Here is a 57,041-nt window from a genome sequence, read left to right as displayed (position 1 = left end):
GGCTCCAGTCGGTTGCCGGATTGGTCGAAACGTCGAAGTCCGTCCGGCTGCCGTCGCTGAAGAACATCGGCAGCCCAGTCCAGCTCGAGCCCCGTGGCCGGGTCTGCTGATAGTCGGCTCCGAGCGACAGCGTCGTGTTGTCGGTGATATCGGCTTCCAGAATGCCGTAGAGACTGAACGATTTCTTCTCGTAATGATCGAGGTAAGATTCGGCATCCTCGAACGAGCCGACGAGGCGACCGCGCAACGATCCATCGGGGTTAAGCGGGCCCGAAACATCTGCCTCCGTGCGATAGGCATTCCAGGATCCGGCCGTTCCGGTGACGGAGGCCTGGAAGGTGTCAGTCGGTCGCTTGCGCACGAGATTGACGGCGGCACCGGGACTTCCCGAGCCTTGCAGCAAACCGTTCGCCCCCTTCACGATTTCCACCCTGTCGTAGATTGCCGTGTCGGGATTGGTGAGACCGAAATCGTAGATCCCTTCGTTCTGGATCACCACGCCATCATACTGGAACTCTCCAACCGTGAAGCCGCGCGCCAGATATTCGGTCCGATCGCTGTCATACTTCTGGATGGAAATGCCACTGGACGTTTCGAGTACATCCTGCAACGAATTGCTGGCCTGATCCTCCATTCGCTGGCGCGTCACCACCGTCACCGATTGCGGGGTCTCCCGGATGGAAAGCGGAAGGCCGGTCGCCGTGTTCATCTGACCTGTCGTGTAAGATCCCGTTCCTTCCGTGGTGCCGCCACGCTGCCCCTGCACAGTGATCGTATCCAGTACCGTCGATCCATCGGCCGCCGCTCCACCTGCGTCCGTCGCCTGAGGGCCGACGAGAGCCGCCGAACCTGCACCGCTGATCCTGACCGCAATGCCTGTACCCTGCACGAGTTGCTGCAAGGCGGCCGAGGGCGTCATGCTACCGGAAACCGCCGTCGAGGTCTTACCGGCGGCAAGGTTCGCCGAATAGCTGATCTGCCAGCCACTCTGGCGAATGAAGGCATTGATGGCTGCCGACAGCGGCTGGGCCGGGATGTGGAAGCTGATGGTTTCCGTGGCGCCAGCGACAGTCCGCGCCTGGGCATAAGCGGCGCCCGGATCAAAGCCGGCCATGCAGGCGAGCATGCTGGATGCGAGAAGCACCCTTGTCCTTTGACGGCGACGCTCGCCAGTCATGATCCCAACGCGTGAATTCTTGCCCCTTGTCATACTCGTCCTACCCTCATTCAAGACATGGGATTGGCCGCGCGCCACGCATTTCCAACCCCTCCGTCAGCAAGGACGCAACAGGGTTTCAAAACCGGCAAAAAAAGTTGAGAGCTTATCGAAGGATTATAAGCCCGCCGGGAACGCGGTAAAATCCAACCTCCGCCGCGTCGGCGAGAGTCCGAACCGCACCTTCGACATCGTCGAGGCGATAATTGCCGGTGACCTTCATCTGGTTCACCCGATCGTCCGCCACGAGAATTGCTCCGCGATGATAGCGGCGCAGCTCTTCGAGAACATCTCCAAGACGCGCGTTTTCGAAGATGATACGGCCTTCGCGCCAGGCAAGCGTCGCGGATGGGTCAGCCGCATGAACGGGCGACACGGCCGACGCCGTGATGCTGACCATCTCACCCGGCGCCAGCACCGCCTTGTCCTTGCCATCGCACAGACAGAGAACCTGCACGCGGCCTCGCTCCAGCACGACCTCATCTTCGTCAGCGCCGGTTCTGACGGCAAATGCAGTGCCCAGCACTTCCACCTCGCCGTATTGGCCGCTGACGGTAAAGGGGTGAGCGGGATCGTGAACGACATCGAAAAAGGCTTCGCCCTGTAGCAGGCGGACATGACGCCGGCCGGCATCGAAATCGAGCGCCACCGCCGTGTCGGTATTCAGCAGCATCGTTGAACCATCCGGCAGGGGAATGTGCATCTGGGCTCCGGTCGCCGTGACGTAATCTGCCTGGAACGCGACCGTCAGCGACGAATATTGCCAGATGCCCGCAGCAAGCAGAACCGAAGCGGCCAGAGCAGCAACCCGCAGCGGCCAGCTGCGGCCTCTCGGTCGCATAAGCTCGGACCGGTCGACAGGCAGTGCTTTCACCGCATTGAGGAAGGGTTTCGAGTTCCACAGGATCTGGAGCCCCCGATATTCCTCCTCATGGCGAGGATCCTCCGCCAGCCATGCGAGAAAATCGGCGCGGGTCGCCGCATCCGGCTTGCCATCGCGCAGCCGCACGTACCAGTCCAGAGCCTGATCCGCCACAGGATCGGCATGGCTGAAGTCGCTGACCATTCGGTCCTTGTCCTGCGCGTCCTGATGTCCCACTTAGCCCATCCGATCGAAGCCTGTTTGCGGGTTCCTGATACCTTGACGCATGAGCACGTCAAACCCGGCAAAATTCTTTGCTGGAACGGACAGCCGGGCTCCCTTCACGGTAGCTTCTTCGGTCGAGACGGTCGAAGGAAGCGCCATCCTGTTGCTCACTTCCCGTCCAGACGCGCCATGGCATCCCGGCAATGGGCCATGGCGAGTTTCAGATCGTTGAAGACCGTACGTTCAGAAATGCCGAGATGTTCAGCGATACGAACATTCGACCACTCTTCGATGCGGCTGAGGACCAGCACGGCCTGCGCGCGCTTCGGCAAGGCAGCAAGCGCCTGCTGGAAGACGCCGAACGTCTGCTTCTCGATCAGGGCCTCCTCGATGGAGGGAATGTCGGCCGAGATGCTGGCCAGGAAAGCTTCGTCCAGCCCCTCCAACTCGGCCCCTGACCGGGTCTTTCGGCGCCGGAGATGATCGAGCGCAAGATTGCGCGCCGTCTGGTGAAGAAAGCCCTCGATATGCTCGACCCGGCCGCTCGCGACCGCCTTGCGGGCCCGCAGATACGTTTCCTGCGCCAAATCTTCCGCCGTCTGCGGATCGCGCACAATGCGCATGACGGTCCACAGCAGGGAGCGCCGATGGGCAGCAAAAATGGCGTTCAGAATGGCAGGCAAGCCTATTGACTCCCCCGCCTCTGTTGCAACGAATCCGGGAAGATAAAATCATCTCTTCGATGAGGTACCCGTCGCCATTTGATCCGCTCCAGGGGCATTTGGAACTCAAAACATTTGTTTGTCGCCGTCAGTGTTTCCTTCATAGATTGCACACCAACACGGCGCAACATATACTTGACTATTCGAAGCAAGTTATTTCGTCTGAAGACCGGAGGTCGTGACGGGAACCGAACCGTCGGCGTACCAGTCCTTTCAAACACGGAGCGCATCGATGACGGCGCGCAGGCCGGCCGAAAGGTATTTTCGCGTCGGGTAATAGAGATAGAGCCAGTCCTCGGGCGCACGCCAGGATGCCAGGCATTCGATCAGGCTGCCGTTCTGAACATAGGGACGCGCCCGTTCCTCCCAGACATAAGCCAGTCCCACGCCCGATAGAGCCGCCTCGACCATCAGTTCGTGATCGTCCAGCGAAAGAGTTCCGTTCGGCTCGAACTCGATGATTTTGCCGGCGCGGCTGAACTCCCACGCATAGGGTTTGCCGCTGGGATAGATATTGCGGATACAGGCATGCTGACGCAAATCCTCCGGGGTTTTGGGGATCGGATGACGCTCGAAATAAGCCGTGGAACCGACGACGGCAAAGCGCAGCCGCGGCTTGATTTTCACAGCCGTCATACCATCGCGCAGGCTCTCGCCAAGCCGAATTCCGGCATCGAACCCCTCCTCCACAATATCGACAAGGCGGTCGGTGGCGACGATTTCCAGCTGGAGACCTGGATTTTCTGCGATGAGCGGACCAATCACCGATCGGAAGACAAAAGGCGCGACTGAATTGGGCGCATTGATGCGAACCTTTCCAAACGGCGTGTCGCGAAACTGGTTGAGCGCATCCAGCGCCGAGCCGATTTCCCCGAAAGCCGGCGACAGTTGCGCATGTAGCATTGCGCCGGCATCAGTCAGCGACACGCTGCGGGTCGTCCGATTGAGCAGGCGAATGCCGACGCGCGCTTCCAGATTGCCCACCGCATGGCTGATCGCTGAAGCCGTCACCCCGCGCTCTTCGCCGGCGCGACGAAAGTTACGGTGACGGGCAACTGCGTCGAAGGCCGCCAGTTCAGAGAGATCCGTGCTACGCATTATCAAATCTTGCTCATCATTGAGAAGAGGATTATCTCTCTAATCCTGATCGTCGAAAAGATCCAGATTTCTCCTCGCAAGCCGGCGCTGGCGCCGGACAAAATAGGAGACAAGACAATGGCCGACTTCATTCCTGCCGCCCACAACACTGCATCGCCCTTCGCCGACATGCGTGGTCATCACGTCGCCGTCCGCACGCCGGACCTCGAAAACGCCAAGCGCTGGTATGTCGAGAAGCTCGACTTTCGCGTCGTCGCCGAATGGGACTATGCCGACGAACAACTCGCCTATCTGGCGCCCGCCACCGACGACCATTTCTATGTGGAAATCCTGGGCGGCGGCGATCCGTCGCCGAAAGACGTCCGCCCCTATACCGATCTCGGCGATAGCCTCAATTATGCCGGCTACCACCATTTCTGCCTGAATGTCGCAAGCGTCGACGCCACTGTCGAGGAACTGCGGGCACGCGGCGTCACCATCGTCACCGAGCCGTTCGAGCTTTTGGCAATCAGCCGCCGCCTCGCCTTCTTCTGCGATCCCTTCGGCAATCTGATCGAGCTGGCAGAAGTCCTGCCGTGACCCTTTCTCACCCGGCTGGCCGTCACGGCATCGCGATGGCCAGCACATCAGGAGAACATCCCATGACAGACTCCATCATGATTATCGGCGCTGGCCAGGGCATCGGGCAGGCCGTCGCGGAGAAATTCGGTCGGGAAGGCTGGCATGTCGTGCTCACCGCGCGCAATGCCGATCGCCTTGCCGGTCTGTCCAGAAGCCTTTCCGAACAAGGTCTCCACCTCACCTGCACCGCGACAACCATGATCCGACGGTTTGGAATTTCTATGAAAACTGGCGATCGCGCGCCGATCTCGATGCGCATTTCCAGCAACCTTACACCGAAGCCGTCATGGCGCGCTTTCCAGAACTGCCGGCCCGCGAGATGGAACTGACATTCTGCACGATGACGTCGCCGCGCCTCTGAGGCCCGGCACGCCACTTTCCTCATCAACACAACATCAAGGAAACATTCTCATGAAAATCTGGTTCATCACCGGCGCCTCGCGTGGCTTTGGCGCCCTCGTCACAACACGCGCGCTCGCACAGGGCGATGCCGTCGTCGCGACCGCCCGCAATCTCAAAGCGATCACCGATCGGTTCGGCGAGCACCCCAACCTGCTACCGGTCGCCCTCGACGTGACCGACGACACGCAGGCGGCCGCAGCTGTGAAAGCCGCGATCGATCGCTTCGGCCAGATCGATATCCTGCTCAACAACGCCGGTTTCGGACTGATGGGCGCTGTCGAGGAGGCGACGGCATCCGAAATAGAGGCTGTCTATCGCACCAATGTCTTCGGCCTCCTCAACGTGACCCGCGCCGTCCTGCCCGTCATGCGCCAGGCTCGCTCAGGTCGCATCCTGAATATCTCATCGATCGGCGGCTATCGCGGCGCAGCAGGCTTCGGTGTCTACTCCTCGACCAAATTCGCCGTCGAAGGGCTGAGCGAAGCCCTGCATGACGAACTGGCGCCGCTAGGCATCCATGTCACCGTCATCGAACCGGGCTATTTCCGCACCGATTTCCTCGACAGTTCGTCCTTGTCGGTCAGCGGCAACATCATCGGCGACTACGAAGCGACCGCCGGCAAGGTGCGCACGATAGCGGCAGGGCTCAGCCATAATCAACCCGGCGATCCTCAGAAGCTGGCGGAGGTCCTGATCGCCTTCGCTGAAGCTCCCAATCCGCCGGTGCGCCTGCCGCTCGGCAGCGACACTGTGGCCGCGATTGAAAAGAAGCACGCGCAGGACGCTGCCATTCTCGCCGAATGGCGCACCGTTTCGATGTCGACCGACTTCGCTAGCGCGTAAGCCACAGGCCCGAAGGCGGAGCAGAATCCGCCTTCGGGCTACCGGTTCCGGCCGCATGAAGTCAGGCTGCGTTGCGTCCCAGCGCTTGGCTCAGGTTCGCGATATCCTTCAGGGGTGGGCGGCCGAACAATCTGGCATATTCCCGACTGAACTGGTTTGCGCTCTCATAGCCGATACGGAAGGCGACAGAGGTTGCGTTGCCCTCCCCTGCCAGCAGCATTGAACGGGCATGAAGCAGACGCACCCGCTTCTGATACTGGATCGGGCTAAGCGCGGTGACCGCCTTGAAATGACGATGGAACGCGGAAACGCTCAGCGCCGCCATGCCAGCGAGGTCATCGACCCGCAGCGGGCTGGAGAAATTCTCCCTGATCCAGCGGATGGCAACGCCGATACGCGACAGTGCCGTCTCCGGCAGCGCGATGTCACGCAGCATCCAGCCCAACTGCCCCTGCAGCACACGGAACAGGATCTCGCGCTCATAGGCCGGCGCCAGCGCCGCGATCTCGTCGGGGCGCAGCATCAATCTCAGCATACGGAGCCAGGCATCCAACATGTCGTCAGTGATCGGAGCCACCGAGAAGCCCCCATCACGGAGCGTCCCACCGACAGGCTTTGGAAGATCGGTAATCAAATTGCCGACCACGTGCGGATCGAGCGTCAGGCTGACGGCCAGATAAGGTCGGCCGTCTGCGTCTGGATGGACCGAGCCGACAGCCGGCAGATCCACCGACATGACGAAATAGGTCGCGGGATCATAGCGAAAGGTGCGCTCTCCGACCGTCATTGTCTTCGACCCGGAGAGAATCAGGTTGATCATCGGTTCATAGACGGTGGCCAATTGGTGTTCCGGTATCCGTCCCTGAACCATCGCGACGCGAGGGATTCCTGTCTCGGTGCGGCGATTTTCAGCCCTCGCGGCCAACGATCTCAATTCTTCGAGCTTGTCATTCATGGCCGGATTTCTGGCACGGCCGTCGTCCCGCCGCAAGCGTGAAGCAGAAATAGGCAATAAAGAAAGAGAATCCGGACAGCGCCTCTTCAAGGCTGCGATTATCCGTTGGACATCGTCACAGACACAATGGAGAAGCGAAATGAAGGTGGTCATCATAACCGGCGGCAGCCGCGGCATTGGCGCCAGCACGGCAAAAATTTGCGCCGCACGCGGCATGGGCGTTATCCTCACCTATAACAGCAATCCGGCTGCGGCCGACGCGGTCGTCGCCTCGATCGTGGCTGGCGGCGGCGCCGCTGTCGCACTCAAGCTCGATGTCGGCGATGTCGGCTCGTTCGTCGAGTTTCGGGACAAGATCGCATCCGTTCTGGGGACAAGTTTCGCCCGCGCCGACTTCGATTTCCTGGTCAACAATGCCGGCCACGGCCTCTACAATCCGATCGTCGGCGTCACCGAAGAGGAGTTCGACGGCCTGTTCGCCGTGCATCTGAAAGGTCCGTTCTTCCTTACACAGACCCTGCTGCCATTGATCGCCGACGGCGGCCATATCATCAACCTGACCAGCGCCACCAAGCGCGTCGCCTTTGCCGGCGTGGCGCCCTACGCCTCCTTCAAGGGCGGCCTCGAAATCCTCACCCGCTATATGGCAAAGGAGTTTGCCGACCGGAAGATCCGGGCGAATTCCATCTCGCCCGGCGCCATCCGCACCGAGTTGGGCGGCGGCCTGAACGAGGAGTTTGAAGCCATGCTCGCAGGGATGATCGCGCTGGGCCGCGTGGGCGAGCCGGACGATATAGGCAATGCCATCGCCGGCCTGCTCTCGGATGACAACCGATACGTCAACGCCCAGGACATCGAAGTAGCCGGCGGCTACATCATCTGAAAAGGGAGGCTCCCGATGCTCGATCATATCATCCTCACCTTTTCCGAAGCGTCGAACACTCGATTGCCTTCTACACCGCAACCCTTGCTCCGCTCGGCATCACCCAGCGCCTGGACTATGACGGGAGGGATGGGGCACCCGGCGATCCCGTCCTCAAGGGTTTCGGGAAGAACGGCCGCTTCACCACGCCGGGGCCAGTGACCCGCCACCTCGATGGCGCCGGCTACGAGGTGACGACCGGAATAGGCCCGGACCTGATGACCGCCGCCCGCGAGGCCGTCTCACGCATGATCGACCTCATCTGTGCCGAACACGGACTGAACCCGGTCGACGCCTACATGCTGTGTTCGGTCTGCGCCGATCTCAGGATCAGCGAAATCGTCGACATGCCGAACTGGGTGGTCAGCTTCTATTTCCCGCGTATCGTGTACGAGTAGACGGATTGAGTCCCAAGTTTGGCTGCAGGTGTGTCCGAGTGGATTTACGATCTCTGCCGGTTCCGGGGTCTGGAACCGGCGTCCGCGAGCGTGCCAAGACCGCCCAGGCCCATTGCGCCTGCCACGATCTCAAATCGAGGCAACCCAAAGGGTTCTGTTGCAAGAATTCCGAGTGGCTGGAGGATGCTTTCCTATGCCCCAGTTACGCGGTTTTGACGTCGCGATTGTGCACGAGCATTGCCACAACCTCGGTAAGTGCTCTGGGCCCGACCCCGAAGGCCCGTTCAAAGATGTGCCGCAACTCACCGAATGTCCGCATCCAGGCCAGCATCAACCGATAGCCGTTGCGGGTCGTCGGTAAACTGGGTCTCTCAAGAACGCGGTCGTAACCGCCATGAACAGAGCTTGCATCACGACGTGCGTGATTTGACGGCACCGCATTGCCCAACCGATGACGCGACGGGAATAGAGATCGATGACGACCGTCAGATAGGCAAACCCCTCGCAGGTCCGGATATAGGTGATGTCGGTGCCGGTCGAGCGTATTGTCGACACCGACGGAGGGGCGGCCACCTCTACCGACCGGCACCCACAACAATTTCTGTCAGTGTGCTTCGTCCGTGATCGGGTTGCGCAGAATCCCGAGGCGATCGATCTCGACCTCGACGACATCGCCCGGCTTCATCCAGAGCGGCGGATTGCGCTTGGCACCGACGCCACCCGGAGTTCCGCTGGCAATGACGTCGCCGGCTTCGAGACGGGTAAAGCTCGAGCAATATTCGATCTGGCGGGCGATATCGAAGATCATCTGGCCAAAGGTCGCATCCTGCACCACTTGGCCGTTGAGCCGTGTCTGTATCCGCAGATCCGGCAGCGGGCCGAGTTCATCCGGCGTCATCATCCAGGGACCAAATGCGCCAGTACCAGGGAAATTCTTGCCCGGGGTGAACTGATGCGTATGCCGCTGGAAGTCGCGGATGCTGCCATCGTTGTAGATCGCATAGCCGGCGACGTGGCTGAGCGCTTCGTCGCGCGAAATATATCGGCCGGGCTTCCCGATGATGATCGCAAGTTCGCCTTCGTAATCGAGATCGGTCGATACCTTCGGGCGCACGATCGGCGCCAGATGACCGATCTGGCTATTGGCGTAACGCGCGAAAATGGTCGGATTCTCGACCTCGGAACGGCCGGTTTCCTGGCGGTGCATTTCGTAGTTCAGTCCGACGCAGAGGATCTTGTCCGGGTTAGGTACGACGGGCAGCCACTCGATATCCGCAAGCGGTGTCGCGACGGCGGAGGCAGCAGCCTCCGCCACGCCTGCCAGGCCGGCCGCAATGGCTGCCTTGAGGTCGGCATAACGGCTGGCGAGCACGGTTCCGACGTCGCGGAAGCTATCTTGATCGACCACGCCCCAAGTCGCGCGGCCGGCTATTCTGACAGTTGACAGTCTCATATTGTCTTCTCCTTGAGTGCTTGGAAGTGGCGGGCCGTCAAGCCCGCTGCATGTGATCCGAAACGCGGCTTCGCTCGCCGAAACGCTGAATGGTGCGGTCCGGGAAGATCAACGCGAAGGCAGAAATCGCACCGATGATAAGGATTGCGGCCGTGAACATCATCGCGTTCGCATAGCCTTCAGGCAGATGCTCGGGACCGGCCTGCTGGACGATCATGCCGGTGATCGCATTCGATGCGAGGGCCGAGACGGCATTTGCGGAATAGATGACCACGATGAGCTTGCCGCGCTGAACGGCCGGAGCGACGGCACCGAGCGTGATCGGGCCATAAATGGTGGTGAGGCTCGGTGCCGCGAAGGCGATCGCAATCAGCACAAGCTGCAACACGCCACTGATATGGACGGAGCCGATCAGGGCGAGACCGCTGACGAGCAGGGCATAACCCGAGGCGCTGCCGAGCGTCTTACGCTTGCTGACTCCGCGCTGAAGCATCCGCTGCGCGATCCACGAGCCGATCAGCAGAAGCGGCGACTGGAAGATATACACCGCGGAAATCACGCTGCCGGTCTGCACCTGGCTATAGCCCAGTCCTTGCTGCAGGAATGGCGGCAGCCAAGTCGCGGACATGCCGACGATCCAGTAGGACATGGTCGACATGATGATGACACCGATGACGGTCGGATCGAGCCACAGCTTGCGGGCGGGGATTGGTGCCTCGGAAGGCTGACTTGCGGCGGTCTTTTCGTTGCTAGCCGCGTAAGGGCCTTCGCCGCCAATGAACATCCAGGCGACAATCCAGCAGATGCCGATGACGCCGCAGAACAGGAAGCCGGTTCGCCAGCCATACTGCACAATGATGTAGGTAAGGATTGGACCGCCCGCGAGCAGGCCGACACTGATGCCCTGCAGAACGACAGCGCTTGGAACGCTTCGCTTCTCCGGACTGAACCAGTTATGGGCTGCATGAAGCGCTGTCGGCAGACCCGGTCCCTCGCCAAGACCGAGAAGGATACGGCAGACCACCAGAACCGTCACGGAACTGGTGAAATAGATCGGGATCTGGGTCAGCGACCAGATCGCTGCAAGCACCACCAGGATCCACTTGATCGGTACGCGACCGATGACGAACAGACCAACAAGCACGCCCGAGATCGAAAACAGCAGAAAGAAGCTGCTGCCGATCAGGCCGAACTGCTGCGGCGTGATCTGCAGCTCCTTCATCATCGGCACCGCCGATAGGCCGAAGACGAGCTTGTCGAAGAAGTTTAGGGTTTGAAATAGGAAGAGCAGGACGAGCACCGCAAACGGACGCCAAGGACTTCCTTTCTGGACTGCTGGATCGGTCATGTTTTCCTCCCAAAACCGTATCGAGATGTCATCAGCGGATCGCGCCGCGCCTCATGCGAGACGCCGGTGCAGATCCGAAAGCTGTTCAGTGAGATCGGCGATCGATCTTGCCGCTCCGAACACGTAATGGTCCGGACGGACAAGGGCCGCGATGACGCCATGCCGGTCGAACCAGGCGGAAAGCACACCGTCCTTCTCGCGCAGCGCTGTCGGGTCGGCGTTCTTTTCGCCCTGGGGGACAACGGCCCTGACTACGATGCCGTCGATCGCTTTGGCCAGTGCTTCGCCCTCTCCTGTACCGATCCGGCGACCGTCGAGAATCAGCCGCCACTCCGGTCCGGTGAACTTATCCAACAGGCGCGGAGAATCGCCTTCAACGATGGCCGGCTGCGGGAAGAGCAGCCCCCGTGCCGGGGTGCCCTCTTTTGCGATCAATCCATCCTCGATGGGCGGGACGATTTCCTGACGCGTAATGGTGAGCGGCTTGCCGCCACCCTCGGCGAGGATCTTGGCGTCGCGTGCGGCAGCCGCTTCCGGATCGCGTTCGCAGATGGTCTGGCCAATGGCCTTGATCTTGCCGGTGAGCGTGCGCACATGCTGCTTGCGCTCTACGGTGTAAGTATCGAGCAGGTCCTCGGACGACTTGCCCTTCAGGATGCGGTCGAGCCTCCAGACGAGATTGGAAACATCGCGCAGGCCCTGGCACATGCCCTGTCCAATGAAGGGCGGCTGTTGATGCGCGGCGTCGCCGGCAATCAGGACGCGGCCACGGCGCCAGTCGTCGGCCACCAAGGCGTGGAAGCGATAGGCGGCAGCGCGCCAGAGATTGCCGTCTTCCGGAGTCAGCCAGGGCGACAGCAGTTGCCAGACATTGTCCGGCTTTTCCATTTCGCGCGGGTTTTCGCCCGGCAGGAGCATGATTTCCCAGCGGCGATGGTTCTTTGGCCCCATGACGTAGCTGGTCGGCCGGGCCGGGTCGCAGAACTGCGCGGATGTCTGCGGCAGCTTGCCAAGCGCGTCTTCATGAACCTGAACGTCGACCACCAGCCACGGCTCGTCGAAGACAAGATCCTCGAACTTCATGCCCGACTGCTCGCGCACCTGGCTCCAGGCACCATCGCAGCCGATCACGTATTTCGCGGCCACCTTGCGGGTCTCGCCGGAAGCATCCTTCAGCACCGCGACGACCTCATCCGCGTGCGGATCGAGGCTGGTCATTTCCATTCCAAGCTCGACGGTCACGCAATCGAAGCTTTCGGCGTGCTTCCGCATCACGGCCTCAACCGGCGGCTGGGTGAATACCATGCTCGGCGTGTAGCCCAGAGGATAGGGCTCCGGCACCATGTCGATGCGGCGAATGAGCTGTCCCTCGGCGCCGAAGTGCTGGGACGCGGTGAAGGGTGCGATATAGGGCAGAACCTCGTCGGCAATGCCCATGTTATCAAAGTGCCGCATGATCTCATGGTCGAGCGCGATGGCGCGCGGCTTGTCGTAGATCTCGGTCAGCCGGTCGACGACCAGCGTGGAGTGACCGCGCGCGCCAAGCATGCCGGCGGCGACCGCACCGGCCGGGCCGAAGCCCACCACCAGCACGTCATAACGGTTCGAAATATCGGTCTCGTTCGTCACGGGAAAGCCTCTGCAAACTGGATCGGCGGCGTCAGACGCCGGAAAATCCGATGGAAATCTGCGCCTTCTTGCAGGCGTCGCTTTTCGGAGGCGCAATGCCCCAATGGTCGGTACGGCCGGGTGGCCACACCCATTCTTCCGGTCCGCGGACACGGTAGCCTTCATCGACCTGCAGGACCTCGGCCGTGTATTCGATCACCACGCCCTGCGGATCGATGAAATAGGCGAAAACATTGTCACCCGGCCCATGCCGCCCCACACCCCAGCCAATCGGATACCCCTTGTCCACGACCAGTCCGGAACCGCGCATCACGGATTCCAGATCCGGCATCAGGAATGCCACGTGGTTCAGGCCGTTCGAGGGGGCTTCCGCCAGGACCACCGCGTGATGGTCGGTATTGCAGCACAGGAAGGCCATGAGTTTGGAGCGGTCCGTCAGGCGGAAGCCGAGGACATCCCTGTAAAAGCTCGACAATGCTTCGATGTGGGCGCTGTTTATGTTGACGTGGGCAAGGCGATAAGGCCGGTTGGCGACGATCGCGCCTTGCCTGCGCTGGTCGCCAAAAACGAACTCAAGCACCGAACCCTGCGGCTCACGGATGACGAAACGGGTGCCGCCGGAGGGCGCGTCGGCGGCTTCCGGCTCGCGCATCACGGTGCAGCCTGCAGCGGCGGTCTTGGCAAACAGCGATGCCATGTCTTCGGCGGAGCGGACGCGGAAGGTGATCTTGCGCAGTTCCGCACGGTCGCTCTGCTTCAGTTCCAGAACATGAAAATCGTCACCGGTTGCCGCCAGGAAGACCTTGTCACCGACTTCGGCCACCGCTTCCAGACCCCAGACGCGGGTATAGAAGTCGACGGAGCCGGCGAGATCGGGCGTGCCCAGTTCCACACTGCGCAGGGCAGAGACGGGAAAGTCTGTCATCGGGTCAAACCTCATCCAGCGCGAGGAAGGCTCGCGCATTTTCAAATGTCAGGCGCTCGCGAAGGCCCGTATCGACGAAGGCTTCCTCGATACGGCCGACGGGTTCCTTTTCACGGAAATTGAAGGGGTAGTCGGTACCGAGCAGCACGCGATCCTCACCGAAGATGGCGACGATGCGCTGCAGCGTATCCCGGTCGAAGACGAGCGTATCCACGTAGAGGCGCCGCGCCTGCGCCGAAGGCGCTTCAGGCATGATTTCCGTGACGGCCGGAAAGGTGGAATAACCCTGTTCCAGGCGCGGCAGCAGCGAGGCGAAGGTGCCGCCGCCGTGGCTGAAGGCGATCCGCAGCTTCGGGAATTTCAACAGCAGCCCACCGGTGATGACGGACGCGGCGGCGAGGCCGACATCGGTCGGATAAGCGAGAACCTGCTGCAGCGGTGCCGGACCGACGAGGCGGCCCATGCCGGTCGGCCGCACTGCGTGAACGAAGACGGCGGCGCCCAGTTTCTCCGCTTCCGCGAAGAACGGATGAAAGCGCGGGTCGCCGATCGGGACGCCGTTGATATTGCTGCCGATCTCAACGCCCCGGAAACCGAGTTCGCCGACGATGCGATGCAGTTCGACGATTGCAAGGTCTATGTCCTGCATCGGCAGGCCGCCAAGCCCGACGAAGCGACCTTTGCCTTTCACGATCAGCGCCGCAATCACGTCGTTGACGTGACGCACGAGGTCGTTGGCCGGTTTCGCATCGATCCAGTAGCCGAAGAGTTCCGGCATCGGGGACAGCGCCTGCATGTCGATGCCGCTGCGGTCCATGTCTTCCAGCCGCCGTTCGGCAACCCAGCAGGCATCGCTGACGGCACGATAGGGCTTTTCGTCGATGATGACCGTCGCGTGGCAGTCGCTGACGGGCGTCATGGTAGGCCAGCCGCGGATCGGCGCGCCGCCGGGGGCAGGCGGAAACCGAGCCGGCACGACATGACAGTGAACGTCGATGCCGCCGCAACCGCAACCGCTTCTAAAGCGTTTTGCCTTTTCCTCGCCCACACTCTCCTCCTGTGTTCATCATCCAAATAATATACAAACTTCGATCGGTAAAGGCATAATTTATAAATTTTGAGATTTCGATATATTCGTGTATATAAAAACCGATTTGACCGGTGGGAGCCACATGAACGTCGATGCGCTGAACAAGGGACTGGATAGCCCCGCTACGCTTGCCACGAGCATCTACGAGCGGCTGAAGGCCGATATCCTCTCGGCGCGGCTTGAGCCAGGCCGCAAGCTGCAGCTGCGTTTTCTGATGGAGCATTACGAGGCGGGACAGACGCCCTTGCGCGAGGCGCTGAACAGGCTCACCACCGAGGACCTGGTGATCGGCAAAGAGCAACGCGGATTCTTCGTCAAACCGATCAGCCTGGAAGAGCTGGGGGAGTTGACGAAAACCCGATGCTGGGTCGAGGGGCTTGCCCTGCGCGAGTCAATCGCAAACTCCAACCCGGCGTGGGAGGAAGCCCTTCTCGTCGCGCATCACCGGCTGGACCGGGCACCCCGCTCGCTCAATCCGGACCGTTTCGAAAGCAATCCGGAATGGGAGCGGCTGCACCGGGCCTTTCACGCGCTTCTGATCGGCGGCTGCGGCTCGCGCCCGTTGATCGGCTTCTGCGAGCAGCTGGCGGATCGCCTCAACCGCTATCGCGCGCTCTCCAGCCGCAAGGCATTCCGGGTGCGCAAGGTCAGCCAGGAACATGCCGACATCGCAAAGGCGGTTCTCGAACACGATACGGAAGAAGCCGTGCGTTTGTTGCAGCGACACTACGAGCAGACGGCCGAATTCATCAGGGCCGACCTGCAGGCCGATGGAACCAGCTGACTGGGCGTGCAAGGCCAGCATCGCCCGCGCCGATCCGGCGCTGGCAGGGTGCCCGCGTCCGGGCCACCCCGGCCAGCGGATCAGAACGGATAATGCTGCCGGGCGTCTTCGATCGTCACCCAGCGCAGGTCGGTGAACTCGGCAATCCCGGCCTTGCCGCCAAAGCGACCATAGCCGGAGGCCTTGACGCCGCCGAAAGGCATTTGTGGCTCGTCGGAGACGGTCGGGCCATTAATGTGGCAGATACCCGACTGGATCTGGTCGGCTACGCGCATGGCCCTCTGGACATCGCGGCTGAAGACGGCCGACGACAATCCGTATTCGGTGTCGTTGGCGATACGGATCGCCTCAGCCTCGCCCTTCACACGGATGACCGGTTTGACCGGCCCGAACGACTCTTCCGAATAGATCGTCATGTCGGGGGTAACGTGGTCGATGACGGTCGCTTCGACAATGGCGCCGTCGCGCTTGCCACCGGCAACGATCCTGGCGCCCTTGGCCGTCGCATCCGCCATGATCGTCTCCATCCTCAAGGCCGCCTCCGGCGTCACCAGCGCACCAAGCACCACATGCTCACGCGGATTTCCGGCAGGAAGCGTTGCCGCGCGCGCAGCCAGCTTTGTGACGAACTCGTCGGCGATCTTCTCATCGACGATGATCCGTTCGGTCGACATGCAGATCTGGCCCTGATTCATGAACGCACCGAAGATTGCCGCATTGACCGCACCGTCGATATCGGCGTCGTCGAGGACGACCAGCGGCGCCTTGCCGCCGAGTTCGAGCAGCGACGGCTTGAGGTGTTCGCCGGCGAGCCGGCCGATGATCCGCCCAACCTTCGAAGAACCGGTAAAATTGACATGGCGTACGCGCGGATCGGCAATCAGCGCTTCAACGATCTCGGCTGCCTCTTCCGGTTTGTTGGTGACGACATTGAGGACACCCTCTGGCATGCCGGCTTCGGCGAAGCACTCGCCGATCAGACGATGGGTCGCCGGGCAGAGTTCGGAGGCCTTGAGCACCACCGTGTTCCCGCAGGCAATCGGCACAGCGACAGCGCGCGTGCCGAGAATGACCGGCGCGTTCCAGGGCGCGATCCCAAGGCAGACGCCCTTCGGCTTCAGTACGCCCATGGCAAGCGTATTCGGCTTGTCGGACGGGATGATTTCGCCGCCGATCTGGGTCACGAGAGCGGCGGCCTCACGGATCATCCCGGCTGCGAGCTTGACGTTGAAGCCCGCCCAGAGGCTCGTCGCACCCGTCTCGGAAATCATCGCCGCGATGAAATCCCCGGCCTTGGCATCCATGATGTCCGCAGCCTTCATCAAGAGCTTTCTCCGCTCCCCAGGCCCCGTTTTGGACCATGTCTCGAAGGCACGGGCAGACGATTCGACGGCAAGCCTGACGTCGGCGACACTCGCCGCCGCCGCAGTGGTGGCCACCTCGCCCGTGACCGGATCCAGACGATCATAGCTCCGGCAGCCTTCCGCGAACCGTTGCTTGCCGTCGATCAGCAATTCAATCTTCATGTTCGATCCTCCGTATTTTGTTGTTATTTCGGAATACCGGTGGCCGCCGCATAGCCCGACAGCTCGATGCCGGCCACGGCACAGATTTCGTCGTTGCCACCAACGTCTCCCGATATTCCCACGGCCCCCACGACGATACGGTTGTCGTCGAGGATCAGGACGCCCCCCGGTGACGGCACCATTCGCCCGCCGCTCACGGTCGAGAGCACACCGATAAAGGTCGCGTTTTTCTCCGCACGTTCCGTCAGTTCGCGCGAACCGAAACCCATGCCGAGCGATCCCCAGGCTTTGCCGAAAGCGATGTCGAAACGAATGATACCGGCGCCATCCTCGCGCTTGTAGGCGACCAAGTGGCCACCGGCGTCGAGGACTGCGACCGCCAGAGGCGCGAAGTTCTCCGCCCTCGCCTTTTCAAGCGCTAAATCGATGATCTGGTTGGCCTTGGACAGAGGCAGCATGATCTTACAAACTCCGTGAATTGAGGGGCTATCTGCGCCGCACAGGCGGTGGAATCAAAGGAACATCGCGAAGACATCCCGCGAGGTCGAGGGTCTGGGAACACGGAAGTCCACACTCCTCAGGTCGATTGCGGCAGGACGCTCAAGGCAGGCTTCCAGCCAGCGCTTCATCGCCGGCCAGTGTGACACGTCCACGCCCGCGATGGGGATGAAATGCATTACGGCGGCGACATTGATATCGGCTACCGTCAGCCTGTCCCCGATAATGAAGTCTCGATCTCTCAGATGCGCATCCAGAACCGACCAAGGGCGGGCAAGCTTCTTCAACGCAATGGCCTCCTCTTCCCCTCCCGGCTCGCAAGGCGCGAAAAGGTATCTGGCGGCAGATGTCAAAAGCAGCGGCTTTTCCACTTCTGTCGCAACCCAGAGCGACCATTGTGCCATCAGCGCATCTTCCTCCGGGGTTTGCGGCCCGAGCAGGCCGCCATACCGTCGCGCCAGATGGAGGTTGATCGCCAGCGATTCGAACAGCACGAAGTCGCCGTCGACGAGGGTCGGGCATTTGCCGTTGGGATTGAGAGCCAGGAATTCCGGTGGCCTGGTTTCGCCGGGCCGGAAGGCGAGCGGCACACGGGAATGCTCGATCCCGATCTCGTTCAGCATCCAGCTACATCTGTTTGCGCGCGTTTTCGTCACGTCGCCGTAAAGCGTAATCATCTCATGCCATCCTTCAAGAGTGGGTCAGTCAGTGCCGGGCCCATGCCCGATATTGGGGTCAAGCATCCTGCGCCAAATCACAGCCAACAGATCCTGAGTTCATGCGCCAGCCGAGGTTGGCGCATGAACCGGAAGCGGCCTAGAAGCCCCGATCCGAGCCCAGCGCGGTGCCCGGCACCCAGATGCCGTGGAAGCCCTCATGCACGCGGCATGGGAACTTCAGGATGGCGACCGGACCTTTGGCCAGATTGCGTGCATCGAGGATGACGAGGTCCGTGCGGTTCTCGGCGCGACGACCGACCATCGTCATCAACCAGCCGTCGCCTTCTTCCGCGTCCGCGCTACGCGGCACGAAGCAGGGTTCTTCCGGCGAGGCGTCGGGACCGGCATAGAAGAGCTCGATCTTGCCCATTTCCTCGTCGAAATGGCCGAGGCAGGTGAAGGGAGGGCCCTTTGGACCGGGCTGCAGCATCGGCCATTTTTCCGGATGATTGGTGCCGAACCAGTAATGGCGGGTGCGGCGCATTGAGAAGCGAGAATCGACCACCGGCATCTCGCCGATGTGGTCGATGAAGCGCTCCACCTTGACGTCGCCCCCCTGCGTGGAGAGGTCGACAATCCAGCGTTCGCCGAACGGCGGCAGTTCATGCGCATGCGGGTTATGGATATCCGGGAACTGGCTGAGCCAGCCGGATTCGTTGACGAAATGATCGAGCACCAGCCGACTTCCATCATCCCAGGCGTTGAAGGTATGAGTCTGCATGGCGACCTTTGGCGCCGTGTACCAGCGGATGGCGGATACCCCCCGGTCTCGCGGGATAACGGCGATGTACGTCTCCTTGTGGCTGTCCCAGTGCCAATAGGATTCGCCGCGCTTCACACGATCCCATTCACAGACCATCGGGCAAATCACGAATGCGATGAAATTGCGCGACACCAGGAAGTCGTGAACCATCGAGCAATAGGGGGCCTTGAAGCGCTCCGTGCGCGTGAACTGGCCTGCCCTGTCGATTGTGTAGACCTCGATCTCGTCGCTGGCGACACCTTCACAATTGTAGGCGAAGGCCACGCATTCTCCGGTGATGGGATCGATCTTCGGATGGGCCGTGAAGGTACGGCTCTTCAGCTGGCCGCCGAAGTCCACCTCGCCACGCGTCGTCAGGTCGTTGGGATCGAGTTCATAGGGGCGCCCGGATTCCTTAAGGGCGTAAAGCTTGCCATGGTGCCACAAGATGGAGGTGTTCGCCGTATTGGCATCTTCGCCCTCCACTTCCGGGCTGTCGGTGAAGGGATTGCGGTAGGCGCCGAACAGGGCGCGCCGGGCCTCACGCTCTAGCTGGAACTTGCGGGTGCGGACATAGCGCATGGTGAGATCCGCATGGCCGTTCTGGATGCGAACAGAGTGGACCATGCCGTCGCCGTTTAGGAAGATGTCCTTGCCATGCAATGGCGGGTAAGTGTGGTCGGCGCTGTTGCGGATATACATTCCTTCCAGTTCCGGCGGGATCCGGCCGATGACTTCAAGATCGTGCACTTGGCCTTCGATCCGTACCGGCGCGGCATAGCCGTTGAACACGACGTCATCCGGAAACTGCAGGCCGGGCTTCAAATTTGTGTGCTGGTTCATGTCAAACTCCAATCTTTGGCAGTTCTCAAGTTTTGGGAGGATTTGAAATCAGATGGCAGCGACCGCCACCTGTTCTGGTTGGCGCGCAAGCTCGCGACGGGTCATCAACATGAAAATCACCGCAACGAGAGCAAATCCGGTGACGGCCCAGCCGAGACCGGGATACCCCACACCGGCGACGATGAAACCGCCGAGTGCTGGTCCGGCAGCGGAGCCGATCATCATCATCGCGGGTGTTGCGGCGACGGCGCGTCCGGTCTCATCGACGCGGCTCAGAAGACCGAACATGAAGGTGTGAGTGAAGATCACCAGCGCAACGTAGAGCGTCGCAGGAACCGCGAAGAAGGCGTAGGTCGTTGCTCCGGTCACGGAGAGTGCAAATACCGCCTGAAGGATGGGGCCGGCGATGCCGACATCGGCCGGCGCGAACTTCTTTTGCAGCACGGCGGCGAGAAGGCCCGGCAAAAGGTTGACGAAACCGGTGACGATCAGGACGTTCTGGACGGCGCCTTCGCCGAAATCGCGCATGTCACCGATCCGCTCCACGAAGGCGAAAACCATTGCCTGGTTGAGCGCGATGCAGACGATGGTGCCAATCGTCAGCCAGGCGGCCTTGGAGAGAGGCTTCTTTACGATTACCGCCTGTTTGCCCGACACCGGCGCTTCAGCCTGCGGCACCTCGGGGAAGAACAGCAGCGCCACGACGGCACTGAAAGCCATGGTGATGGCAAAGGCTCGAAAGATGGTCTGTCCGCCGTAGGCGGCGATGATGCCCGGCAGAATCGCAAACATGATAACGGCCAGAATGCCCATCGCCACGTTGGCAATACCGAACAGGCGATGCGGGTTGGCCGAGCGTCCCATGGCCCCGTGGGTGACAGAAAGCGCCGCGCCGACGCCGAAGCCGGCCACCGCATGCAGGAGCATGAAATTGACAAGACTGTCCGGTGACACTGGTTGCCATGACGCGACCAGGAAGGCGCAGCCGGCCATGCAATAGCCGAGACACGCGAACAGGCGATGCCTCAACCGGGTGAACATCGGCGCGAATATGACACTCGAAACGACCACCGCAGCCAGAAAGGCGGTTACCGTCAGCCCGGCCTGCGGTGCCGCCAGTCCATAGAATTTCATCAGGCTGCCGATCCATAGCGGCAAGGCCGCCAGGTCGATCATGCCGGCCATGTGGCCGACGCTCAGGGTCGCTTGACCACTCCAGCTGTTCAGTTTCGTCATTGCATCCTCCCGGAACGCTGATCGTTCCCGTTGCCTCCACGCCGTCTCCTGCCCATGGCGCGGCTCCCTTCGATGTTGGCCACCGCTCGAAGAGCGGCAGCCTTGTCAAACTTTCAAAAGCTCATCGTCAGCGTACCGACGATGGCCTCGTTCCACCGGTTTCCTTCCAGTCCCTGATGGCGGGTATAGGACACCTCGAACCGTTTCCCCCGACCGAAGGTCTTGGAAATGCCTGCCCCGAAAACGGCATAGGTCGGTTCTTCGACAACGACGTCGAGATCGTTGACGAACTCCTGCTCGACGCCGAGAAGGAAATTGGGTGACCAGCCGCCGGGCGGGACTTCCTTTTCGAGCCGCATGTGCGCCCAGGCCGTGCCATAGTCCTCGGTCGAGCCGACGACGCCCGACGACACGGCGCCGAAACTGTTGGCGGTCGACTCGATGAAGCTGCGCTGGAACTGGATGCCAAGCACCGGATGGAAAACCCAGTTTTCCGGGACGATCGCGAAATCCTCGCTGCGATACTGCCCAATCAGTTCGGCCTGCGTGTAGAGATGGTCGTCTCCCTGCTTGTGCTCCATGACGAGGCCCGGACCGACATTGACCTTGAGATCAGACTCGCCCCAAGAATACTCCGCCCTTGCGGCGACACCCCAATGCTCGCTGAACTCGTCCAGAAAATCAGCGCGAATGCCACCCGCTGATCGCTTGACAGACCCGGACCCTTCAATGTCGAGATCGGTTTGTTCGTAGAAGCCTCCCACCCCCCACATCGTGCGGGCATCTGGAAAATAGAGATATTGCAGATCCGCCCGACCGGTCCCACCGTCGAGTTCCACGGGGTAACTGGCACCATTCGAGAACGTGCCCCTCACGCCGAGACGAATTGCGGATTGACCGCCCGGCAAGCCGAATATGAAATTCAGGGGCACGACGGTGTCGGTCGTGCCGTCCTGATAGTGGCTGTCCGGCAGGCCTGAGGTTTCGGCCGCGCCAATCGTGACGCGGCCTTGACCGACCCGCCACTGGACCGAACCGAACTGATCGCTTTCGAAATACGACCTGAGCAGGCCGGCATTTCCCAGAGTGGACAAAGCAACGGCAGATGCCGGTGGCTGACCACCCCCTTGGTCGCCATCGGCGCCGAAGGCATCTGTCGACAAGAATGAAACGGCGGCAACAGCCGCCCAACGCGAAATGTTCATTTCCCCTCCACTTGATAGTCCAGGAAAGCCGCTTGATCGGTTCTTTCCAAGCCGCGGCACCATCCTCCAGTGCCGGGGCGACGGGGAAAAATTAACGTCTGTCAAAGAAATGAAAATCAGATTAGATTCATTCCATGTATCGATGGCGTTAATACATGGCTGGAGGTCATAACGTATGCGTCTGGATCGGTTCGATCTGAATCTCCTCGTGGCCCTCGATGCCCTGCTCGATGAACGCAGTGTCACGCGTGCCAGCGAGCGTCTTTGCATCGGCCAATCGGCGACCAGCGCAGCGCTTGCTCGCCTCAGGGATTATTTCGGTGATGCGCTTCTGGTGCAGGTCGGCCGACGAATGGAGCTAACGCCACTGGCGCAGAGCCTGATCGGTCCAGTGCGCGATGCCCTGATGCGGACACGTTCTGCCATTTCGATCCGGCCGATCTTCGAACCCGCTGCCATTTCTCGGACTTTTTCGGTCGCCGCGTCTGACTACATGCTCGATGTTCTCCTGGCAGAGGCCGTTCGGCGTCTCGCTGCCAGCGCGCCGGGCATGCGGCTGGATATCCGGCGGACGCCGGTCGATGTCTTGGAAGCCTTCGAGCGGGGAACCATCGATATGCTAATCATCCCCGAGCAATATGCGAGCCGGCTGCAACATCCTCAAATCGAAGTTCTGCGGGATGAGCATGTCTGCATGATGTGTGCAGAACATGCTAAAGGTCTCACGAAGTTGACGATGGAGGAGTATCTCGATCGAGGCCATATCTCCATACGGCTCGGCAACCAAGCGAGCCTTGCCTTCGAGGAATGGTTCCTCCCGCGCTACGGTCGTCAACGACGTGTCGAATGCACGGTGGACCAGTTCAGCATCGCGCCCTTGCTGGTCATCGGTACGGGACGGATCGTGACCATGCATCGGCGCATGGCAGAGGAGATGGCAAAGCGTTTCCCGATTGCTCTGTTTCCGGCACCCTTCGAAATGCAACCGCTCTGTGAGGTCATGGTCTGGCCACGCTATCTGGATGAGGATCCAGCGCACCGATGGCTACGGACGGAGGTCCAGATGGCTGGATCTTGAAAACTGAATAGCACGCGCAGGTGAAGCAGGCGGCAATATCGACAACAATCGAAGGATTATCAGGTTTGTCGGCCTCCTGGATCTCGACCCGCTCGTTCCTGAAAATTGCAGTGTGATGCCGTCTCAGGCGTGCCGTTGACCAGGACGGTTATGTTCTCGACGAGATCGCCCGGGCGCGGCGCGATAGCAAGGCTTCCAAGCGATTGCTGGTCGGGCTGCTGAAGAAGCAAGGCTTGGCGCCGAAGCGGATCTTCACCGACAAGCTGCGCTCATATGGAGCGGCAAGACGCGACGTGATGTCGGCTGTCCCTTCGAAAAAGGGAACCAATGATGCAGGGATTTCGATCTGCCGGCGCCTTGCAACGTTTCATCTCAGTCATTTCAGCAGTCCGAAATCTCTTCGTCCCGCCGCACCAGAAACGCTCAGCCCTCGTCATCCACATTCATCGGATCCGCGCAAGGCGCAGTGGAATGCCGCGGCCGGCGGCCTGTTTCAGCCGAGCGCCTGGCTGACGAGGCCATAGGTCTTAGGTCCCTCGGATGTCGCGACCGGAGGGACCGCTTTGCCATGGGAGAGCGACATGGTCAGCACCGTGTCGAATACCGGCAGGCCGGCATGGGAGAGGAAGGTGGCGAAAGCGCCACCGTCCCGATGGGTATCGAGCCTCAGGAACGCGCCTTCGTGGTCGAGCACATGCGGCTGGACCACGGCGATCGCATCCTCGTCATCGCCGGCGACAACAGGGCCGACGACATGACCCCGGCCGAAATGGCGACACAGGGCGAAGGCCTCGAGCCGGCCTTCACGGAAGAGACCGTAGCCGACGGATTGCTCGAAAAGCTTTTCCATCAGCACACGCCGCTCGACGCCAAAGGCTCGGGCGTCGAGTTCGATCGCCCGGTTCAGGTGCTCGGGACCCAGGGTTGAAATCGTCGCCCCCCCGGGAAGCGGCACAGGTGTCGCCGGCCGCGTTGCCTCGCCCTGACACTGGTAGACGGTCTTTTCCGGCGCGAAGTTGAGCGACTGGTAAAGACGGCGCGCCGCGCGCGTGGCATTGAGGCGAAGTCCGCGTTCCTTGCACTCGGCCAGGACCCGCTGCATCAGCCAGTTGCCGGTACCGTTGGTCTGCAGCCTTGGGGAAGAGATGACCATGCCGACCGTGGCGAAGCTGTCGCCATGGGAGAACCACATGGCCGAGCCGAGGATACGGTCGATCTCGTCCAGCGCCACGAACCCTTGACCCATTTCCCTGAGGAACTGCCAGTCATCCGCCCGATGCGGCCAGCCGACCGCGATGGAAAGGGCATGCAACTGTTCCAGACTGGCGTCGTGGATATCGACCATCCGCGCCTGAAATGTATCGACCAACAGAGACTCGGACGCCGAGGGTTCCATTCGCCATCTCCCTTTCCCGTGCCGTTCATTCCGGTACCGCGCCGCGCGACCCGGTGAATTCGGCATCTCACTGAGTTTCCCGAAGAATACGCCGGCGTCATCGACACAAATTGCTTGAGAGCGCCGAGCATACACAACAATCCACCAAAACAAGTCCGCTTTCGGCATGCAATCGGGCGCCCCGCCTTTAAGCTTCATGGGCAGAAACAACCGTCGGGGGCCTTTTCGACCGCCCGCAGCCACGAATGAAGAGTTCGAGCATGACGCCTCCCCTTCCTTCCATCGACAGTACCGCAAGGATCCCGCCCCAGGCCGATGTGGTCATCCTCGGCGGCGGCATGGCGGGCATCGCGACCGCCTGGCATCTGGCCCGACGCGGAACCTCCGTCGCCGTCATCGAGAAGGGACGCGTCTCGGCCGAACAGTCGAGCCGGAACTGGGGCTGGTGCCGCCAGCAGAACCGCGACCCGCGCGAACTGCCGCTTGCCCAGCTTGCCATCCGCATATGGGAAACGCTGAATGCGGAGACCGGCGAGGAAACCGGTTTCGTGCGCAGCGGCCTCGTCTATGCCTCCAACAATGACGCTGACATCGCCACCTGGGAAAAGTGGGGCAAGATTGCCCATGGCTTCGGGGTCGATACCCGCATGCTCTCGGGCACGGAGGTTTCCGCCCGGCTGCCGGGCAACAGCCGCACATGGCGCGGCGGTGTGCACTCCCCGACCGATGGCCGCGCCGAGCCGCAGCTTGCGGTTCCGGCCATGGCCCGCGCCGCGCAACGCGCCGGCGCCGTGATCGTCGAGAACTGCGCCGCTCGCGCCTTTGAAACCACCGCCGGCCGCGTCTCGGGCGTCGTCACCGAACAGGGGCTGATCCACTGCTCCGCGGTCGTGGTCGCCGGCGGCGCCTGGAGCGGCATGTTCCTGCGCCACCACGGCTTCAGGTTCCTGCAAGCCTCGGTGAAATCGACCTCCTTCTATACGATGGCGGCTCCGGCCGTGACCGAGGGCGGCGTATCCATGCAGGACGTCACGCTGCGCCGCCGGCTGGACGGCGGCTATACGGTCGGCCTCAGCGGTCAGGGTCAATTGCAGATCACCCCTTATGGGCTGCTGCAGGCGAAGCCGTTCTGGCCGACCTTCAAGCTTCGCCGCAAGGGACTGACCTTCGGCATCGGCAGGCAGTTCCTCGATGGGCCGGAGGCAATCATCCGCTGGAGCGCCGACGGAATTTCGCCCTTCGAGCGCACCCGCATTCTCGATCCGAAGCCGGATGCCCATCTGGTGGCCAAGGGCTTGCGGAAGCTTCAGGAGATCTATCCGGCGCTTGCGGGCATCAGGGTGGCCGAAAGCTGGGGCGGCATGGTCGACTCGACACCCGACGCCATTCCGGTCATCTCATCCGTCGCGTCGCAGCCCGGGCTGTTCATCGCGTCCGGCTTCAGCGGCCACGGCTTTGGCATCGGCCCGGCGGCCGGCCAACTGGCGGCGGATCTCGTTCGCGGAGACAAGCCTTGCGTCGACCCGAAACCCTATCGCTATGAACGCATGATCGACGGCACCGATCTCGGCAAGCCGGGCATGCTGTGAGGTGACGATGCAGACCACGGAAATCCTCGAACGCCTCATCGCCTTCCCCTCCGTCGTCGGAACACCGAACGGCGCGATCGTCGGCTGGGTGCGGGATTATCTCGAAAGCCATGGCGCGCGCGTCCATGTGCTGGACGGACCGGAAGGCGACCGCGCCAATCTCTTCGCCACCATCGGTCCGGCCGATGTGCCCGGCTACGTGCTCTCAGGCCATATGGATGTCGTTCCGGCCGGCGAACCCGAATGGACATCCGATCCCTTCCGCCTGCGGGCCGAGGGCAGCAGCCTTTTCGGCCGTGGCACCTCCGACATGAAGGGCTTTCTTGCGGCCGTGCTCGCCGCCGTTCCCGAGATCGCGGCGGCACCGCTGGCGCAGCCGATCCATTTCGCTTTTTCCTATGACGAGGAGGCCGGCTGCCGCGGCGTGCCGCATATGCTCGCGAAGCTCCCGGAACTCTGCGCGACGCCTGCCGGCGCCATTATCGGCGAGCCGAGCAACATGCGCGCGATCCTCGCTCACAAGGGCAAGGCGGCAGCGCATGTCACCATCGGCGGCCGCTCCGGCCACTCCTCGCGTCCCGATCTCGGCCTCAACTCCGTGCATGCCATGGCCTCCATCCTGACGACCGCCGTCGAGGAGGCCGAGCGGCTGACGCAGGGGCCGTTCGACGCGGCTTTCGAACCTTCTTATTCGTCGCTTCAGGTCGGCACGATCAACGGCGGCCAGGCCGTCAACATCATTCCCGACCGCTGCGTCGCCGAACTCGAGGCCCGCGCCATTGCCGGCGTCGATCCGACGGCCCTGCTTACGCCGGTGAAGGCAGCCGCCAGCGCCCTTTCCTCGCGCGGCTTTGCTATCGATTGGGTCGAGACCAGCAGTTATCCGGCGCTGTCGCTCCCGGCAGATGCGGCGCTAGCCCGCCTGCTGGAGGAACTGACGGCAACGCCTCCGCTCGCGGCGGTTAGCTACGGCACCGAGGCCGGATTGTTCCAGGCGGCCGGCATTGACGCCATCATTTGCGGTCCGGGCGATATCGGCCGCGCCCACAAGCCCGACGAATTCATCCTGATCGAGGAACTGCAGTCCTGCCGGGCGATGATCGGCGCGCTTGCCGCCCGCTGCCGGGCCTGACGAACGAGGGGATGCGACCGAAATGACGTTTCTGTTCAACTCCGATGCAAAACGCGGCGCGATCTTCGCCGAAGCCTTCGCGCGCGATCTGCCCGACGTGCCGTTCTCGATGGACCCGGCGACCGTCGACCCGGATGCGGTGCGCTACCTCATCACATGGACGGTTCCGGAAAACCTGGCGAGCTATCGCAATCTGGAAATCCTCTTTTCCATAGGCGCCGGCGTGGACCAGTTCCGCATCGACGCCGTGCCGCCGCATGTGAAGGTGGTTCGCATGGTCGAAGATGGCATCGTGCGCATGATGCAGGAATATGTGACGATGGCGGTGCTTGCCCTTCATCGCAACCTTCCAGCCTATCTCGACCAGCAGCGCCACCAGACGTGGCGGATGCTGGCGCAGTCACAGGCAGGCGAGCGACGTATCGGCGTGCTCGGCCTCGGCATGCTCGGCACCGCTGTGCTGGAGCGTTTGAAACCCTTTGGCTTTCCGCTTGCCGGCTGGAGCCGCAGCCCGCGCGAAATCGAAGGCGTCACCTGCCACAGCGGCAAGTCCGGGCTTGCGGCGATGCTGGCGGAAACCGACATTCTCGTCTGCCTGCTGCCGCTGACGCCGGAGACCCGCGGCTTTCTCGATGCCGATCTTTTCCGCCAGCTGCCGGCGGGCGCGGGCCTCGTTCATGTCGGGCGCGGACCGCAACTCGAGCATGATGCGCTGATCGCGGCCCTCGACGAGGGACATCTTTCCGGTGCGGTGATCGACGTCACCGATCCCGAGCCGCTTCCGGCCGGCCATGCCTTCTGGTCGCATCCGAAAATCCTGCTGACCCCGCATGTCGCGAGCGTCACGCAACCCGAAACCGCCGCCCGCGCCGTCGTCGAGAACGTCAGGCGCTACAAAGCCGGCCTCGACCCCATCGGGCTCGTGGACCGGACCCGAGGCTACTGATTTCCCCCTCCCCCCGAAAGGAAGAACATGTCCCTGCTCAAGACTATCGACACCAATCCCTCCTCCGCACCGCGCGAATCCGGCCCGCTGCCGGAACGCCTGATTGCCGGCAATCCCTCCTTCAAGACCTGGGCGCAGGATGTCGCCCGCGGCGAGATGATCCATACCGGCGTATGGGAAGCGACGCCGGGCGAAACGCGCTCGATCAAGGGCGAGACCTTCGAGTTCTGCCACATCATCTCTGGCGTCGTCGAAATCACCCCGGAAGGCGGCGAGCCAGTCGTCTACAAGGCCGGTGACAGCTTCGTCATGAAGCCGGGTTTCATCGGCGTCTGGAAGACGATAGAAACCGTTCGGAAAATCTACGTTACGGTCATGTGATTGCGATGTTGCGCGACAAGGTCATCTTCGAGGCGTCCCGCAAGGGGTATACGCTGAGCACGGATCGGAGCCGGTTCGATCCGGTCGAGGTTCATCGCTTCCTCGTCAACGAGTCCTACTGGGCGCGCAACCTCACCTTCGAGCAGCTGGAAAGGGCGCTGGAAGGCTCCCTGCCGGTGGCCATCTACGCCCCGGACGGCACGCTTGCCGCCTTCGGCCGGCTGGTGACGGATTACGCCGTGTTCGCCTATCTGCGCGACGTCTTCACCCTGCCCGCCCATCGCGGTCAGGGTCTTGCCTCATGGCTGGCGCTGGAGATCCGTAATCATCCGGAACTTGCCACCGTCACGAGCTGGATGCTCGCGACGAAGGACGCCCATGCCGTCTACGAGAAGGCCGGCTACCGGCCGGCACCCCATCCCGAATATTACATGACGGTGCCCAAACCCGAATAGGACATAACCAGTGGTTATGGATTCCTCATCGAAATTCGGTGGTGGTGTCATATAGCCGATGCGACAGTCATGCCAACGACAGGAGAACGGCATGACTTATCGGATCGGTGTGGATGTCGGCGGGTCCTTCACGGACTTCGCGGTGCTGAACGAGGACACGGGGAGGCTTTCGACGCTGAAGGTGTTTTCGAGACCGGATGCGCCCGGCGAGGAAATCCTGCTCGCGCTCGATACGCTGAAGGCGCGCGACGGCATGGACGCCGCCGAGATCGCCTATTTCACCCATGGCACCACGGTCGGCGTCAACACCGTGATCCAGCGCAACGGCCATGACATCGCGCTCTTCACCACCCGCAATTTCGAGGACGTGCTGGAAATCGCGCGCCTCAAGATCCCGCAGATCCACAATCTCTATTCCGTCCGGCCCGAACCGCTGATCCGTCGCGACCGGGTGTTCGGGATCGCGGAACGTACGCTGGCGACCGGCGAGATCGCAGAGGCACCCCGGGAGAACGATGTCGCCCGCGCGGTCAAAGAGGCGCTTGCCGCCGGCTGCAAGGGTATCGTCATCTCCTTCCTCCATTCCTATCGTAACCCGGCGAACGAACGAGTCGTCAAGGCGATGATCGAGCGTCTCGCTCCCGGCCTGCCGGTCGTTTCCTCGGCCGATACATGGCCGATCATCCGCGAATACGAGCGCACGATCACCGCCGTCATCAGCGGCTATGTGCAGCCGCGCGTCGCCCATTATCTCGACCGCTTCGAAACCGTTCTGCGCGGTCGTGGCGTTGCCTGCCCGCTGCTCATCACCAAGACCAATGGCGGCGTGATGGGCATCGACCAGGCCCGGGCCGAATGCGTGCAGATGATCCTTTCGGGAACGGCCTCCGGCGTCATCGGCGCCGGCTATCTGGCGAAGGCGAGCGGTTTCGACCGGATCATGAGCCTCGATATCGGCGGCACCAGCGCTGACGTCGCGGTGATCGTCGACGGCACCGCGCAATACGGCGTCGGCGAACTGATCGGTGACTTCCAGATCCATGTCCCCTCGGTCTCGGTCAGTTCGGTCGGACAGGGCGGCGGCTCGGTCGCCTGGATGGACCCGCTCGGCTTCCTGCAGGTTGGCCCGGAAAGCGCCGGCTCGACGCCCGGCCCGGCCTGTTATGGCCGCGGCGGCACCAGGCCGACCATCACCGACGCCATGGCCGCCTCCAACCTGATCGGCCACATGCCGCTCGGCTACGGCGCGGTCACCGTCGACCATGCGGCCTCGCGGGCGGCGCTTGAACCGCTTGCCGCCCAGCTCTCGACCAGCGTCGAGGAACTGGCGGGCAGCGTCATCGATATCTCGGTTTCCGGCATGTATGCCGAAGTGAGCGCGCTCGTCTCGCGTTTCGCCATCGATCCCAGGGAGTTTCACCTGTTCGCCTTCGGCGGCGCCGGCGCCATGCTCGCCTGCTTCCTTGCCCGCGAACTCGACATGAAGGGCGTCGTCGTGCCGCCGACGCCGGGCGTCGTGTCGGCGCTGGGCGGCCTGATCGCCGACCTCAAGAACGACTTCATCCGCACCACCTATTGCGAGGTGAACGAGACCGGCATCGCGGGGCTGCTTCCGGTCTTCTCCGACCTGGAAAACGCAGCACGAGACTGGCTGAAGACACAGGGCCACACGGAGGAAGGCGAGATCCGGCTTTCGGCCGACATGCGCTATCTCGGCCAGTCCTTCGAGATCGAGACCCCGCTCGAGACGGTCTGGCTCACCGCTGGCGATACGGCCGCGGTCGCCGGCGCCTTCCACCGCGAGCACGAAAGGCTCTACGGCCATTCCGACGAGACGGCCGCGGTGCAGATGGTGAGCCTTCGGCTCGTCATCTCCGGTGCGACGCCGAAATTCGTCCTGCAACCGGCTCCGGAAGCAACGGGACCAGCCGAACCGCGTTTCCATGTCGAGGGCTGGTTCAAGGGACGCACCTGGGTCACCGGCGTCTATCGACGGGAAGAGCTCGCTGCCGGCCATGAATTCCAGGGACCCGCCATCATCGCCCAAGACGACACGACCACGGTCGTTCCGCCCGGTTTCGAGGTCTGCGTCGACCGCCTCGGAAATCTCGTCATCACCAAGTCGGAGCTGTGAGCATGGCCATCGATCGCCGCAACCTGAAAGTTCTCGCCAACTTCTGCGCCGCCGCAGCCGACGCCATGGCCTTCACGCTGATGCGCACCGCCCATTCGGCCTTCGTCAAGGAAACGGAAGACTTTTCCTGCCAGATCGTCACCCGCGAGGGGCTGGCCTTCGCCAATCCGCGCCAGTTCGGCGCGCCATGGTACAGCGGCATCGATTACGCGCCGCTGCTTGAGATGTTCGACGACTATGCGGAAGGCGACATCTGCATCACCAACGATCCCTATAACGGCTTCGTCGCCACCCATTCGCCGGATATCCATATCTGGAAGCCGGTGTTTCACGAGGGCCGCATCGCCTGCTTCGTCGTCGGCCACATTCACAATACCGACGTCGGCGGCGCGGTGCCGGCCTCGCTCTCGCGCTCGCTGAACGAAATCGAGCAGGAGGGCCTGCGCATTCCGCCGGTCAAGCTCGTTGAGAAGGGCGTGCTGAACCCATTCATTCCCGAGATGATCCGCGCCAATGTTCGCCTGCCTGAACAGAACCTCGGCGACCTCCATGCCCAGATCGCCTCCGTCAATGTCGGCGAACGCAAGATCCTGGAGATCATCGACCGCTTCGGTTTCGATACCTTCATCGAGGGCGTCGAGCAGATCCTCGACTATGCCGAAGCGCAGGTGCGCCAGATCCTGACGCACGTGCCGGACGGCGACTACTTCTTTGCCGACTATGCCGATGAGGATTCCGTTGGCGGCAAGCCCTGCCGTGTAGCGCTGACGCTGAAGGTGCGCGGCGACGAGATCGTGCTCGATTACACCGGCTCCGATCCGCAGCTCGGCTCCTCGCTCAACATGCCGACCGGCGGGCGTGAACGCCATCCGCTGGTGATGGTCGGCCTGACCTACGTGCTTTACACGCTGGACAACAGCCTGCTTCTGAATGCCGGCACACTGCGCCCGGCCCGGGCCATCCTGCCCGAGGGATCGGTGGTCAATTGCCAGCGGCCGGCCGCCGTCGGCATGCGCTCGCTCACCTGCGCCATGACGCAGATCGTCACCGTCGGCGCGTTCGCGCAGGCGTTGCCCCACCTGATGCCGGCCGCCTCTCCCGGCGGCAACGCGATCATGAACATCAAGACCAGCGGTCGCAACGGCCGCCCGGTCATGGCGTCCATCGGTCCGGTCGGCGGCGGTGGCGGTGGCACGCCCTTCGGCGACGGCAGCGACGGCGCGGGCGGGGCGACCGGCTTTCTGCGCAACACGCCGATCGAGATCAGCGAGGCGGAAGTGCCGATCCGCTTCCTGCGCTACGGGCTGGAGCCTGACAGCGGCGCACCCGGCCGTCATCGCGGTGGCCTGTCCGCCGTCATGGAATTCGAGGTGTCCTCGCCCGAAACCGTGGTGACGGCGCGAAACCGCAACCGCTCGATCATGCCAGCCTGGGGCGTGAACGGCGCTAACGCCGGCACGGTATCGCGCTTCCTGCGCAATCCCGGTCGTGCCGACGAGGTATCGCTCGGCAATACCGATGTCATCAATTGCGGTCCTGGCGACGTGATCCGTGTCGTCGGTCCGGGTGCCGGCGGCTGGGGCGATCCCTTCCTGCGCGATCCCGCAGACGTTCTGGACGACGTCCTGAAGGGGGCGGTCAGCGAGGAAAGCGCAAGGCGGGATTACGGTGTCGCCATTCGCGAACGCCGCGTTGACGAGGTCGAGACCGCAAGCCTGCGCGCAGCCCGCCCGGCGGACCCCACGCCCCCGGTCATCACCTACGGCGCGGAACGCCTGGCATTCGAGGCTGTCTGGACCAAAGAGCGCTACGATCTTCTGACCGAATTCCTGGCGACCGCGCCCGTCGGCTGGCGCTTCTTCCTGAAGCACCGGATTTTCGAGGCGGTGGAAAAGTTGGGCTCCGACATCCGGCCGGTCGCCGACCAGATGCGTGGCCTGTTTCAGGAGATGAAAATCCGCTACGGTCTCTAGGCCGAAGAGATACCCCCGGGGAAACCGTCGTTCCATGAATGTCCGCCAGCTCGAGATTTTCCGGACGATCATGCGCGACGGCACTATCACCGCCGCGGCCAATTCGCTCGGCGTCTCGCAACCGGCCGTCAGCAAGCTTCTGCTGCAGTTGGAAGACCAGCTCGGATACGCGCTATTCGAGCGGATCGGCGGGCGGCTGGTGCCGACGATGGAGGCGCATCTGCTGTTTTCCGATGCGGACCGCGTGTTCCGCCAGATGGAGGCGCTGAAGACGCTTGCCCGCGATGTCGGCGCCAACAAGATCGGGTTGTTGCGGATCGGCGCAAGCCTGCCGCTTGCCTATTCGGTGCTGCCGCCGGCGCTGGGCGATTTCCGCGCCCGTCATCCGGAGGTGAAGATCCACCTGCACACGCTCCCGAAGCGCGAGATCGCAGAAGCCCTGACCATCGGCGACATCGATGTCGCGGTGACGCTCTCGGCCATCCTTGCACCGAGCGTGCGGGTGGAAGCGCTCGGCGCCACGCCAATGGTGGCGGTGCTGCGGGAAGGCGATCCGCTCGCCGCCCATGACGTCATCACGCCGGAACTTCTCGAAGGCGTGCCGCTGATTTCCTACGGCTCCCATGCCGACGAGGTCGGGCCGGCGCTCGATGAGGCCTTTGCGTCGAGGGGGCTCAACCGCGATGTCGCGATCCAGATCGCCTCATCCGTCGGTGCGCTGCCTCTGGTGCGGCAGGGGCTCGGCGTCGCCGTGGTCGATGGCCTCGCGGTGCTTCAGGGCGGGGAAGGCATCGTCGCCCGGCGCTTCGAGCCGGCCGTCACCACCCGCGTCTCGATTTCAATCAACGAACAACGCCCGAAATCCCGTTTCATCTCGGCTTTCCTGCAAAGCCTCCGCCGCTCCTTTGCCGCGGCGGAAGATTGCACTGCCCCTCGCCGGTAAAACAGGATTTTCATTCGCGCCTGCCGTCCCACACGACGCATGCTGCTCACGCGCGGCAGTTACCCTACCGCATCGGCCCGAAGATCGGCCTCGATCTTCGGAAAGCTCGATGCGTAGATTCAAAAAGTTAGAGCGTCCTTTGTGCGTCCGACTGGACGCACGGCGCTCTAGCCTAAAGGCTTTGCAAAGGTGCGCGTCATGACCCTCAGTTTCGATCCCGATACCCTTCCGCTGCCCGTCGGTCATTTCATCGGCGAACGGCTGGTGGAGGCCGGTGGCGTCATCGACATGCATCGCCCCTCCGATGGCAAGGCCTATGCCGGCTGCCCACTCGCCGACGAGGCAACCGTCGACCGCGCCGTCGAAACCGCGAAGAAGGCCCTGAAAGCCAGCAATTGGGGCGGCGTACGTCCCCGCGAACGCACCAAGGCGATGCAGCGCTGGGCCGACCTGATCGAAGCCGAGGCCGCAACGCTCGCCAAGCTCGAGGCGCTTTCCTCCACCCGGCCCGTTGGCCATCTCGTCGCCGGCGATATCGCCATCACCGCCGAGCAGATCCGGTTCTTCGCCGAATTCGCCGACAAGGAAGGCAGCGATCTCGTACCGACCGACGACAATAGTCTCGGCATGGTGATGACGGAACCCTACGGCGTGGTCGGCGCCATCACGCCATGGAACTTCCCGGTCTCGATGGCCGGGTGGAAGCTCGGTCCGGCACTGGCAGCGGGCAATGCGGTGGTGCTGAAACCTTCCGAAATGACGCCGTTCTCCACCGTCTATCTCGCCGAACTCGCCGTGCGCGCTGGCATCCCGGCAGGTCTCGTCAACATCGTGCTGGGCGACGGCCCGACCACCGGCAACGCGATCACCGGGCATCCCGATATCGCCAAGATCTCCTTTACCGGCTCGACCGGCGCGGGTTCCGCGATCATGGCCAATATCGCCCGCACCGGGGTCAAGCCGATGACGCTGGAACTCGGCGGCAAGAGCCCGCAGCTCGTCTTTGCCGACGCCGATCTTGGCAAGGCGGCCGAAGAGATTGCCAGAAGCATTCTTTCCAATGCCGGACAGGCCTGCGTTGCGGGTTCGCGCCTGATCGTCGAGGAAAGTGTGGCCGGCACTCTTGTCGAGGCCATCATCGCCCGTATGAAGGCCGTGCGCCCGGGCCCGACCTGGGACGAGGCAAGCCAGTATTCGCCGATCATTTCCGAGCGCCAGCGCGGCCGCATCGGCAGCATCGTGCAGGCGGCGGTTGCCGCCGGCGGCGAGTGCCTGACCGGTGGCGCGGCGATGGAGGGCGAAGGTTATTTCTACGCCCCGACCCTGATCGCCAATGTCCGGCAGGACTCGCCTGCCGTGAGCGAGGAGATCTTCGGACCGGTTCTGACCATGCAGACCTTTACCACGGAGGAAGAGGCGCTGGCGCTTTCCGACCATCCGACCTACGGGCTGGCGAGCGGCATCTTTACCCGCGATCTCTCCCGCGCCATCCGCCTGACCCGCCAGATCCAGGCGGGCACCGTCTGGGTCAACCGCTACAGCCGCTCGCGCGATCACATCCTGCCGACCGGGGGTTACAAACGCTCCGGGATCGGAAAGGATCTCGGCCGCGACGCCTATCTCGCCAACCGCAAGAGCAAGAGCGTCCTCATCAGCCTCTGACAGCACAAGGTCTTTCCCCATGCAGACATATTCCATCGCGCTCATTCCCGGCGACGGCATCGGCCGTGATGTCACCGCGGCAGCCTGGAGCGTGCTCGAAAAGGTTTCCAGCGATGCGGGCTTCGCCCTCAAGGGCACCGAGTTTCCGTGGTCCTGCAAGTTCTACAAGGAAACCGGGGCGATGATGCCGCCAGACGGCATCGAGACGCTGCGTAGCTTCGACGCCATTCTGCTTGGAGCCGTCGGCTGGCCGGCGGAAGTGCCGGATTCGGTCTCGCTGCATGGCCTGCTTCTGCCGATCCGCAAGGCCTTCGTGCAATATGCCAATATCCGTCCGCACCGGCTGCTGCCCGGCGTGCAGGGGCCGCTGAAGGCCGAGGCATTCGACATCCTCTGCATCCGCGAAAACACCGAGGGCGAATATTCCGGCGCCGGCGGGCGCGTGCATCAGGGCACCGCGGACGAAGTGGCGGTGGAAACCTCGATCTTCACCCGCAAGGGTGTCGAGCGCATCCTGCGCTTCGGTTTCGAGCAGGCCCGCGCCCGGCGCGGCAAGCTCGCCTCCATCACCAAGTCGAACGCCCAGAAATATTCCATGGTGTTCTGGGACGAGGTGACGAAGGAGCTTTCCGCCGAATATCCCGATGTCACGGTCACCAGCTATCACATCGACGCCATGGCCGCCCGCATGGTCATGGCGCCTGAAAGCCTCGACGTGGTGGTTGCCTCCAATCTCTTCGGCGACATCCTTACCGACCTTGGCGCCGCCATCCAGGGCGGTCTCGGCTTTGCGGCCTCCGCCAACATCAACCCGGACCGCTCCGCTCCGTCGATGTTCGAACCGGTGCATGGTTCGGCACCCGATATCGCCCATCTCGGCATCGCCAATCCGATGGCCACCATCTGGTCGGCTGCGATGATGCTCGATCATCTCGGCGAGAAGGACGCCGCCGCCCGCATCATGGCGGCGCTTGAGCAGACCACCGCCCGCGGCATCGGCACCGTACCGGGCAAGGACAGGACCGACGTCATCACCGCCGCAGTGCTTGCGGCGCTTTCCTGATATTTAAGGACAAGACATGCAGAACCTGAAGGACAAGGGCCTCTTCCGCCAGCAGGGCCTCATCGGCGGCAAATGGGTCGATGCAACCTCCGGCAAGACCGTCGATGTGACCGATCCCGCAACCCAGTCTTCCATCGGCAGCGTGCCGGATATGGGCGGCGACGAAACCCGCGCGGCAATCGAGGCGGCCAATGCCGCCTACCCCGCCTGGAAGCGGAAGACCCATGCCGAACGGGCGGCCCTTCTCGAGGCCTGGTTTGCCCTGATGATCGCCCATATCGACGATCTCGGCCTGATCCTGACAACCGAACAGGGCAAACCGCTGGACGAAGCCAAGGGTGAAATCCGCTACGGTGCGTCCTTCGTCAAATGGTTCGCCGAGGAAGCCCGCCGCATCGGCGGCACCACCATCCCCTCGCCGACGCCCGACCGCCGCATCGTGGTGCTGAAGGAGCCGGTCGGCGTCTGCGGCATCATCACGCCGTGGAATTTCCCCAATGCGATGATTACCCGCAAGGTGGCCCCCGCACTTGCCGCCGGCTGCACCGTGGTCATCAAGCCTTCCGAATTCACGCCCTATTCGGCGCTGGCGCTCGGCGTGCTCGCCGAACGCGCCGGCATCCCGGCCGGCGTCGTCAACATCGTCACCGGCATGCCGACGGAAATCGGCAACGAGATCATGGCCAACGAAACGGTCCGCAAGATCTCCTTCACCGGCTCGACCCGCGTCGGTTCGCTGCTGATGCGCGGCGCATCCGACAGCGTCAAACGGCTCTCGCTCGAACTCGGCGGCAATGCGCCGTTCATCGTGTTCGACGATGCCGATCTCGATCTTGCCGTCGAGGGCGCGCTGGTTTCCAAGTTCCGCAACGGCGGCCAGACCTGCGTCTGCGCCAACCGTATCCTCGTCCAGTCCGGCGTCTACGATGCTTTCGCAGCCAAGCTTTCCGAGCGCGTCAACGCGATGAAGGTCGGCCCCGGCACCGAGCCCGGCATCTCCATCGGCCCGATGATTAACGAGGCGGCCATCGCCAAGATCAACCGCCATGTGGAAGACGCGCTTTCCAAGGGTGCGAAGGTCGTGACGCAGAAGCCGGCAATGCCCGATGGACCGCAATACACCGCGCCCGTCGTGCTGACCGGTGCGACCACCGAAATGCTGCTGGCAAGCGAGGAGACCTTCGGTCCGGTCGCGCCACTCTTCCGCTTCGAAACGGACGAGGAAGCCATCGCGATTGCCAACGGCACGCCCTTCGGCCTCGCCGCCTATTTCTACACCGAGAGCCTGAAGCGTTCGTGGAAGGTCGCCGAGGCACTGGAATTCGGCATGGTCGGCCTGAATACCGGCGCGATCTCCACCGAAGTCGCCCCCTTCGGCGGCGTCAAGCAATCCGGCCTCGGCCGCGAAGGCGCCCAGGTCGGCATCGAGGAATATCTGGAGATGAAAACCTTCCACATCGGCGGCCTCGCCTGAGGCTGTTGATGGGCGGAAAAGGCAAACGGCCAATGCAGGTTCTTTGCGGAAGCCAAGTTTCATGAAAGCGTGGCTTCCGATTTTGGCCCAAACCGGTCATTGAGCGCACTTGTCACCCACCGCTTTGGAGCGCCGAACTCCATCAGATGATCGACAGGCGGGTTATCATTCGCATGAATTGGTATCAACGGTGGTTCTTGCCTCCGCTGTAATCGTCAGGGTTGGATAAACATGATAGGATGGTAGCTTGGGCCAACCGTTTATAGGGACTCGCTTCAATGTCTTCGTTGGCGACGCTTGCAACGTTGGAAGCTTCTAGACTGATCCAATATGGGAATGAGCTTTTTGCTCGCCGCAATTGGGAGCGGGAGCGACTGCTGGCCCATCAGCATGAACAGCTGGTCCTTATGCTGCGGCATGCCATTGATGCCTCGCCTTTTTATGGCAAAACGATAAGCGAACTGGTTTTGCGCAACGCGCCGCTTCACGAATTTCCGATCCTGACCAAGCAGATCCTCATGGCGAATTTCGACCAGATCGTCACCGATCCCCGGCTGGATCGAAGGCTGGTCGAGCATCACCTCGATAGCGATAACCCTGGCGACCTGCTTCTCGGCGAATACAGGGTCGCGGCTACTGGAGGGACGACCGGCGTAAAAGGGCTTGCTGTATTCGACAGTTCGGCTTGGTTGGCCGCAATCGGCAACACTTTGCGGTTTCAGAGATTTGTCGGCATTGATGAGGCGACCCAAAGCATGGGCATTTTCGCTTCATCGCCCGTGCATATCTCCTATCGCATTGGAACCGAGATGCGAGCCATACGCTCGCCTGCGCCGAGGCTGAATGTGTTGATGCCGATCGAAGCGGTCGTTGAAGGTTTGAATGCCTATCAGCCGGAAGTCGTCTCGACCTATCCGTCGTTCGTGCGTGTGCTGGCAAACGAACAACTAGCCGGCCGTCTGCATATAAGGCCAAGGCTAATTCGCACGAGCGCGGAAACTCTTACTCCGAAGGTGAGAGAGATCGCCGCAGACGCTTGGGGTGCGAAGGTCGCCAACTCCTATACCTGCACCGAGGCTGGAGCTATGGGGCATGAATGCGAGTGTGTCGATGGATTGCATCTCGCGGAGGATGCCTTCGTTTTCGAGGTCGTGGACGACAACGACCGGCCGGTGCCAAACGGAACGCCTGGTGCAAAGCTGCTGGTGACGACACTTACCAATCGCGTACTGCCTCTGGTGCGCTACGAAATCTCGGATATCGTCACGCTCGCGACCGAACCTTGCCGCTGCGGTCTGCCGTTCTGGCGCATCGCGAACATCGAGGGACGGAGAGAAGAGATGCTGCGGTTTGCGAAACGCGGCGGCGGAACGGTGGATGTCCATGGGCACCGGCTTCGTTCCCCGCTAACCAGCATCGAAGGGATAAGCCAATATCAGTTTGGCCAGTTGCCCGACGGCGTCGAAGTCACCATTTCACTCTTGCCCGGTTTTGATGCCGAATTGGTAAGCCACAAGCTGGAGTTCGCCCTGAGGGCGGCATTGGCAAAAATCGACGCCGAGCCTGCACAGATCCTCATCCGCGTTGTCGATGCAATCATGCGTTCGGGGTCCGGCGCGAAACAGCGGCTGGTAGTTTCGCCCACTTCGGGTTAGCTCACGCACAGCCTCGCCTCTTATTTTACGAAGGTATCTATTGTCCGTTTGTGGCGCTTCTGCGCCATGACGTACCTGGGCAATCCAACTTGCCGATCAAGCTCCACAGGGTGAAAGACGTAGAAGCTCATCCGCCACACGTTGCATCAATTCTGCGGTGGACTGCTCACCTTGAAGGCGAAGAACTGGGGCGGATTGATCGGCTAACCAACTCTCATGCTGCACAAGGTTGCGGCCAGTAAACGAGGGATCATCATAGCGCGAGGCCCAGTCCCGGAACGCCAGATGCGCCTCGTGCATGTCTCCGCCTGGCAAGATGCGCGCGCCATACCGGGCGGCCTCGCGCTGGTCAAGACGCTGAAGCCGTATGGTCGTGGGTGTTCGAAGAAATACGATTAGATCGACGTTGTGAATCAGAGCATCGCCCCAGCCGATGAACGAACCCGTCAAGATCCACCCTTCGGTTTCGCTTTGTCTGTCCTGTATCTGGCGGACACGTTCTTCAGGTGGACGCTTTGTGCTGAACGGGGGATCGGTCGGCATCCAGTAGAAGTCATCGACATCCAGTTGCGGAACGCCGAACCGCTTGGACAGCACAGCGCCGAGTGTGGAAACGCCTGAGCAGGATGCGCCGGTTAAGTATACTCGCGGCCGATAAGTCATGCGGTTCCCTCTAGCAAGAAGCCGCTTTTAGCGTGATGTGCCGTAGTGCTCAATGACAGGTTTTGGCGCTTCTGCGCCAGGACGGCCGTCGGCCCGAGGCCGTCATCAACCTGTTGTAGGGAGTCGGGTAAGTGTGCGGCCATCCTGTACGGAGACGTAGTGCCCATGCTTTCACTTCTGTCGCTTCATGGCTCAGGGCGTGACGAGACCGATCTAGCTGATTTCTGTCATCAGCTTGCACCTCAAGCCCGCTTCATCGCTCCTCGTGGTCCCTTTGCGGAGGCAGGTGGGTACACCTTCTTCAGACGTCGTTCTGATCGCAGCATTGATGCTGCTGAAGTTCTGAACCTGGCGACAGCGTGGGTCTCGCAAGAAGCACAGACATTTCTTCCGGCACCAGGTGAGGTTATTGCGGTGGGATATTCGAGCGGCGCGATCTTCGCTGAAGCGTTACTCTCGGTCGCTCCTGAAAGGCTCGCGGGCGCGATCCTTATGCGTCCCGAACCGCTCTCCCCGAACTTCAAGTTCCCGGGAATGTCAGCTAAACCCGTTCTTATCGTGGCAGGCCAACATGACGAGCGTCGACGGCCCGACGACGCTGCCATTCTTGCTGAGCAGTTGAGCAAGGCTGGGGCTCGGGTCTCACTTCATGTTATAAATGCTGAGCATGGCTGGGCCGGTGACAATGCGGACGTTATGCTAGCCCGCTCCTGGCTAGCGACCGCCGCCGCCCACTAGTCCGCTCTTGGCGCACAGGCGACGCGACGCCGCCACGAGGCTATGTCCGCTCTTGGATACGCTCGATGACGACCTTTACCACTGAATTGAAGGCCCAACGCGGACACACAACCACCCACAGCCTACCCCTACTGAACCTTATCGAGCATCTTGTAATACATGCCGACCAGCGGCAGGAACCACGGTTTGCCGAAATGGCCCGGCACGGCGGGCCAGTCGAGGCCTTTGAGCGGGTTGCGGTCGGACTTTCCGAGGATCGCGTCCGCCATAATCATGCCGAGATGGGTGGAAAGCTGGGCGCCGTGGCCTGAATAGCCCATCGCATACCAAAAGCCGTCGTGATAGCCGGCGCGCGGGTAGCGGTCCTTGGTCATGTCGACAAGGCCGCCCCAGCAATAGTCGATCTCGACCTTGGCGAGCTGGGGAAAGATCCGGGCGAGGCTTTCACGCAGGATCTCGCCGCTCTTGGCATCCGAGCGCTGGTCGGATGTGGCGGAGAAACGGGCGCGGCCGCCAAAGATCAGGCGGTTGTCAGGCGACAGGCGGAAATAATTACCGATGTTCATCGTGTTGACGCAGGTGCGGTTGCCCGGCATCGTCGCGGCGACCTCGGCATCGGTCAGCGGACGGGTCGCGATGATGAAGCTGCCGACGGCAATGATGCGTCGGCGGAAATAGCCGAAGTTCGGCGTGGTATAGGCGCCGGTCGCAACCAGAACCTGATTGGCGGTCACCGTTCCGCGCTTCGTCCGCAGGCTGTGGCGGTTGCCGTTCTTGTCCTGCGCGACGACGGCCGCATCCTCGTGGATCACGGCACCGTGGCGGCGGGCCGCTTCGGCAAGGCCAACGACATAGCGGCCCATATGCATCATCGCGCTCTTCTTCGACAGCATGGCGCCGTAGAAGGGCGAGCCGATCTCGCTTTTCAGGTCGGCGCTGCTCAGAAGAGCGGTATCCGGATCGACTTCGGCATGCAGCGCCTCGAAATTGCGCGCCAGAGTCTCGAAATGCTGTGGCTTGGAGGCGAGTTTCAGCTTGCCGGCACGGCGGAAGTTGCAATCGATGCCCTCTTCCGCCACCAGCGCCTCGATGGTGTCGACGGAATCGTCGAGCGCCTTGTAGAGGGCGATGGCGCGTTCCTTCCCGAGTTCGGCCTTGGCCGAGAGATAGCTGTGCGCCAGCCCGTTGTTGAGATGGCCGCCATTGCGGCCGGAGGCTCCGGCGCCGACCCGTTCCGCCTCCAGCACGACCACGCGCGTTCCCGCTTTCGCGAGCTGCCGCGCCGCCGCAAGGCCGGTGAAGCCGCCGCCGATCACGGCCACGTCGTAGTGACCTTCGACCGGGCCTTGCGCAGCCCCGGAAAAGACCGGGGCGGTGTCGTGCCAGTAGGACAGGAACTTCATGGGTCTATGCCTTTCCTTCAGAGCCCGACGACGCCGGGCAGGCCGGAAATGTCGGCGATCTCGACATAGCCGTAATAGGGATTTGCCGGCTCGTGACCGCGATTGACCCAGACCTTGTTCTTGATGCCGAGATCATGCGCCGACATCAGGTCGTAGCGGAAGGACGAGGAGCAGTGAAGAATGTCCTCCGGGCCGCAGCCAAGCATGTCGAACATGTATTCGAAGGCCTTGAAGCGCGGCTTGTATGCGTTGGCCTGCTCGGCGGTGTAGACCGCATGGAAGGGTGCGCCGAGCTTCTCGACATTCGACATGATCTGCGAGTTCATCGCGTTGGACAGGATGACCAGCGGGATTTCCTTGGCGACCTTGGCAAGCCCTGCCGGAACGTCGGCATGCGGACCCCAGGTCGGCACCCGCTCATAGACCATCTTCGCGTCTTCTTCCCTGAAGGCGACGCCGTTGCGCTTGCAGGTCCGCTCGATCGCGTTGTGGACCACGTCCGCATAGGGCTTCCAGTCGCCCATGATCTCGTCGAGGCGGTAGGCTGCGAAGTTCTTGACGAATTCGGCCATGCGCGGCTCGTCGAGCTCTGCGCTGTAGAGGTCGCGGGCTGCTTCCGCCATCTGGAAATTAATCAGCGTGCCGTAGCAGTCGAAGGTGATGTATTTCGGGCGGAAGTGGCTCATGCTTTTCATCCTTGCGATTGAGCGGGATCAGATGCGTCGTCCAGATCATAGGATGGACCGGGGACGACGACGCTACTGAATTGGCCTGCCTTGAAGCAGAATGTTTCGTATCCCGAGCGTGGTTTGGCAGAGAGTTGCGGCGGATCGCGGTAAAAGCCCGCCTTCAAGGGCCAGAAAGTCGCCTTGCCCGGCAGAGGCTCCAGCATAAGATGCGGTGAGCCCATATTGCTACGGCGAAAGATACCGCGACGGGAGCCGCCTTCAGACGATCTTCCGGCGCTGAACGCAGAGACTTGTGGGCAGCTAACAAGGAACTGCCCATGCAGACAAATCAAATCGATCTCGTGGCCTTTGCCCCCCGGCATCTGGAGGGGGCGCTTGCCCTTTCCCAGCAGGCCGGCTGGCCTCATCGCCTCGAGGACTGGCAGATGGCGCTCGCGCTCAGCGAAGGCTTCGTCGCCGTGGATGATAGCGGGCGCGTCGTCGCGACCGTGCTCGTCACGTCTTACAAGAACGATTGCGCCACCATCAACATGGTCATCGTCGATGAAGCCATGCGCGGCCGCGGGCTGGGCCGCAAGCTGATGGACGCCGCTCTTTCGCTGGCGGGCGAGCGCCCATTGCGTCTCATCGCCACCACCGACGGATTGCCGCTCTACCAGAAGCTCGGCTTTGAGGAGACCGGCACCGTTCTGCAATTCCAGGGACCGGTTTCCCCGGTCGCGGCACCGGCAGGCGTTCATGCCGCCTCGCCGGCCGATATTCCGGCCATTGCCGAACTCGACCGACAGGCCTTTGGCGCGGACCGGGAAGGGCTGATCGCCTATCTCGCCAATGTCGACCGCTTCGCCGTCATCCGGCAAAGCGGAAAGGTCAGCGGCTTCGCAGCCCTGCGCGATTTCGGGCGCGGCGAGCTGGTCGGCCCGGTCGTCGCCTCGGATCTGGATGACGCAAGCGCGCTGATTTCCTATTTCGCCGCCAGCCGGCCGGGCGCCTTCCTGCGCATCGACACAACGTTGGATACCGGGCTTGCCCCTTTCCTTTCGGGGATCGGTCTCCAGCATGTCGGCGGCGGCATCGCCATGCAGCGCCCGCCGAGACCCGCAGCACAAAATTCCAAGACCAGGACATTCGCCCTCGCCAGCCAGGCGCTGGGCTGAAACGGAGACTGCCATGTACAGCAATTCCCTCATCGAACTCGACCGCGCCCATCTGGTGCATCCGGTCGCTTCCTATCGCGGCCATGAGAAGCAGGGCGTTCGCGTCCTCGCCTCTGCCTCCGGCGCGACCGTGACAGACGCATCGGGCAAGCAACTGGTCGATGGCTTCGCCGGTCTCTGGTGTGTCAATGCCGGTTACGGTCACGAAAGCATCGTCGAGGCCGCCACGCGGCAATTGCGCGAACTGCCCTATGCGACCGCCTATTTCGGCCTCGGCTCGGAGCCGGCCATCCGGCTTGCGGCCGAACTTGCCGAACGCGCACCGGGCGACCTCAACCACGTCTATTTCACCCTCGGCGGCTCGGATGCCGTCGACAGCACGATCCGCTTCGTCCGCTATTACTGGATCGCCCGCGGCCAGCCGCAGCGCGACCAGTTCATCTCGATCGAGCAGGGCTATCACGGCTCATCGACGGTCGGCGCAGGCCTCACGGCGCTTCCCGCCTTCCATGCCGGCTTCGGCGTACCGTTCGACTGGCAGCACAAGATCCCGTCCCATTACGCCTATCGCAACCCGGTCGGCGAGAACCCGCAGGCGATCATCGCCGCTTCGGTCGCGGCTCTTCGCGCCAAGGTCGAGGCTCTCGGCCCGGACCGGGTCGCAGCATTCTATGCCGAGCCGATCCAGGGTTCGGGTGGCGTACTGGTGCCGCCGAAGGGCTGGATGAAGGCCATGTGCGAGGTCTGCCGCGAGTTGGACATCCTCTTCATCGCCGACGAGGTCATCACCGGTTTCGGCCGCACCGGCCCGCTGTTCGCCTGCACCGAGGACGAGATCGTCCCGGACTTCATGACCACCGCCAAGGGCCTCACTTCGGGTTATGTGCCGATGGGTGCGGTCTTCATGTCGGACCGGGTGTATGATGTCATTGCCGATGCGGCCGGCGCTTCGGCGGTCGGGCATGGCTACACCTATTCCGCCCATCCGGTCAGCGCCGCCGTCGGGCTGGAAGTGCTGCGGCTTTATGAGAACGGCCTTCTGGAAAACGGTGTGAAAGCCGGCGCTCGCCTGATGGCCGGCCTCGAAGCCCTCAAGGATCACCCGCTGGTTGGCGATGTGCGCGGCCGTGGCATGCTTGCCGCCGTCGAACTCGTCGTCGACAAGCAGAAGAAGACGCCGCTTCCGGCGGCTGCCGAACCGGCGCGCCGCATTTTCGACCGCGCCTGGGATAACGGCCTCGTCATCCGCGCCTTCGCCAACGGCATTCTTGGCTATGCCCCGCCGCTCTGCTGCACGGACGCCGATATCGACGCCATTATCGAGCGAACCCGCCGCACGCTGGACCAGACGCTGGAGGATACGGACGTCCGCGCGGCGATGACCTGAGCGGGTTCAAGGGAAAACCGAGGGTTCCGCGAGTCCCCAAAATATCGCGGAACTGTCATATTCGGAATTTTGTGCCGCCTCGCCGCTTCATTTCGGAGGATCCGGCGCGACACACCTGCGAAACTAAAGGGGTCGGAAAGAGCTATAGAACCCAAGAAAAAGGGGCTTTCCGGCTTGCAGGGCGGTTTCACCGCCATCGCATCGAACAGAATTTTCTTCTGCACCACGCCTCTTGAAGACGTGCTGAACTGGGAACGTGAACGTGGCAAAGAGCCTTTCGCAATTCAGATACATGACTTTTGATGTGGTCGGCACACTCATCGACTTCGAGGGCGGCATCAAGGATTGCCTCTCGGCGATCGCTGCCGAAGCCGGCGTTTCTGTTGACGGAGAGGAAGCTCTCTCGCTCTATCGGGCGGCGCGTTATTCGGATGACGCCGATCTCTTTCCGGATGATCTCGTGCGCGTCTATCTCGTAATCGCGCCGAAGCTCGGTCTTCCCGCCGAACGGAAATACGGCGAGCGGCTGCGCGATTCCGCCAAGAGCTGGAAGGGCTTTCCCGATAGCGCCGAAGCGCTTGCCAGTCTCGGCAAGACCCACAAGCTCATCGCCATGACCAATGCCCGCCGCTGGGCGTTCGAATATTTCTCGAAGGAACTCGGCAATCCCTTCCATGCCGCCTTCACCGCCGACGATACCGGCACCGAAAAGCCGGATCCGGCCTTCTTCCAGAAGGTTTTCGATTTCGTTGCCACCGAAGGCAACAGCAAGGACGACATCCTGCATGTCGCCCAGAGCCAGTACCACGATATCGGCATTTCCCGGAAACTCGGCATGACCAATTGCTGGATCGAGCGTCGCCACGCCCAGAAGGGATATGGCGGCACCATCGAGCCGGCCGAGTTTACCAAGCCGGACTACCACTTCACCTCCATGGCCGGCCTTGCCGATGCCGTGAAAGAAGCAAGCGCCTGAACTTCAGCCTTCGGAGCGGACCCGGCCCGAACGGCCGGCCGCTTTGCAAAACCAAACGAAAAAGGGGAATGACATGAGCGACAAGATTACGAACTGGACGAAGTCCGACGACGCTATGGTCGAAAACGCCATTCGTCGGGGCGCAACGCGCCGCGAACTGCTGCAGTTGATGCTGGCTGGCGGCGTCGCCATGTCGGCCGGCGGCATGATCCTCGGCCGCGCCAGCAATGCCGTTGCTGCAACGCCGGTTTCCGGCGGCGCGCTGAAGGCTGCCGGCTGGTCCTCCTCCACCGCAGACACGCTCGACCCGGCCAAGGCCTCGCTGTCGACCGACTATGTCCGTTGCTGCTCGTTCTACAACCGCCTCACCTTCCTCGACGCCTCCGGCACGCCGCAGATGGAACTGGCTGAATCAATCGAATCCAAGGACGCCAAGACCTGGACCGTGAAGCTGCGCAAGGGCGTCACCTTCCACGACGGCAAACCGCTGACTGCAGACGACGTGGTGTTCTCGCTGAAGCGTCACCTGGACAAGGCTGTCGGCTCCAAGGTCGCCAAGATCGCCGCCCAGATGACCGGCTTCAAGGCCGTCGACAAGGAAACCGTCGAGATCGAACTCGCCAATCCGAATGCCGACCTGCCGACCATTCTCGCCATGCATCACTTCATGATCGTGGCCGACGGCACCACCGACTTCTCCAAGGCCAACGGCACCGGCGCCTTCGTGCGTGAAGTGTTCGAGCCGGGCGTGCGCTCGGTCGGCGTCAAGAACAAGAACTACTGGAAGGGCGGCCCGAACGTCGATTCCTTCGAATTCTTCGCCATCAGCGACGACAACGCCCGCGTCAATGCGCTGCTGTCGGGCGATATCCATCTCGCCGCCTCGATCAATCCCCGTTCCATGCGTCTCATCGAGAGCCAGGACGGCTTCGTGCTGTCGAAGACCACCTCCGGCAACTACACCAATCTCAACATGCGCATGGACATGGCGCCGGGCGACAAGAAGGACTTCATCGAAGGCATGAAGTACCTCGTCAACCGCGAGCAGATCGTCAAGTCGGCGCTGCGCGGCCTTGCTGAAGTCGGCAACGACCAGCCGGTCTCGCCGGCCAATTTCTACCACAATGCCGACCTGAAGCCGAAGGCCTTCGACCCCGACAAGGCAAAGGCGCTGTTCCAGAAAGCCGGCGTTCTCGGCCAGTCCATCCCGGTCATCGCTTCGGAAGCCGCGACCTCCTCGATCGACATGGCGATGATTATCCAGGCCGCCGGCGCCGAGATCGGCATGAAGCTCGACGTGCAGCGCGTTCCCTCCGACGGCTACTGGGACAACTACTGGCTCAAGGCGCCGATCCACTTCGGCAACATCAACCCGCGCCCGACCCCGGACATCCTGTTCTCGCTGCTCTACACCTCGGAAGCTCCCTGGAACGAAAGCCAGTACAAGTCGGAGAAGTTCGACAAGATGCTGATCGAGGCGCGTGGCTCGCTCGATCAGGCCAAGCGCAAGGAGATCTACAACGCCATGCAGGTCATGGTCGCCGAGGAAGCTGGCACGATCATTCCGGCCTACATCTCCAACGTCGATGCGACCAGCGGCAAGCTCAAGGGCCTCGAAGCCAACCCGCTCGGCGGCATGATGGGTTACGCCTTCGCGGAATATGTCTGGCTGGAAGCCTGACGAAAACGCCGACCGGGGATGAACTTTCATCCCCGGTCCGTTTCCCGTTTGCGTTATAGTTCAACCATCGAACACCATAGGGAGAGCCTAGATGAATTCGCGGGTCCTGTCCCTTGTCCTGAGCAGGTTGCTCATCGCGGTCATCACGCTGGTGATCGTTTCGCTCGCGGTCTTTCTCGCCACGACACTTCTGCCCGGCGACACCGCAACCATCCTTCTCGGCCAGGCGGCCACGCCGGAAGCGGTCGAGGGCCTTCGCAAGGCCATGCATCTCGACGAACCGGCGCTGTTCCGGTTTATCCGTTGGGGTCTCGGCCTGCTACAGGGCGATCTCGGCACTTCCTATGCCAACGACATGCCGGTCGCGCAGCTGATTGCGGGACGCTTCGTCAATTCGATGAAGCTTGCCGGCGTTACCGCCCTCTTCTCCGTTCCGATCGCGCTGACGCTTGGCATCACCGCCGCCATGCTGCGCGGCTCGCTCTACGACCGCATCGTCACCATCCTGACGATCGGGGTCATCTCCGTGCCGGAATTCATGGTGGCGACATCGGCCGTGCTGCTCTTCGCCGTCTACCTGAAATGGCTGCCGGCACTCTCCTTCGCCAATGAGGTCCACACCATCGCCGACATGCTCCGCGTCTACGCCATGCCGGTCATCACGCTGACCTTCGTCGTCTCGGCCCAGATGATCCGCATGACCCGCGCCGCCGTGGTGGAGACGCTGAACACGCCCTATGTCGAGATGGCGCTGCTGAAAGGCGCGTCGCGTCCACGCATCGTCCTGAAACATGCGCTGCCCAACGCGCTCGGCCCGATCGTCAATGCGGTGGCGCTGTCGCTTTCCTACCTGCTCGGCGGCGTCATCATCGTCGAGACCATCTTCAACTATCCCGGCATCGCCAAGCTGATGGTCGATGCGGTCGCAACCCGCGACCTGCCGCTCATCCAGAGCTGCGCCATGATCTTCTGCCTCGGCTACCTGATCCTGATTACCGCCGCCGATATCATCGCAATCCTTTCCAACCCGAGGCTCCGATGACCACGAATACGAACACCTCCGTACGGCCGGCCGGCTCGCGGTTCGGATACCGCTTCAACCTCGTCGGTATCGTCGGCCTCTCGATCATCGCGCTCTGGGCGATCATCGCGATCCTCGCGCCCCTGCTCATTCCCCATCCCGTCGGCGAGATCGTCGACTACGACTATTTCGGGCCGATGAGTTCCGAACTGTGGCTCGGTTCCGATTATCTCGGCCGCGACATGTTCTCCCGCATCCTGATGGGCGCGCGCTATACCGTCGGCATCTCGCTCGCCGCCGTCGCCATCGCCTGTTTCACCGGCGTCGTGCTGGGCATGATCGCCGCGGTTGCCGGCGGTTGGCTCGATACCGTGCTCAGCCGTTTTCTCGATGCGCTGAATTCCATTCCGAGCAAGCTTTTCGGCCTCGTGGTGGTCGCCGCCGTCGGTTCCTCCATCCCCGTGCTCATCATGACGCTGTCGGTCATCTATATCCCCGGCGCATACCGCTTTGCCCGGGCGCTGGCGGTCAATGTCAACGCCATGGATTTCGTCACCGTCGCCCGCATTCGCGGCGAAAGCATCTTCTACCTGATCGGCTCGGAGATCCTGCCCAACATCGTCGGCCCGGTTCTGGCCGATCTCGGCATCCGCTTCGTCTTCATCGTGCTGCTGCTCTCGGGCCTCTCCTTCCTCGGCCTCGGCGTCCAGCCGCCCTATGCCGACTGGGGTGCGCTGGTGCGGGAAAATATCGGCGGCCTGCCCTTCGGCGCGCCGGCGGTCATCTTCCCGTCGCTGGCCATCGCCAGCCTCACCATCAGCGTCAACCTGCTGATCGACAACCTGCCCAAGAAGATCCGAGACAGGAGCGCATGATGGCCAACCTCGTCGAAATCCGTGACCTGAAGGTCGAGGCGACCACCGATTCCGGCCGCCGGGTCGAGATCATCAAGGGCGTCAGCATCGATATCGCCGAGGGCGAGATCGTCGCCCTGATCGGTGAGAGCGGTTCCGGCAAGACCACCATTGCGCTGACGCTGATGGGGCATGCCCGCACCGGCTGCCGCATTTCCGGCGGCAGCGTTTGTGTCGACGGCAAGGACATGGTGACGCTGTCCGAGCGCCAGCGCGCGGCGATCCGCGGCACCGAGGTCGCCTATGTGCCGCAGAGTGCGGCCGCCGCCTTCAATCCGGCCTCGACCATCATGGAGCAGGTGATCGAGGTGACCCGCATTCACCGGCTGATGCCGCCGGAGGAAGCGCGCAAACGTGCGGTCGAACTCTTCCGCGCCCTGTCGCTGCCCAATCCTGATACCATCGGCAATCGCTATCCGCATCAGGTTTCCGGCGGCCAGTTGCAGCGCCTTGCCGCGGCCATGGCGCTGATCGGAGGTCCGAAGCTGGTGATCTTCGACGAACCGACCACGGCGCTCGACGTCACCACCCAGATCGAGGTGCTGCGCGCCTTCAAGTCCGTCATGCGCAAGGACAGGATCGCCGGCGTCTATGTCTCCCACGACCTCGCCGTCGTCGCCCAGATTGCCGATCGCATCGTCGTTCTCCGGGGCGGCGAGGTGCAGGAAATGGGCACGACCGCCGACATCCTCACCGACGCCAAGCATCCCTATACCCGCGAACTGCTGGCCGCCTTCGAGCCCCGGCCGCGCGTCGCCGACGCGGCAGTGGTAGACGAAAGCCGTCCGCTGCTCGAAATCGAGGACGTGATCGCCGGCTATGGTCCGCTCCAGTCGGACGGCCTGCCGCTGATGCGCGCCGTGCAGTCCGTCAGCCTCAAGGTGGAGAAGGGCCGCAATCTCGGCATCATCGGCGAATCCGGCTGCGGCAAGTCCACGCTTGCCCGCGCCATCGCCGGCATTCTTCCCGCTTCGGCAGGCAACATCGTCTTCGACGGGCGCGAACTGGGAAAAAGCGCCCGCGAACGTACGCGCGACCAGTTGCGCGAGATGCAGATCGTCTTCCAGTATGCCGATACGGCGCTCAACCCGGCCAAGCCCATTGAGGAAATCCTCGGGCGTCCGCTTGCCTTCTATCACGGCATGAAGGGCAAGGCCCGCGATGCCCGCATCGACCAGCTTCTCGACATGGTGCACCTGCCTCGCTCGGTTCGCCATCGCCATCCCGCCGAACTCTCGGGCGGACAGAAGCAGCGCGTCAACTTCGCCCGCGCGCTTGCCGCCGAACCCAAACTGATCCTCTGCGACGAGATCACCTCCGCCCTCGACACCGTGGTCGCCGCGGCCGTCATCGAACTCCTGAAGGAACTCCAGCGCGAACTCGGCCTCTCCTACGTCTTCATCAGCCACGACCTCTCGGTGGTCGAGGCCATCTGCGACGAGATCGTGGTGATGTATGGCGGCAAGAAGGTCGAACAGATCACCCCGGCGGCGCTGAAGGCCCCGCAGCACCCCTATTCCCAACTGCTGTTCTCATCCGTCCCGAAACTCGACCCCACCTGGCTCGACGGCCTTCAGCAGGACCCGGAACTGGTGCGTTCTTACTGCCGGAAGTAGGGGGGGGCTTCGGGTGCGGGGGCGGATCGTTGTTCGGAATGGGCTAGAAACTGTGGCCGAGAACGCAACGTCGACTGCGAGGCCCTATCCTGATGGTCAGATCCTCGGCTTCAAAGACCCGTTGACTGCCATACAGCGACAGTGAATGCATTCGCCCCCATTTGAAGCGTCTGAGGACGCCTTTTGACTTCCTCAGCGCCGACGTTCGAACTGCCACTGCCGTTGGGATTATAAAGATTATTTTACCAGTCGTAGATGACCACGAGGAGGCGTATTTGGCGCCGTCCGCGGGGCAGATGGTACACCAACGGTCACGAGACCAAATAACAGTTTCGCGAGCTCCGCCTCAGGCAATGAAAGACGCTCAGCCAACCCGACCAATCCAAACTGTTCGTCTCGGCGAACTTCGCCTAGTACCTTATGCCAGATCTGGGATTGCTCACGTCGAATCGGCGAAGGCTCTTCTGTACGCCAGCCTCGCCTTGAGATCTCAACGAAAATCTGCTGGTAGTTCCATTTGGTAAGGATACCGACCTCGTGTAGTCGGTAAGCCATAGCAGCAACGGATACCGACCACTCCTGTTTCAGTTGCACGACTTTTGGAAGCCCTGAAACGCGTCCCACAGCCCGGAGTGGTGCCTCGGGCATCAAGAAGGCTGCCGCGAACTCATTGGCCTGCTTCTCGGCCTCTAGACCGTTGGGCGCAGCATGCTTGTGCAGTACGAGATGTCCGAGTTCATGAGCAGCGTCGAATCGGCTTCGCTCTGCAGATTTTTGAGTGTTTAGAAAGATATAAGGTCGCGTTCCTCGCCACAACGAGTACGCATCGACCTCTTTACCGTCCTCCCCAAGAGAGAAAACTCGAACACCTTTCAACTCAAGCAGATGAACCATGTTCTTAATAGGTCTGTTGCCTAACCCCCAATAGTCTCGCAGTCCAGCAGCAGCAGTCTGAGGCAACTCTTCTCGCATGTCGGGTAGGTCTGCGTCCGGCAGATCAAACTCGTCTTCCAACCAGTCCGACAAAAGGAACGCGACAGCACCAGCGGCGATTGCTCCATCCCGCTGCCGAGCTGTCATTTTGCTCATAGACCGAAAACTGACTCCTTCCACCTGGGGTATGTCCAAGTCGTCAGCCATGAAAAATTCTAAAGGGAAGCCAAGTACTCGCGCGAATCTCCGAGCTACCTCGTCGCTCGGCAGGTATTCTCCAGCCTCGTAACCGGTCACCGTACGAGGTTCGATACCAACTCGGGACGCGAGTTCTCGCATCGTCAGCCCGGCGCGCTGACGAGCGACCTTCAGCCGCGATTTATTGAACATTTTATGCAGCCTTGCGCTTTACGGGCACGTCAATATCGGGCGTGTCATCTACTTTCTGTGGCACGCCGCCGTCCACACCAGGTATGGGGATGAATATACGTTCAGCCCAGCCGGTCACCATCTGGTCGTCGAAGTTTGACGGTAGGGATAGCTCGGCCCGACACTGTTCATCATCAATGTTTATGAGGAGCATATACGTCTTGTAGTTAAGGACGGTCGCAGCCCGGCGAAGATCAGCTTCCACTGTCTCGGGGAAAAGATCACCCTCGAAACTATTTTTCAACACGGCCGCCTCAGTAAAGAGGCCCTTGAGGGACTTGGTTCTCGGCATTCCAGGCCACCTGCACGTGAGGTCGTCGGCGCTCGCAACTACAATATTGATCTCGCTCGAATCATTGATCACCAAAGAGTAATTGCTCGGGTCGTCTTTCCGCCAACCAAGGGGCACCAACTCATCCCGCAGAGTACGTACGACCATTCTCCATGCCTCGGTGCCCGGGATGAATGGTGGGTCATTGTCAGTGCAGTTCAACCGGGCCACGTGTCCAGCCTGTACAGCCTTGATCAGCGCTTCGACAGAGATGCTCAATTCCATAAGACGGCGACGAGCGTCAAATGGATGCTGATAGAGTGCGGTGCTTGCAACAGTGCTCATGGATAAGTTCCAACTTCATTTTTTTTACCTTATAGCAGGTGGAAAAAATGAAGTCCAGTGGCAAGGTGACTTGTCAAAAGGCGACTCCCCAATGGTGGAAGCTTGCTTTCGGGATGATACAAGGCTGCGCCAATGACTGCTACGAGGACGCAAAGCTGTCCTTAGCACGCCTTCTCGCTCCGGGCCGCCTATTCGACGGGTTGGATAGCCGCACACTCCCTCAAAGCGGAAACAAACTGGTCAGCGGCATGTGGGCCTTGACGATCGGGGACTTCAGCACGACGAAGGAGAAATATTTGTCGATGCCGATGTCCATGTCGGTCAGGCGTTCCATGATCGTCTGGTATTCGCCGATGCCGGCGGTGACGAATTTCAGGAGATAGTCGTAGCCACCCGAGACCAGATGGCATTCGATCACCTGGTCCACCTTCTCGACGGCCGCGAGGAAGCGGGCGAAATCGATCTGCCGGTGGTTCTTGAGGGTGACTTCGGTGAAGACGGTGAGCGTCTGCCCGAGCTTGCCGACATTGATCTGCGCCGAATAGCCGTCGATATAGCCCTCGGCCTGCAGCTTCTTCACCCGCATCAGGCAGGGGCTGGGCGAGAGATTGACCAGCTCCGCCAGCTCGACATTGGTGATGCGGCCGTTCTTCTGCAGTTCGTAGAGGATCTTGATGTCGATCCGGTCCAGTTTCATGTCGCGTCCGCCATGTTCGAGCAAGGGATGCGCGAGGGCAGCATAAAATGCTGCAATCGGCCTGTCGCAAACTTAGCACATCCCCCTCTTCTGTCCATCGCCGAGGAAATTCGTCTTTGAAGCATAATAGTTTGCGGTCAGGGACAACCGCAGAATGAAATGCCGGGAGAGCCGAAACTCCGGTCACGCTTCCGGCGACAAAAGGCTAGATTGGGACAGAATTCCGGAGAGCTGAACCATGCCCGCACCCCTGCGCCATATCGAAACGACAGAGACCTTGCCGGCATCCGCCGATGCCGTGGTGATCGGCGGCGGCATCGTCGGCGTTTTCGCGGCATATTATCTGGCGAAGCGCGGCATGCAGGTGGCGCTTATCGAAAAGGGCAGGATCGGCGCCGAGCAATCGAGCCGCAACTGGGGCTGGTGCCGCCAGCAGAACCGCGACGCCCGCGAACTGCCGATGGCGACGAAGAGCCTCGATCTCTGGGAACGCTTCGCCGCCGACAGCGGCGAGGACACCGGCTTTCGCCGTTGCGGCCTCTTCTATCTCAGCAATGACGAGGCGGAGCTGGCGGGATGGGCGCGCTGGCGCGATTTCGCCCGCACCGTCGGTGTCACCACCCATATGCTGGATAGTGCAGAGGCGAGCGAACGCGGCCGCGCCACCGGTCGCATCTGGAAGGGCGGCGTCTTCTCGCCGACGGACGGCATTGCCGATCCGGCCAATGCCGCACCCGCCGTCGCTCGTGCGATCATGGCGCTCGGCGGTTCGGTGCACCAGATGTGCGCGGCGCGCGGCATCGAGACCGAGGGCGGACGCCTCTCCGCCGTCGTCACCGAAAAGGGCACGATCCGCACAAAACTCGCGGTCATGGCCGGCGGCGCCTGGGCCTCGTCCTTCTGCCGGCAGTTCGGCGTGCGTTTTCCGCAGGCGTCGGTCCGCTCGTCCATCCTGTCGGTTTCGGCCGGGGCCGAGGGGCTTCCCGATGCCCTGCACACCGCCGCCGTCTCCGTCACGCGCCGTGGCAATGGCGGTTATACGCTGGCGATCAGCGGCCGCGGCCGCATCGATCCCACCGCCCAGCAACTGCGCTTCTCCCGGCAATTCGTGCCGATGTTCCTGCGCCGCTGGAAAAGTCTATCGCCGGGCGGTCTGGAGGGTATTCGCTCAGGGCATGAAAGCCTGGCGCGCTGGCGTCTCGATGAGGAGACCCCGATGGAGCGCATGCGCATCCTCGATCCGGCAACGGATGCATCCACCATCCGGCTCACGCATCAGCGGGCGCTCGATCTCTTTCCCGAACTGCGCAAGACGACGATCACGGCGGCATGGGCCGGTTATATCGACAGCACGCCGGATGGCGTTCCGGCCATCGGCGAACTCTCGGAAGTGCCGGGCTTCATTCTCGCAGCAGGCTTCAGCGGCCACGGCTTCGGCATCGGCCCGGGCGCCGGCCACCTCATCGCCGACATCGTCACCGGCGACGAGCCGCTCGTCGATCCGAAACCCTACCACCCGGATCGCCTGCACGCATCCGTCTGGGGCAAGGTCGCCAATTTCTAGCTCATCGGCACCCCGGCCGGATTGAGCCTTTCTGCTTATGCGATCTGTCCGGTCGAAATGGGGGCAATTCACCCATCATCGATAAACGATCTGTGCACCAACGCCCATCCACGCATGGGCGCCGGCATGCGCGGCCGCGTGTGGGACGTTCTGGCGGACTGTGGGACTGGCAATGCTGGGCGAACCGCTCAAACAGATTGCGGCACACGATGCCATGTTGCTGGTTCGAAGGCCGATCGCCGCCACGGCCATGTTTCATAACCTGGCGGTCGTTACGCCCAACGTGAAGGATTTCGAGGGAACCGGTATCCTTGCCGTTGACGCCCCGGCTGACTCCGATTCATAAGGAGCGTTTTTCTCGGAATTTATGTATCAAACCGCACAGCTCGTCTCGATTTTATAACGACGGATAAT

General features: G+C 62.0%; 51 protein-coding genes and 4 pseudogenes (1 of these 55 running past the window's edge). 31 read left to right on the top strand and 24 right to left on the bottom strand.

All coding sequences use genetic code 11. The features are described from left to right. The 4 genes from J5N58_RS15405 to J5N58_RS15390 all read right to left on the bottom strand — a co-directional run. Positions 1-1,144: the beginning of a TonB-dependent siderophore receptor gene (locus J5N58_RS15405; protein ID WP_244711524.1), read on the bottom strand. Its footprint begins 1,313 nt before the window's first position; only the first 1,144 of its 2,457 coding nucleotides appear in the window; the start codon lies at positions 1,142-1,144; its stop codon lies off the left edge, out of view. Positions 1,145-1,322: 178 nt separating this feature from the next. Then, on the bottom strand, positions 1,323-2,315 hold the full coding sequence (locus J5N58_RS15400; RefSeq protein ID WP_244711508.1) for a FecR family protein: 993 nt from the start codon (positions 2,313-2,315) through the stop codon (positions 1,323-1,325). A gap of 155 nt (positions 2,316-2,470) precedes the next feature. Beyond that, on the bottom strand, positions 2,471-2,986 hold the full coding sequence (locus J5N58_RS15395) for an RNA polymerase sigma factor (RefSeq protein WP_244711505.1): 516 nt from the start codon (positions 2,984-2,986) through the stop codon (positions 2,471-2,473). A 252-nt stretch (positions 2,987-3,238) separates the two neighbouring features. Then, on the bottom strand, positions 3,239-4,123 hold the full coding sequence (locus J5N58_RS15390; RefSeq protein ID WP_113340073.1) for a LysR family transcriptional regulator: 885 nt from the start codon (positions 4,121-4,123) through the stop codon (positions 3,239-3,241). Positions 4,124-4,240: 117 nt separating this feature from the next. Here J5N58_RS15390 and J5N58_RS15385 point away from each other — a divergent pair, with 117 nt between their 5' ends. From J5N58_RS15385 to J5N58_RS15370, 4 genes and pseudogenes are all read left to right on the top strand, one after another. Beyond that, on the top strand, positions 4,241-4,702 hold the full coding sequence (locus tag J5N58_RS15385; protein WP_244711503.1) for a VOC family protein: 462 nt from the start codon (positions 4,241-4,243) through the stop codon (positions 4,700-4,702). 35 nt (positions 4,703-4,737) lie between these two features. Further along, positions 4,738-4,872, top strand: a pseudogene (locus J5N58_RS15380) (SDR family NAD(P)-dependent oxidoreductase); the annotation flags it as partial. Continuing rightward, the gene (locus J5N58_RS26035) at positions 4,827-5,105 is read left to right on the top strand and encodes an antibiotic biosynthesis monooxygenase (RefSeq protein WP_112829883.1); all 279 of its coding nucleotides are present in this window, start codon (positions 4,827-4,829) and stop codon (positions 5,103-5,105) included. The pseudogene J5N58_RS15380 and the gene J5N58_RS26035, both read left to right, overlap by 46 nt. A 50-nt stretch (positions 5,106-5,155) precedes the next feature. Continuing rightward, positions 5,156-5,989 carry an oxidoreductase gene (locus tag J5N58_RS15370; RefSeq protein WP_113466134.1) on the top strand — a complete coding sequence of 278 codons (834 nt, stop codon included), beginning with the start codon at positions 5,156-5,158 and terminating at the stop codon, positions 5,987-5,989. A gap of 61 nt (positions 5,990-6,050) precedes the next feature. Here J5N58_RS15370 and J5N58_RS15365 read toward each other — a convergent pair whose 3' ends face one another. After that, positions 6,051-6,944 carry an AraC family transcriptional regulator gene (locus J5N58_RS15365; RefSeq protein ID WP_244711501.1) on the bottom strand — a complete coding sequence of 298 codons (894 nt, stop codon included), beginning with the start codon at positions 6,942-6,944 and terminating at the stop codon, positions 6,051-6,053. Positions 6,945-7,083: 139 nt separating this feature from the next. On the opposite strand from J5N58_RS15365, the gene J5N58_RS15360 reads away from it, so the two are divergent. Next, a complete protein-coding gene (locus J5N58_RS15360; RefSeq protein ID WP_244711498.1) occupies positions 7,084-7,827 on the top strand; it encodes an SDR family NAD(P)-dependent oxidoreductase in 744 nt (247 codons plus the stop codon). A 176-nt stretch (positions 7,828-8,003) separates the two neighbouring features. Continuing rightward, positions 8,004-8,264, top strand: a pseudogene (locus tag J5N58_RS15355) (acetamidase/formamidase family protein); the annotation flags it as partial. A gap of 387 nt (positions 8,265-8,651) precedes the next feature. On the opposite strand, the pseudogene J5N58_RS15350 reads toward J5N58_RS15355, so the two are convergent. The 6 genes and pseudogenes from J5N58_RS15350 to J5N58_RS15325 all read right to left on the bottom strand — a co-directional run. Continuing rightward, positions 8,652-8,838 (bottom strand): annotated as a pseudogene (locus J5N58_RS15350) (DDE-type integrase/transposase/recombinase); the annotation flags it as partial. A gap of 30 nt (positions 8,839-8,868) precedes the next feature. After that, positions 8,869-9,717 carry a fumarylacetoacetate hydrolase family protein gene (locus J5N58_RS15345; protein WP_112829717.1) on the bottom strand — a complete coding sequence of 283 codons (849 nt, stop codon included), beginning with the start codon at positions 9,715-9,717 and terminating at the stop codon, positions 8,869-8,871. 37 nt (positions 9,718-9,754) lie between these two features. Next, positions 9,755-11,065: an MFS transporter gene (locus J5N58_RS15340; protein WP_244711496.1), complete on the bottom strand. Its 1,311-nt coding sequence runs from the start codon at positions 11,063-11,065 to the stop codon at positions 9,755-9,757. A gap of 51 nt (positions 11,066-11,116) precedes the next feature. Next, positions 11,117-12,694, bottom strand: coding sequence for a bifunctional 3-(3-hydroxy-phenyl)propionate/3-hydroxycinnamic acid hydroxylase MhpA (gene mhpA / locus J5N58_RS15335; protein ID WP_342346004.1), 1,578 nt, complete (start codon positions 12,692-12,694; stop codon positions 11,117-11,119). A gap of 31 nt (positions 12,695-12,725) precedes the next feature. Beyond that, on the bottom strand, positions 12,726-13,619 hold the full coding sequence (locus J5N58_RS15330; protein WP_244711494.1) for a VOC family protein: 894 nt from the start codon (positions 13,617-13,619) through the stop codon (positions 12,726-12,728). Positions 13,620-13,623: 4 nt separating this feature from the next. Further along, positions 13,624-14,667 (bottom strand): amidohydrolase family protein, encoded by a 1,044-nt coding sequence (locus J5N58_RS15325; protein ID WP_244711492.1) that lies wholly within the window; start codon positions 14,665-14,667, stop codon positions 13,624-13,626. A 124-nt stretch (positions 14,668-14,791) separates the two neighbouring features. Here J5N58_RS15325 and J5N58_RS15320 point away from each other — a divergent pair, with 124 nt between their 5' ends. Beyond that, positions 14,792-15,493: a GntR family transcriptional regulator gene (locus J5N58_RS15320; RefSeq protein WP_113340080.1), complete on the top strand. Its 702-nt coding sequence runs from the start codon at positions 14,792-14,794 to the stop codon at positions 15,491-15,493. Between the two features lie 80 nt (positions 15,494-15,573). Here the strand turns inward: J5N58_RS15320 and J5N58_RS15315 are convergent, their stop codons facing one another. The 6 genes from J5N58_RS15315 to J5N58_RS15290 form a co-directional block, all read right to left on the bottom strand. Continuing rightward, positions 15,574-17,019: an aldehyde dehydrogenase gene (locus J5N58_RS15315; protein WP_244711490.1), complete on the bottom strand. Its 1,446-nt coding sequence runs from the start codon at positions 17,017-17,019 to the stop codon at positions 15,574-15,576. A gap of 23 nt (positions 17,020-17,042) precedes the next feature. Further along, the gene (locus J5N58_RS15310; RefSeq protein ID WP_112829711.1) at positions 17,043-17,477 is read right to left on the bottom strand and encodes a GlcG/HbpS family heme-binding protein; all 435 of its coding nucleotides are present in this window, start codon (positions 17,475-17,477) and stop codon (positions 17,043-17,045) included. A gap of 54 nt (positions 17,478-17,531) precedes the next feature. Next, positions 17,532-18,194, bottom strand: a complete 663-nt coding sequence (locus tag J5N58_RS15305) for a glutathione S-transferase family protein (protein WP_112829710.1) — start codon at positions 18,192-18,194, stop codon at positions 17,532-17,534. Between the two features lie 139 nt (positions 18,195-18,333). Next, positions 18,334-19,821, bottom strand: coding sequence for a carotenoid oxygenase family protein (locus J5N58_RS15300; protein ID WP_113340082.1), 1,488 nt, complete (start codon positions 19,819-19,821; stop codon positions 18,334-18,336). A gap of 48 nt (positions 19,822-19,869) precedes the next feature. Continuing rightward, positions 19,870-21,057, bottom strand: a complete 1,188-nt coding sequence (locus tag J5N58_RS15295) for an MFS transporter (protein ID WP_244711488.1) — start codon at positions 21,055-21,057, stop codon at positions 19,870-19,872. Between the two features lie 113 nt (positions 21,058-21,170). Next, the gene (locus J5N58_RS15290) at positions 21,171-22,262 is read right to left on the bottom strand and encodes a hypothetical protein (protein WP_244711486.1); all 1,092 of its coding nucleotides are present in this window, start codon (positions 22,260-22,262) and stop codon (positions 21,171-21,173) included. A 175-nt stretch (positions 22,263-22,437) separates the two neighbouring features. Between J5N58_RS15290 and J5N58_RS15285 the strand changes: the two genes are divergently transcribed. Together J5N58_RS15285 and J5N58_RS15280 are read left to right on the top strand one after the other, a co-directional pair. After that, the gene (locus J5N58_RS15285; RefSeq protein WP_112829706.1) at positions 22,438-23,340 is read left to right on the top strand and encodes a LysR family transcriptional regulator; all 903 of its coding nucleotides are present in this window, start codon (positions 22,438-22,440) and stop codon (positions 23,338-23,340) included. A gap of 122 nt (positions 23,341-23,462) precedes the next feature. Further along, positions 23,463-23,864: pseudogene (locus tag J5N58_RS15280) on the top strand (DDE-type integrase/transposase/recombinase); the annotation flags it as partial. Here J5N58_RS15280 and J5N58_RS15275 read toward each other — a convergent pair. Beyond that, a complete protein-coding gene (locus tag J5N58_RS15275) occupies positions 23,834-24,736 on the bottom strand; it encodes a GNAT family N-acetyltransferase (RefSeq protein ID WP_244711484.1) in 903 nt (300 codons plus the stop codon). The pseudogene J5N58_RS15280 and the gene J5N58_RS15275 overlap by 31 nt on opposite strands. Before the next feature lie 260 nt (positions 24,737-24,996). Between J5N58_RS15275 and J5N58_RS15270 the strand changes: the two genes are divergently transcribed. The 12 genes from J5N58_RS15270 to J5N58_RS15215 all read left to right on the top strand — a co-directional run bounded on the left by J5N58_RS15270 (position 24,997) and on the right by J5N58_RS15215 (position 40,143). Continuing rightward, positions 24,997-26,325, top strand: coding sequence for an NAD(P)/FAD-dependent oxidoreductase (locus tag J5N58_RS15270; RefSeq protein ID WP_113444167.1), 1,329 nt, complete (start codon positions 24,997-24,999; stop codon positions 26,323-26,325). Positions 26,326-26,332: 7 nt separating this feature from the next. Next, a complete protein-coding gene (argE, locus tag J5N58_RS15265) occupies positions 26,333-27,457 on the top strand; it encodes an acetylornithine deacetylase (protein ID WP_244711482.1) in 1,125 nt (374 codons plus the stop codon). Between the two features lie 22 nt (positions 27,458-27,479). Further along, positions 27,480-28,403 (top strand): 2-hydroxyacid dehydrogenase, encoded by a 924-nt coding sequence (locus J5N58_RS15260; RefSeq protein WP_244711479.1) that lies wholly within the window; start codon positions 27,480-27,482, stop codon positions 28,401-28,403. A gap of 27 nt (positions 28,404-28,430) precedes the next feature. Next, positions 28,431-28,784, top strand: coding sequence for a cupin domain-containing protein (locus J5N58_RS15255; protein ID WP_113446816.1), 354 nt, complete (start codon positions 28,431-28,433; stop codon positions 28,782-28,784). Between the two features lie 5 nt (positions 28,785-28,789). After that, complete coding sequence (locus J5N58_RS15250) at positions 28,790-29,239, top strand: GNAT family N-acetyltransferase (RefSeq protein ID WP_113340089.1); 450 nt, start codon at positions 28,790-28,792, stop codon at positions 29,237-29,239. A 91-nt stretch (positions 29,240-29,330) separates the two neighbouring features. Next, on the top strand, positions 29,331-31,373 hold the full coding sequence (locus J5N58_RS15245) for a hydantoinase/oxoprolinase family protein (RefSeq protein ID WP_244711477.1): 2,043 nt from the start codon (positions 29,331-29,333) through the stop codon (positions 31,371-31,373). A gap of 2 nt (positions 31,374-31,375) precedes the next feature. Next, positions 31,376-33,346 (top strand): hydantoinase B/oxoprolinase family protein, encoded by a 1,971-nt coding sequence (locus J5N58_RS15240; protein WP_244711475.1) that lies wholly within the window; start codon positions 31,376-31,378, stop codon positions 33,344-33,346. A 34-nt stretch (positions 33,347-33,380) separates the two neighbouring features. Next, positions 33,381-34,289: a LysR family transcriptional regulator gene (locus J5N58_RS15235; RefSeq protein WP_113444164.1), complete on the top strand. Its 909-nt coding sequence runs from the start codon at positions 33,381-33,383 to the stop codon at positions 34,287-34,289. A 198-nt stretch (positions 34,290-34,487) separates the two neighbouring features. Next, entirely contained in the window at positions 34,488-35,951 is a 1,464-nt protein-coding gene (locus J5N58_RS15230; RefSeq protein ID WP_113444163.1) for an aldehyde dehydrogenase family protein, read from the top strand. A gap of 19 nt (positions 35,952-35,970) precedes the next feature. After that, positions 35,971-37,014: a tartrate dehydrogenase gene (locus J5N58_RS15225; RefSeq protein WP_113466147.1), complete on the top strand. Its 1,044-nt coding sequence runs from the start codon at positions 35,971-35,973 to the stop codon at positions 37,012-37,014. Between the two features lie 16 nt (positions 37,015-37,030). After that, a complete protein-coding gene (locus J5N58_RS15220; RefSeq protein ID WP_113438554.1) occupies positions 37,031-38,488 on the top strand; it encodes an NAD-dependent succinate-semialdehyde dehydrogenase in 1,458 nt (485 codons plus the stop codon). Positions 38,489-38,766: 278 nt separating this feature from the next. Beyond that, positions 38,767-40,143, top strand: coding sequence for a phenylacetate--CoA ligase family protein (locus J5N58_RS15215; protein ID WP_244711473.1), 1,377 nt, complete (start codon positions 38,767-38,769; stop codon positions 40,141-40,143). Positions 40,144-40,239: 96 nt separating this feature from the next. Here the strand turns inward: J5N58_RS15215 and J5N58_RS15210 are convergent, their stop codons facing one another. Next, positions 40,240-40,806, bottom strand: coding sequence for an ATP-binding protein (locus J5N58_RS15210; RefSeq protein ID WP_113444161.1), 567 nt, complete (start codon positions 40,804-40,806; stop codon positions 40,240-40,242). Positions 40,807-40,971: 165 nt separating this feature from the next. On the opposite strand from J5N58_RS15210, the gene J5N58_RS15205 reads away from it, so the two are divergent. Further along, positions 40,972-41,544, top strand: coding sequence for an alpha/beta hydrolase (locus tag J5N58_RS15205; protein WP_113444160.1), 573 nt, complete (start codon positions 40,972-40,974; stop codon positions 41,542-41,544). 128 nt (positions 41,545-41,672) lie between these two features. Here the strand turns inward: J5N58_RS15205 and J5N58_RS15200 are convergent, their stop codons facing one another. After that, positions 41,673-42,947, bottom strand: a complete 1,275-nt coding sequence (locus tag J5N58_RS15200) for an NAD(P)/FAD-dependent oxidoreductase (protein ID WP_113466148.1) — start codon at positions 42,945-42,947, stop codon at positions 41,673-41,675. A gap of 17 nt (positions 42,948-42,964) precedes the next feature. After that, positions 42,965-43,633, bottom strand: coding sequence for a haloacid dehalogenase type II (locus tag J5N58_RS15195; protein WP_113340099.1), 669 nt, complete (start codon positions 43,631-43,633; stop codon positions 42,965-42,967). A gap of 320 nt (positions 43,634-43,953) precedes the next feature. Here J5N58_RS15195 and J5N58_RS15190 point away from each other — a divergent pair, with 320 nt between their 5' ends. The 7 genes from J5N58_RS15190 to J5N58_RS15160 all read left to right on the top strand — a co-directional run bounded on the left by J5N58_RS15190 (position 43,954) and on the right by J5N58_RS15160 (position 52,388). Beyond that, positions 43,954-44,793 (top strand): GNAT family N-acetyltransferase, encoded by an 840-nt coding sequence (locus tag J5N58_RS15190; protein ID WP_244711470.1) that lies wholly within the window; start codon positions 43,954-43,956, stop codon positions 44,791-44,793. A 13-nt stretch (positions 44,794-44,806) separates the two neighbouring features. Continuing rightward, positions 44,807-46,180 (top strand): aspartate aminotransferase family protein, encoded by a 1,374-nt coding sequence (locus J5N58_RS15185; RefSeq protein WP_112829690.1) that lies wholly within the window; start codon positions 44,807-44,809, stop codon positions 46,178-46,180. A gap of 262 nt (positions 46,181-46,442) precedes the next feature. Beyond that, entirely contained in the window at positions 46,443-47,156 is a 714-nt protein-coding gene (locus tag J5N58_RS15180; protein WP_112829880.1) for an HAD-IA family hydrolase, read from the top strand. 73 nt (positions 47,157-47,229) lie between these two features. Further along, positions 47,230-48,837, top strand: coding sequence for an ABC transporter substrate-binding protein (locus J5N58_RS15175; protein WP_244711468.1), 1,608 nt, complete (start codon positions 47,230-47,232; stop codon positions 48,835-48,837). A 91-nt stretch (positions 48,838-48,928) separates the two neighbouring features. Continuing rightward, positions 48,929-49,879, top strand: coding sequence for an ABC transporter permease (locus J5N58_RS15170; protein WP_113340103.1), 951 nt, complete (start codon positions 48,929-48,931; stop codon positions 49,877-49,879). After that, positions 49,876-50,733, top strand: a complete 858-nt coding sequence (locus tag J5N58_RS15165) for an ABC transporter permease (protein ID WP_113466154.1) — start codon at positions 49,876-49,878, stop codon at positions 50,731-50,733. The genes J5N58_RS15170 and J5N58_RS15165 overlap by 4 nt, the downstream gene beginning before the upstream one ends. Then, positions 50,733-52,388 (top strand): ABC transporter ATP-binding protein, encoded by a 1,656-nt coding sequence (locus J5N58_RS15160; RefSeq protein WP_244711643.1) that lies wholly within the window; start codon positions 50,733-50,735, stop codon positions 52,386-52,388. The genes J5N58_RS15165 and J5N58_RS15160 overlap by 1 nt, the downstream gene beginning before the upstream one ends. Before the next feature lie 237 nt (positions 52,389-52,625). Here the strand turns inward: J5N58_RS15160 and J5N58_RS15155 are convergent, their stop codons facing one another. The 3 genes from J5N58_RS15155 to J5N58_RS15145 form a co-directional block, all read right to left on the bottom strand. After that, positions 52,626-53,711 carry an ImmA/IrrE family metallo-endopeptidase gene (locus J5N58_RS15155; RefSeq protein WP_112829685.1) on the bottom strand — a complete coding sequence of 362 codons (1,086 nt, stop codon included), beginning with the start codon at positions 53,709-53,711 and terminating at the stop codon, positions 52,626-52,628. A gap of 1 nt (position 53,712) precedes the next feature. Then, positions 53,713-54,366, bottom strand: coding sequence for a hypothetical protein (locus J5N58_RS15150; RefSeq protein WP_112829684.1), 654 nt, complete (start codon positions 54,364-54,366; stop codon positions 53,713-53,715). Positions 54,367-54,586: 220 nt separating this feature from the next. Then, the gene (locus J5N58_RS15145) at positions 54,587-55,063 is read right to left on the bottom strand and encodes an Lrp/AsnC family transcriptional regulator (RefSeq protein WP_099060665.1); all 477 of its coding nucleotides are present in this window, start codon (positions 55,061-55,063) and stop codon (positions 54,587-54,589) included. 238 nt (positions 55,064-55,301) lie between these two features. Here J5N58_RS15145 and J5N58_RS15140 point away from each other — a divergent pair, with 238 nt between their 5' ends. Together J5N58_RS15140 and J5N58_RS15135 are read left to right on the top strand one after the other, a co-directional pair. Continuing rightward, complete coding sequence (locus J5N58_RS15140) at positions 55,302-56,627, top strand: NAD(P)/FAD-dependent oxidoreductase (RefSeq protein ID WP_112829683.1); 1,326 nt, start codon at positions 55,302-55,304, stop codon at positions 56,625-56,627. 172 nt (positions 56,628-56,799) lie between these two features. Then, positions 56,800-56,973, top strand: a complete 174-nt coding sequence (locus tag J5N58_RS15135; protein ID WP_244711466.1) for a PIN domain-containing protein — start codon at positions 56,800-56,802, stop codon at positions 56,971-56,973. The last annotated feature ends 68 nt before the right edge of the window (positions 56,974-57,041 follow it).

It is taken from the genome of Paenirhizobium cremeum, assembly GCF_022884085.1.
Lineage (GTDB): Bacteria > Pseudomonadota > Alphaproteobacteria > Rhizobiales > Rhizobiaceae > Allorhizobium > Allorhizobium cremeum.
The sequence above is the reverse complement of the archived record's forward strand: the minus strand, read 5'-3'. Positions and strand labels throughout refer to the sequence as shown.

What these genes read in the sequence shown, in the direction of transcription:
- J5N58_RS15390 (WP_113340073.1), bottom strand. Translation starts at nt 4,123, where the DNA reads ATGCGTAGCACGGATCTCTCTGAACTGGCGGCCTTCGACGCAGTTGCC.
- J5N58_RS15385 (WP_244711503.1), top strand. Translation starts at nt 4,241, where the DNA reads ATGGCCGACTTCATTCCTGCCGCCCACAACACTGCATCGCCCTTCGCC.
- J5N58_RS15370 (WP_113466134.1), top strand. Translation starts at nt 5,156, where the DNA reads ATGAAAATCTGGTTCATCACCGGCGCCTCGCGTGGCTTTGGCGCCCTC.
- J5N58_RS15365 (WP_244711501.1), bottom strand. Translation starts at nt 6,944, where the DNA reads ATGAATGACAAGCTCGAAGAATTGAGATCGTTGGCCGCGAGGGCTGAA.
- J5N58_RS15360 (WP_244711498.1), top strand. Translation starts at nt 7,084, where the DNA reads ATGAAGGTGGTCATCATAACCGGCGGCAGCCGCGGCATTGGCGCCAGC.
- J5N58_RS15345 (WP_112829717.1), bottom strand. Translation starts at nt 9,717, where the DNA reads ATGAGACTGTCAACTGTCAGAATAGCCGGCCGCGCGACTTGGGGCGTG.
- J5N58_RS15340 (WP_244711496.1), bottom strand. Translation starts at nt 11,065, where the DNA reads ATGACCGATCCAGCAGTCCAGAAAGGAAGTCCTTGGCGTCCGTTTGCG.
- J5N58_RS15330 (WP_244711494.1), bottom strand. Translation starts at nt 13,619, where the DNA reads ATGACAGACTTTCCCGTCTCTGCCCTGCGCAGTGTGGAACTGGGCACG.
- J5N58_RS15320 (WP_113340080.1), top strand. Translation starts at nt 14,792, where the DNA reads ATGAACGTCGATGCGCTGAACAAGGGACTGGATAGCCCCGCTACGCTT.
- J5N58_RS15315 (WP_244711490.1), bottom strand. Translation starts at nt 17,019, where the DNA reads ATGAAGATTGAATTGCTGATCGACGGCAAGCAACGGTTCGCGGAAGGC.
- J5N58_RS15310 (WP_112829711.1), bottom strand. Translation starts at nt 17,477, where the DNA reads ATGCTGCCTCTGTCCAAGGCCAACCAGATCATCGATTTAGCGCTTGAA.
- J5N58_RS15305 (WP_112829710.1), bottom strand. Translation starts at nt 18,194, where the DNA reads ATGATTACGCTTTACGGCGACGTGACGAAAACGCGCGCAAACAGATGT.
- J5N58_RS15300 (WP_113340082.1), bottom strand. Translation starts at nt 19,821, where the DNA reads ATGAACCAGCACACAAATTTGAAGCCCGGCCTGCAGTTTCCGGATGAC.
- J5N58_RS15295 (WP_244711488.1), bottom strand. Translation starts at nt 21,057, where the DNA reads ATGACGAAACTGAACAGCTGGAGTGGTCAAGCGACCCTGAGCGTCGGC.
- J5N58_RS15290 (WP_244711486.1), bottom strand. Translation starts at nt 22,262, where the DNA reads ATGAACATTTCGCGTTGGGCGGCTGTTGCCGCCGTTTCATTCTTGTCG.
- J5N58_RS15285 (WP_112829706.1), top strand. Translation starts at nt 22,438, where the DNA reads ATGCGTCTGGATCGGTTCGATCTGAATCTCCTCGTGGCCCTCGATGCC.
- J5N58_RS15275 (WP_244711484.1), bottom strand. Translation starts at nt 24,736, where the DNA reads ATGGAACCCTCGGCGTCCGAGTCTCTGTTGGTCGATACATTTCAGGCG.
- J5N58_RS15270 (WP_113444167.1), top strand. Translation starts at nt 24,997, where the DNA reads ATGACGCCTCCCCTTCCTTCCATCGACAGTACCGCAAGGATCCCGCCC.
- argE (WP_244711482.1), top strand. Translation starts at nt 26,333, where the DNA reads ATGCAGACCACGGAAATCCTCGAACGCCTCATCGCCTTCCCCTCCGTC.
- J5N58_RS15260 (WP_244711479.1), top strand. Translation starts at nt 27,480, where the DNA reads ATGACGTTTCTGTTCAACTCCGATGCAAAACGCGGCGCGATCTTCGCC.
- J5N58_RS15255 (WP_113446816.1), top strand. Translation starts at nt 28,431, where the DNA reads ATGTCCCTGCTCAAGACTATCGACACCAATCCCTCCTCCGCACCGCGC.
- J5N58_RS15250 (WP_113340089.1), top strand. Translation starts at nt 28,790, where the DNA reads ATGTTGCGCGACAAGGTCATCTTCGAGGCGTCCCGCAAGGGGTATACG.
- J5N58_RS15245 (WP_244711477.1), top strand. Translation starts at nt 29,331, where the DNA reads ATGACTTATCGGATCGGTGTGGATGTCGGCGGGTCCTTCACGGACTTC.
- J5N58_RS15240 (WP_244711475.1), top strand. Translation starts at nt 31,376, where the DNA reads ATGGCCATCGATCGCCGCAACCTGAAAGTTCTCGCCAACTTCTGCGCC.
- J5N58_RS15235 (WP_113444164.1), top strand. Translation starts at nt 33,381, where the DNA reads ATGAATGTCCGCCAGCTCGAGATTTTCCGGACGATCATGCGCGACGGC.
- J5N58_RS15230 (WP_113444163.1), top strand. Translation starts at nt 34,488, where the DNA reads ATGACCCTCAGTTTCGATCCCGATACCCTTCCGCTGCCCGTCGGTCAT.
- J5N58_RS15225 (WP_113466147.1), top strand. Translation starts at nt 35,971, where the DNA reads ATGCAGACATATTCCATCGCGCTCATTCCCGGCGACGGCATCGGCCGT.
- J5N58_RS15220 (WP_113438554.1), top strand. Translation starts at nt 37,031, where the DNA reads ATGCAGAACCTGAAGGACAAGGGCCTCTTCCGCCAGCAGGGCCTCATC.
- J5N58_RS15215 (WP_244711473.1), top strand. Translation starts at nt 38,767, where the DNA reads ATGTCTTCGTTGGCGACGCTTGCAACGTTGGAAGCTTCTAGACTGATC.
- J5N58_RS15210 (WP_113444161.1), bottom strand. Translation starts at nt 40,806, where the DNA reads ATGACTTATCGGCCGCGAGTATACTTAACCGGCGCATCCTGCTCAGGC.
- J5N58_RS15205 (WP_113444160.1), top strand. Translation starts at nt 40,972, where the DNA reads ATGCTTTCACTTCTGTCGCTTCATGGCTCAGGGCGTGACGAGACCGAT.
- J5N58_RS15200 (WP_113466148.1), bottom strand. Translation starts at nt 42,947, where the DNA reads ATGAAGTTCCTGTCCTACTGGCACGACACCGCCCCGGTCTTTTCCGGG.
- J5N58_RS15195 (WP_113340099.1), bottom strand. Translation starts at nt 43,633, where the DNA reads ATGAGCCACTTCCGCCCGAAATACATCACCTTCGACTGCTACGGCACG.
- J5N58_RS15190 (WP_244711470.1), top strand. Translation starts at nt 43,954, where the DNA reads ATGCAGACAAATCAAATCGATCTCGTGGCCTTTGCCCCCCGGCATCTG.
- J5N58_RS15185 (WP_112829690.1), top strand. Translation starts at nt 44,807, where the DNA reads ATGTACAGCAATTCCCTCATCGAACTCGACCGCGCCCATCTGGTGCAT.
- J5N58_RS15175 (WP_244711468.1), top strand. Translation starts at nt 47,230, where the DNA reads ATGAGCGACAAGATTACGAACTGGACGAAGTCCGACGACGCTATGGTC.
- J5N58_RS15170 (WP_113340103.1), top strand. Translation starts at nt 48,929, where the DNA reads ATGAATTCGCGGGTCCTGTCCCTTGTCCTGAGCAGGTTGCTCATCGCG.
- J5N58_RS15165 (WP_113466154.1), top strand. Translation starts at nt 49,876, where the DNA reads ATGACCACGAATACGAACACCTCCGTACGGCCGGCCGGCTCGCGGTTC.
- J5N58_RS15160 (WP_244711643.1), top strand. Translation starts at nt 50,733, where the DNA reads ATGGCCAACCTCGTCGAAATCCGTGACCTGAAGGTCGAGGCGACCACC.
- J5N58_RS15155 (WP_112829685.1), bottom strand. Translation starts at nt 53,711, where the DNA reads ATGTTCAATAAATCGCGGCTGAAGGTCGCTCGTCAGCGCGCCGGGCTG.
- J5N58_RS15150 (WP_112829684.1), bottom strand. Translation starts at nt 54,366, where the DNA reads ATGAGCACTGTTGCAAGCACCGCACTCTATCAGCATCCATTTGACGCT.
- J5N58_RS15145 (WP_099060665.1), bottom strand. Translation starts at nt 55,063, where the DNA reads ATGAAACTGGACCGGATCGACATCAAGATCCTCTACGAACTGCAGAAG.
- J5N58_RS15140 (WP_112829683.1), top strand. Translation starts at nt 55,302, where the DNA reads ATGCCCGCACCCCTGCGCCATATCGAAACGACAGAGACCTTGCCGGCA.
- J5N58_RS15135 (WP_244711466.1), top strand. Translation starts at nt 56,800, where the DNA reads ATGCTGGGCGAACCGCTCAAACAGATTGCGGCACACGATGCCATGTTG.